This is a genomic window from Kitasatospora sp. CB01950, assembly GCF_001905465.1.
GTDB lineage: Bacteria > Actinomycetota > Actinomycetes > Streptomycetales > Streptomycetaceae > Kitasatospora.
On record NZ_LISX01000003.1, the window covers coordinates 346,565 to 404,235 of the forward strand.

Annotated in this window: 48 protein-coding genes and 1 pseudogene (1 of these 49 cut by a window edge); 35 read left to right on the forward strand and 14 right to left on the reverse strand. The window is 73.2% G+C overall.

From position 1 onward, the window contains the following. The 5 genes from AMK19_RS37055 to AMK19_RS10005 all read left to right on the forward strand — a co-directional run. Positions 1-2,054: type I polyketide synthase (locus AMK19_RS37055; protein WP_241844322.1), on the forward strand; the 2,054-nt coding region annotated here is incomplete at its 5' end. Continuing rightward, entirely contained in the window at positions 2,051-2,935 is an 885-nt protein-coding gene (locus AMK19_RS09990) for a 3-hydroxyacyl-CoA dehydrogenase family protein (protein WP_198953282.1), read from the forward strand. The genes AMK19_RS37055 and AMK19_RS09990, both read left to right, overlap by 4 nt. 35 nt (positions 2,936-2,970) lie before the next feature. Then, on the forward strand, positions 2,971-3,252 hold the full coding sequence (locus AMK19_RS09995) for an acyl carrier protein (RefSeq protein WP_073810195.1): 282 nt from the start codon (positions 2,971-2,973) through the stop codon (positions 3,250-3,252). Next, positions 3,245-4,360 (forward strand): acyl-CoA dehydrogenase family protein, encoded by a 1,116-nt coding sequence (locus tag AMK19_RS10000; RefSeq protein ID WP_073810197.1) that lies wholly within the window; start codon positions 3,245-3,247, stop codon positions 4,358-4,360. Before AMK19_RS09995 ends, AMK19_RS10000 begins: the two co-directional genes overlap by 8 nt. Before the next feature lie 35 nt (positions 4,361-4,395). Beyond that, complete coding sequence (locus AMK19_RS10005; RefSeq protein ID WP_073810199.1) at positions 4,396-5,496, forward strand: HAD-IIIC family phosphatase; 1,101 nt, start codon at positions 4,396-4,398, stop codon at positions 5,494-5,496. 41 nt (positions 5,497-5,537) lie between these two features. Here AMK19_RS10005 and AMK19_RS10010 read toward each other — a convergent pair whose 3' ends face one another. Together AMK19_RS10010 and AMK19_RS10015 are read right to left on the reverse strand one after the other, a co-directional pair. Next, the gene (locus AMK19_RS10010) at positions 5,538-6,200 is read right to left on the reverse strand and encodes a class I SAM-dependent methyltransferase (RefSeq protein WP_073810200.1); all 663 of its coding nucleotides are present in this window, start codon (positions 6,198-6,200) and stop codon (positions 5,538-5,540) included. A gap of 111 nt (positions 6,201-6,311) precedes the next feature. Then, positions 6,312-8,141 carry an AfsR/SARP family transcriptional regulator gene (locus AMK19_RS10015; protein WP_274536969.1) on the reverse strand — a complete coding sequence of 610 codons (1,830 nt, stop codon included), beginning with the start codon at positions 8,139-8,141 and terminating at the stop codon, positions 6,312-6,314. Between the two features lie 489 nt (positions 8,142-8,630). On the opposite strand from AMK19_RS10015, the gene AMK19_RS10020 reads away from it, so the two are divergent. The 4 genes from AMK19_RS10020 to AMK19_RS10035 all read left to right on the forward strand — a co-directional run bounded on the left by AMK19_RS10020 (position 8,631) and on the right by AMK19_RS10035 (position 12,101). Beyond that, the gene (locus AMK19_RS10020) at positions 8,631-9,389 is read left to right on the forward strand and encodes a thioesterase II family protein (RefSeq protein ID WP_073810203.1); all 759 of its coding nucleotides are present in this window, start codon (positions 8,631-8,633) and stop codon (positions 9,387-9,389) included. 155 nt (positions 9,390-9,544) lie between these two features. Next, complete coding sequence (locus tag AMK19_RS37060) at positions 9,545-9,769, forward strand: LuxR C-terminal-related transcriptional regulator (protein ID WP_241844325.1); 225 nt, start codon at positions 9,545-9,547, stop codon at positions 9,767-9,769. A gap of 260 nt (positions 9,770-10,029) precedes the next feature. Continuing rightward, entirely contained in the window at positions 10,030-11,016 is a 987-nt protein-coding gene (locus AMK19_RS10030; RefSeq protein WP_073810207.1) for a malonyl transferase, read from the forward strand. Next, on the forward strand, positions 11,013-12,101 hold the full coding sequence (locus AMK19_RS10035; protein ID WP_073810208.1) for an arylcarboxylate reductase: 1,089 nt from the start codon (positions 11,013-11,015) through the stop codon (positions 12,099-12,101). Before AMK19_RS10030 ends, AMK19_RS10035 begins: the two co-directional genes overlap by 4 nt. 233 nt (positions 12,102-12,334) lie before the next feature. Here AMK19_RS10035 and AMK19_RS10040 read toward each other — a convergent pair whose 3' ends face one another. Continuing rightward, on the reverse strand, positions 12,335-13,297 hold the full coding sequence (locus tag AMK19_RS10040; protein ID WP_073810210.1) for a phosphatidylinositol-specific phospholipase C: 963 nt from the start codon (positions 13,295-13,297) through the stop codon (positions 12,335-12,337). 320 nt (positions 13,298-13,617) lie between these two features. On the opposite strand from AMK19_RS10040, the gene AMK19_RS10045 reads away from it, so the two are divergent. The 3 genes from AMK19_RS10045 (at position 13,618) to AMK19_RS35100 (ending at position 17,064) form a co-directional block, all read left to right on the forward strand. After that, the gene (locus AMK19_RS10045; RefSeq protein ID WP_073810211.1) at positions 13,618-14,061 is read left to right on the forward strand and encodes a hypothetical protein; all 444 of its coding nucleotides are present in this window, start codon (positions 13,618-13,620) and stop codon (positions 14,059-14,061) included. Between the two features lie 211 nt (positions 14,062-14,272). Beyond that, positions 14,273-15,625 carry a GH1 family beta-glucosidase gene (locus AMK19_RS10050; RefSeq protein ID WP_073810213.1) on the forward strand — a complete coding sequence of 451 codons (1,353 nt, stop codon included), beginning with the start codon at positions 14,273-14,275 and terminating at the stop codon, positions 15,623-15,625. A gap of 209 nt (positions 15,626-15,834) precedes the next feature. Further along, entirely contained in the window at positions 15,835-17,064 is a 1,230-nt protein-coding gene (locus AMK19_RS35100) for a C40 family peptidase (protein WP_158071882.1), read from the forward strand. Between the two features lie 70 nt (positions 17,065-17,134). Here AMK19_RS35100 and AMK19_RS10060 read toward each other — a convergent pair whose 3' ends face one another. The 3 genes from AMK19_RS10060 to AMK19_RS35105 form a co-directional block, all read right to left on the reverse strand. Continuing rightward, on the reverse strand, positions 17,135-18,967 hold the full coding sequence (locus tag AMK19_RS10060) for an alpha-keto acid decarboxylase family protein (protein ID WP_073810216.1): 1,833 nt from the start codon (positions 18,965-18,967) through the stop codon (positions 17,135-17,137). Between the two features lie 40 nt (positions 18,968-19,007). Beyond that, positions 19,008-20,498 carry a Dyp-type peroxidase gene (locus AMK19_RS10065; RefSeq protein WP_073810217.1) on the reverse strand — a complete coding sequence of 497 codons (1,491 nt, stop codon included), beginning with the start codon at positions 20,496-20,498 and terminating at the stop codon, positions 19,008-19,010. Positions 20,499-20,833: 335 nt separating this feature from the next. Next, the gene (locus AMK19_RS35105; RefSeq protein WP_073810219.1) at positions 20,834-22,024 is read right to left on the reverse strand and encodes an alpha/beta hydrolase family protein; all 1,191 of its coding nucleotides are present in this window, start codon (positions 22,022-22,024) and stop codon (positions 20,834-20,836) included. Positions 22,025-22,806: 782 nt separating this feature from the next. Between AMK19_RS35105 and AMK19_RS10075 the strand changes: the two genes are divergently transcribed. The 10 genes from AMK19_RS10075 (at position 22,807) to AMK19_RS10120 (ending at position 38,766) form a co-directional block, all read left to right on the forward strand. Continuing rightward, positions 22,807-23,850 (forward strand): AfsR/SARP family transcriptional regulator, encoded by a 1,044-nt coding sequence (locus AMK19_RS10075; RefSeq protein WP_073810221.1) that lies wholly within the window; start codon positions 22,807-22,809, stop codon positions 23,848-23,850. A gap of 61 nt (positions 23,851-23,911) precedes the next feature. Next, complete coding sequence (locus AMK19_RS10080; RefSeq protein WP_073810222.1) at positions 23,912-26,128, forward strand: TOMM precursor leader peptide-binding protein; 2,217 nt, start codon at positions 23,912-23,914, stop codon at positions 26,126-26,128. Then, a complete protein-coding gene (locus tag AMK19_RS10085) occupies positions 26,121-28,151 on the forward strand; it encodes a TOMM precursor leader peptide-binding protein (RefSeq protein ID WP_083646629.1) in 2,031 nt (676 codons plus the stop codon). Before AMK19_RS10080 ends, AMK19_RS10085 begins: the two co-directional genes overlap by 8 nt. 62 nt (positions 28,152-28,213) lie before the next feature. Next, positions 28,214-29,848, forward strand: coding sequence for a nitroreductase family protein (locus tag AMK19_RS10090; protein ID WP_073810224.1), 1,635 nt, complete (start codon positions 28,214-28,216; stop codon positions 29,846-29,848). A gap of 14 nt (positions 29,849-29,862) precedes the next feature. Further along, positions 29,863-32,688: a lantibiotic dehydratase gene (locus tag AMK19_RS10095; RefSeq protein WP_338015776.1), complete on the forward strand. Its 2,826-nt coding sequence runs from the start codon at positions 29,863-29,865 to the stop codon at positions 32,686-32,688. Further along, a complete protein-coding gene (locus tag AMK19_RS10100; RefSeq protein WP_073810225.1) occupies positions 32,681-33,730 on the forward strand; it encodes a lantibiotic dehydratase C-terminal domain-containing protein in 1,050 nt (349 codons plus the stop codon). The genes AMK19_RS10095 and AMK19_RS10100 overlap by 8 nt, the downstream gene beginning before the upstream one ends. Beyond that, the gene (locus AMK19_RS10105; RefSeq protein WP_073810227.1) at positions 33,727-34,938 is read left to right on the forward strand and encodes a hypothetical protein; all 1,212 of its coding nucleotides are present in this window, start codon (positions 33,727-33,729) and stop codon (positions 34,936-34,938) included. The genes AMK19_RS10100 and AMK19_RS10105 overlap by 4 nt, the downstream gene beginning before the upstream one ends. Before the next feature lie 69 nt (positions 34,939-35,007). Beyond that, positions 35,008-35,931 (forward strand): ABC transporter ATP-binding protein, encoded by a 924-nt coding sequence (locus tag AMK19_RS10110; RefSeq protein ID WP_073810228.1) that lies wholly within the window; start codon positions 35,008-35,010, stop codon positions 35,929-35,931. Beyond that, the gene (locus AMK19_RS10115) at positions 35,928-36,677 is read left to right on the forward strand and encodes an ABC transporter permease (RefSeq protein WP_073810230.1); all 750 of its coding nucleotides are present in this window, start codon (positions 35,928-35,930) and stop codon (positions 36,675-36,677) included. The genes AMK19_RS10110 and AMK19_RS10115 overlap by 4 nt, the downstream gene beginning before the upstream one ends. 172 nt (positions 36,678-36,849) lie before the next feature. Beyond that, positions 36,850-38,766 carry a TOMM precursor leader peptide-binding protein gene (locus AMK19_RS10120; protein WP_073810232.1) on the forward strand — a complete coding sequence of 639 codons (1,917 nt, stop codon included), beginning with the start codon at positions 36,850-36,852 and terminating at the stop codon, positions 38,764-38,766. A 147-nt stretch (positions 38,767-38,913) separates the two neighbouring features. Here the strand turns inward: AMK19_RS10120 and AMK19_RS10125 are convergent, their stop codons facing one another. Continuing rightward, on the reverse strand, positions 38,914-39,087 hold the full coding sequence (locus AMK19_RS10125; RefSeq protein ID WP_073810233.1) for a thiazolylpeptide-type bacteriocin: 174 nt from the start codon (positions 39,085-39,087) through the stop codon (positions 38,914-38,916). A gap of 241 nt (positions 39,088-39,328) precedes the next feature. On the opposite strand from AMK19_RS10125, the gene AMK19_RS10130 reads away from it, so the two are divergent. Then, positions 39,329-40,600, forward strand: coding sequence for an amidohydrolase (locus AMK19_RS10130; protein WP_073810235.1), 1,272 nt, complete (start codon positions 39,329-39,331; stop codon positions 40,598-40,600). Positions 40,601-40,661: 61 nt separating this feature from the next. On the opposite strand, the gene AMK19_RS35905 is transcribed toward AMK19_RS10130, so the two are convergent. Beyond that, the gene (locus tag AMK19_RS35905) at positions 40,662-40,814 is read right to left on the reverse strand and encodes a hypothetical protein (RefSeq protein WP_158071883.1); all 153 of its coding nucleotides are present in this window, start codon (positions 40,812-40,814) and stop codon (positions 40,662-40,664) included. A gap of 163 nt (positions 40,815-40,977) precedes the next feature. Here AMK19_RS35905 and AMK19_RS10135 point away from each other — a divergent pair, with 163 nt between their 5' ends. From AMK19_RS10135 to AMK19_RS10155, 5 genes are all read left to right on the forward strand, one after another. Continuing rightward, positions 40,978-41,673: a Crp/Fnr family transcriptional regulator gene (locus AMK19_RS10135; protein WP_241844326.1), complete on the forward strand. Its 696-nt coding sequence runs from the start codon at positions 40,978-40,980 to the stop codon at positions 41,671-41,673. A 121-nt stretch (positions 41,674-41,794) separates the two neighbouring features. Beyond that, positions 41,795-42,850, forward strand: a complete 1,056-nt coding sequence (locus AMK19_RS10140) for a hypothetical protein (protein WP_073810237.1) — start codon at positions 41,795-41,797, stop codon at positions 42,848-42,850. Continuing rightward, entirely contained in the window at positions 42,847-44,994 is a 2,148-nt protein-coding gene (locus AMK19_RS10145) for a hypothetical protein (RefSeq protein WP_083646630.1), read from the forward strand. The genes AMK19_RS10140 and AMK19_RS10145 overlap by 4 nt, the downstream gene beginning before the upstream one ends. Next, positions 44,984-45,901, forward strand: coding sequence for a hypothetical protein (locus AMK19_RS10150; RefSeq protein ID WP_073810238.1), 918 nt, complete (start codon positions 44,984-44,986; stop codon positions 45,899-45,901). The genes AMK19_RS10145 and AMK19_RS10150 overlap by 11 nt, the downstream gene beginning before the upstream one ends. Continuing rightward, on the forward strand, positions 45,898-46,536 hold the full coding sequence (locus tag AMK19_RS10155) for a Pycsar system effector family protein (protein WP_143200139.1): 639 nt from the start codon (positions 45,898-45,900) through the stop codon (positions 46,534-46,536). Before AMK19_RS10150 ends, AMK19_RS10155 begins: the two co-directional genes overlap by 4 nt. A gap of 62 nt (positions 46,537-46,598) precedes the next feature. Here AMK19_RS10155 and AMK19_RS10160 read toward each other — a convergent pair whose 3' ends face one another. Together AMK19_RS10160 and AMK19_RS10165 are read right to left on the reverse strand one after the other, a co-directional pair. Next, a complete protein-coding gene (locus AMK19_RS10160) occupies positions 46,599-47,240 on the reverse strand; it encodes a carbonic anhydrase (protein WP_073810242.1) in 642 nt (213 codons plus the stop codon). Between the two features lie 232 nt (positions 47,241-47,472). Then, a complete protein-coding gene (locus AMK19_RS10165) occupies positions 47,473-47,754 on the reverse strand; it encodes a hypothetical protein (protein ID WP_073810243.1) in 282 nt (93 codons plus the stop codon). 167 nt (positions 47,755-47,921) lie between these two features. On the opposite strand from AMK19_RS10165, the gene AMK19_RS10170 reads away from it, so the two are divergent. Together AMK19_RS10170 and AMK19_RS10175 are read left to right on the forward strand one after the other, a co-directional pair. After that, positions 47,922-48,791 (forward strand): class I SAM-dependent methyltransferase, encoded by an 870-nt coding sequence (locus AMK19_RS10170; RefSeq protein WP_073810245.1) that lies wholly within the window; start codon positions 47,922-47,924, stop codon positions 48,789-48,791. 35 nt (positions 48,792-48,826) lie between these two features. Continuing rightward, a complete protein-coding gene (locus tag AMK19_RS10175) occupies positions 48,827-49,540 on the forward strand; it encodes a class I SAM-dependent methyltransferase (protein WP_073810246.1) in 714 nt (237 codons plus the stop codon). Between the two features lie 10 nt (positions 49,541-49,550). Here AMK19_RS10175 and AMK19_RS10180 read toward each other — a convergent pair whose 3' ends face one another. After that, a complete protein-coding gene (locus AMK19_RS10180) occupies positions 49,551-50,231 on the reverse strand; it encodes a YoaK family protein (protein ID WP_198953284.1) in 681 nt (226 codons plus the stop codon). Between the two features lie 160 nt (positions 50,232-50,391). On the opposite strand from AMK19_RS10180, the gene AMK19_RS10185 reads away from it, so the two are divergent. Next, positions 50,392-52,098: an FAD-binding oxidoreductase gene (locus tag AMK19_RS10185; RefSeq protein WP_073810248.1), complete on the forward strand. Its 1,707-nt coding sequence runs from the start codon at positions 50,392-50,394 to the stop codon at positions 52,096-52,098. A 944-nt stretch (positions 52,099-53,042) separates the two neighbouring features. Here the strand turns inward: AMK19_RS10185 and AMK19_RS35110 are convergent. From AMK19_RS35110 to AMK19_RS10195, 3 genes are all read right to left on the reverse strand, one after another. After that, positions 53,043-53,324 carry a hypothetical protein gene (locus AMK19_RS35110; protein ID WP_143200140.1) on the reverse strand — a complete coding sequence of 94 codons (282 nt, stop codon included), beginning with the start codon at positions 53,322-53,324 and terminating at the stop codon, positions 53,043-53,045. A gap of 584 nt (positions 53,325-53,908) precedes the next feature. Continuing rightward, the gene (locus AMK19_RS10190) at positions 53,909-54,751 is read right to left on the reverse strand and encodes a hypothetical protein (RefSeq protein WP_073810249.1); all 843 of its coding nucleotides are present in this window, start codon (positions 54,749-54,751) and stop codon (positions 53,909-53,911) included. Positions 54,752-54,895: 144 nt separating this feature from the next. Beyond that, on the reverse strand, positions 54,896-55,228 hold the full coding sequence (locus AMK19_RS10195; protein WP_073810844.1) for a PadR family transcriptional regulator: 333 nt from the start codon (positions 55,226-55,228) through the stop codon (positions 54,896-54,898). A 280-nt stretch (positions 55,229-55,508) separates the two neighbouring features. On the opposite strand from AMK19_RS10195, the gene AMK19_RS10205 reads away from it, so the two are divergent. From AMK19_RS10205 to AMK19_RS38425, 4 genes and pseudogenes are all read left to right on the forward strand, one after another. After that, positions 55,509-56,057, forward strand: a complete 549-nt coding sequence (locus tag AMK19_RS10205; RefSeq protein ID WP_073810252.1) for a SigE family RNA polymerase sigma factor — start codon at positions 55,509-55,511, stop codon at positions 56,055-56,057. Then, complete coding sequence (locus AMK19_RS10210; protein ID WP_073810253.1) at positions 56,054-56,626, forward strand: PASTA domain-containing protein; 573 nt, start codon at positions 56,054-56,056, stop codon at positions 56,624-56,626. Before AMK19_RS10205 ends, AMK19_RS10210 begins: the two co-directional genes overlap by 4 nt. A gap of 693 nt (positions 56,627-57,319) precedes the next feature. Beyond that, positions 57,320-57,460: pseudogene (locus AMK19_RS38600) on the forward strand (hypothetical protein); the annotation flags it as partial. A gap of 118 nt (positions 57,461-57,578) precedes the next feature. Next, on the forward strand, positions 57,579-57,671 hold the start of the coding sequence (locus AMK19_RS38425) for a KUP/HAK/KT family potassium transporter (protein WP_338015780.1). Its footprint extends 516 nt past the window's final position; only the first 93 of its 609 coding nucleotides appear in the window; its start codon is at positions 57,579-57,581; the stop codon falls past the right edge of the window.

Below are 57,671 nucleotides of genomic sequence, written 5' to 3' on the forward strand. Positions count from 1 at the left end.
CCCCCGCCACCGCCCCCGCGACCGAGACCCGGTCGGCCGGCCCGTTCGGGTCGGCCGAGGGGACGGTCCTGCTGAGCGGCGGCGGCGCTCTCGCGGGCGTCCTGGCGCGCCATCTGGTCGCCGCGCACGGGGTGCGCCACCTCCTTGTGCTGAGCCGCCGCGGCGCCGACGCCCCCGGCATGCCGGAGCTGACGGCGGAGCTGGCCGAGGCCGGAGCCGAACTGACCGCCTCCAGCTGTGATGTGTCCGACCGTCAGGCCCTGGCCGCCGCCCTGGCGGCCATCCCCGAACGCCATCCGCTGTGTGCCGTGGTCCACACCGCCGGAGTGCTCGACGACGGCCTGCTGGACGGGCTGACGGGGGAGCGGATGACCGCCGTCCTGCGGCCCAAGGTCGACGCCGCCCACCACCTCGACCGGCTGACGCGCGGAGCGGACCTCGCCGCGTTCGTCGTCTTCTCCTCCGCCGCTGGTGTGCTGGGCAGCCCCGGCCAGGCGTCCTACTCGGCCGCCAACGCCGCGCTCGACGCCCTCGCCGCGGAACGCCGACGGCTCGGGCTCCCCGGCCTGTCCCTGGCCTGGGGGCCCTGGGAGCGGGTGAGCGGGATGACGGCGGAGCTCGGCGGCCCCGAACGGCAGCGCATCGACCGGCGCGGCGCCCGCGCCCTGTCCGACCAGGAGGCCATGGCCCTGCTGGACACCGTGTGCGCCCCGGACGCCGCCCCGCCGGGAGACGGGAGTCCCGTCGTCCTGGCCCATCTCGACCTCACCGTGCGCGGCGACGGCCCGGTGCACCCGATGCTGCGCTCCCTGGTCCGGCGCAGCCCGACCGCGACGACCGGGGCGAAGGGGACGCCGAACGCCGCCGCAGCGCTGCGGCAACGGCTCGACGTCGCCGCCGACGCACCGGCACGCGAGCTGGTCCTGCGCGAACTCGTCCTCGCCGAGGCCGCCGAGGTCCTCGGCCACACCGACTCCGGGGCGCTGTCCGCGACGGTGCCCTTCCTCTCCGTCGGATTCGACTCGTTGACTGCGGTCGAGCTCCGCAACCGGCTGGCCGCCGTCACCGGACTGCGGCTACGGCCCTCCGCCGTCTTCGACAGCGGCACCCCCGCCGCGCTCGCGGCGCGCCTCGCCGCCGAGGCCCGGGCGGAAGACACCCCCCGGCCCGAAACGGCACCCGCGCCCGGAACAGCCGATTCCGACGCCGACCCGGTGAGCGTGCTGTTCCGCCGGGCCTGCGCACTCGGCCGGATCGACGAGGGCATCGCCCTGCTCAAGACCGCCTCCGCCCTGCGCCCGGCCTTCCACAGCGGCAGCGACCTCGCGGCCGCCGGCACCGGCCCGAGGCTGCTGCGCCTGAACGAGCGCGCCGACGCCCCCGTACTGGTCTGCTTCGGCTCCGTCGTCGCGCTCGGCGGCGCCCACCAGTACGCCCGCTTCGCCGCCTGCTTCCGGGACCGCTACGCCGTCGCCGCCCTCGACGCCCCCGGATTCGTTCCCGAGGAGGAACTGCCGGCCGACATGGCGGCCCTGCTGGACTTCCAGGCGACGACACTGCTCCGGGAACTGCCCGGACGGACGTTCGTGCTGGCCGGCTCCTCCTCCGGCGGCACGCTCGCCCACGGCGTGGCCGCCGCGCTGGAGCAGCGCGGCGAGGGCCCGGCGGCCGTGGTGCTGCTGGACACCTACCTCTCCGACAACCAGGGCATCACCCAGTTCAACGACGTCCTGCTGGGCGGCATGTTCGCCCGCGAGGACCGGGCGGCCCCGATGGACGGGACCCGGCTGACCGCGATGGGCGGCTACTTCCGGCTGCTCGACGACTGGAAGCCCCCGGCGGTCCGCGCCCCGCTGCTGCTGGTCCGCGCCTCCACCCCGCTCGGCCGCCCGTCCGCCGAAGCCGGTGACTGGCGCTCGACCTGGGCCGGCGCCGACTCCGTCGTCGACGTCCCCGGAGACCACTTCTCGATCATGGAACAGCATGTCGCGACCACCGGCGACGCCGTCGCCGACTGGCTCGGCAGCACCCTCCGCACCCCCGGTGCCCGGTGAAAACGAAGGAGAACCCGTTGACCCCGTTCGACGATTCCGCCCCACGACAGGCCCTCACTGTGCTGGGAGCCGGGGTGATGGGCGTCGGAATCACCGTCCTCGCCCTCGGACACGGCCTGCCGGTCCACCTGGTCGACGTCGACCGGGAACGGCTCGACCGGGCCGCGGACCTGATCGACGGCGAACTCCGGCTGGCCGAACTGATGGGCGCCCTGCCCGACGGCACGCCCCGCGGCGCCCTGGCCACCGGCACCTCGCTCAAGGCCGCCGCCGGAGCCACCGCCGTCGTCGAGGCGGTCACCGAGAACGCCGCGATCAAGGCCGCCGTCCTGTCCGAGGTCTCCGGACTGGTCCGGCCCGGAACCCTGCTGATCACCAACACCTCCTCCATCCCCGTCGACGAACTGGCCGGGGCCCTGGAACGGCCGGAGGAACTGGTCGGCACCCACTTCATGAACCCGCCCTACCTGATCGGAACCGCCGAAGTGGTCCGCGGCGCCAGGACCGGGGACGCCGCGATGGACGCCGTGGCGGCCCTGCTCAAGGCACTGCGGCGGCGGGCGGTGGTCGTCCGGGACGCACCCGGCTTCGTGACCAGCCGCATCCTGCACCCGATGATCAACGACGCGGCCCGGGTCGTGGAGCAGGGCACGGCGAGCGCCGAGGACGTCGACGCCCTGATGCAGGGCTGCCTGGGACATCCCACCGGCCCGCTGCGCACCGCGGACCTGATCGGCATCGACAACCTCGTCGACTCCCTCACCGTGCTCCACGAACGCACCGGCGACGACGGCTGCCGCCCCGCCGAACTGCTGCTCCGGCTCGTCCGCGAGGGCCGGCTGGGCCGCAAGTCCGGGCGCGGCTTCTACGACTACACCTGATCACCCCGACCGATCACCCCGACGAGGAGACAGCCATGACCGCAGCGAACACGCCCGACACCCACGACCTGGAGAAGGAACTGCTGGGATTCCTGGAAGGACGCACCGGAACCGCCTGGGACGCCGACACCGACCTGTTCGACGCCGGCGGCCTGTCCTCTCTCTTCGCCATGCAGGTGGTGGTGCACCTGGAGAAGACCTACGCCATCGCCGTCCGCGGCGCGGACCTGCGGCTGGACAACTTCCGCACCGTACGGCGGATGGCCGAGCTGGTGGGCCGGCTCCGGGTGCCCGCCGCCGGGGGCCAGCATGGGTGACGACCTGAGCAGCGCGATGACCTCCGTCACCCTGCGGGTCGGCGACCTGGCGGGGGAGTGGGACCGGACCGGCCTCATCCCGCGGGACCTGCTCCGCGAACTGGGCGCCGAGGGCCGGCTGTGCGCCGAAGTCCCTGAGCAGTACGGCGGTTGGGGGCTCGGCAGCATGCACAGCGGCGCGTACACCGCCCACGTGGGAAGCCTGTGCAGCTCGCTGCGCAGCGTGATGACCTCCCAGGGCATGGCGGCCTGGACCATCCAGCGCCTGGGCACCGCCGAGCAGGCGGCCGCCCACCTCCCCCGGCTGACCGGCGGCGAACTGGCGGCGGTCGGCTTCAGCGAGCCCGGCGCCGGCAGCGACCTCGCGGCGATGACGACGACCGTCCGCCGCGACGGCGACACGGTCGTCGTCGACGGACACAAGAAGTGGGTGACCGCCGCCCACTACGCCGACCTGCTGGTGATCGTCGGCCGTCACGAGGACGGCGCGGTGGCCGTGGTGGTGCCCGCCGACACGCCCGGCGTCCGGATCGAGCGGATCGCCGACCCGCTCGGCTGCCGCGCGGCCGGACACGCCGACGTCCACCTCGACGGGGTGCGGCTGCCGGCCGACAGCGTCCTGGGCGGTCACGCACTGCCGCCCGCCCTGCTGGTGACGACCGCGCTGGCCTACGGGCGGATGTCCGTCGCCTGGGGGTGCGTGGGCATCCTGCGGGCCTGTCTGGCGGCGGCCACCGCGCACGCCGCCGGACGGCAGCAGTTCGGCAGGCCGCTCGCGGAGCACCAGCTCGTCGCCGGACACCTCGCCGACCTCTACACGGCCGAGCAGGTGGCCACCCGGGTCTGCGAGCACGCCAGCCGCTGCTGGGACGAAGGGTCGCCGGACCAGGTGGTGGCAACCGTGCTGGCCAAGCACGTCAGCGCGACCCAGGCCGCCCGGGGCGCGGCGACGGCCGTCCAGGTACTGGCCTCGGCCGGCTCCCGGGACGGGCACGCGGTGGCCCGGGCGTACCGGGACACCAAGCTGATGGAGATCATCGAGGGCAGCAACGAGATGTGCCGGCTGATGCTGGCGCAGCACGCCCTCTCCGCCCCGGGGGCGTCGTGAGCGCGCCCGCGGCCGACGAGACGAGGAAGGACAACATGGCTGGCACCGTCAAGTGCCTGGTCTGGGACCTGGACGACACTCTCTGGCAGGGCACCCTGCTGGAGGACGGCGAGGTGCACCTGCCGGACGAGGTGCGCAAGGTGGTGATCGAGCTCGACTCCCGCGGCATCCTCCAGTCCGTGGCCAGCCGCAACGACCACGAGCACGCCTGGGCCCGGTTGGAGGCGTTCGGCCTGGCCGAGTACTTCGTCCTCCCGGAGATCGGGTGGGGCGCCAAGTCCGAGTCGGTACGCCGGATCGCCGACCGGCTGAACTTCGCGCTCACCGCCATGGCCTTCGTCGACGACCGGCCCGCCGAACGCGCCGAAGTGGCCTTCCACCTGCCCGACGTGCGGTGCTACCCGGCCGAGCAGGTCCTCGACCTCCCCGAACTCGCCGAGTTCACGCCCGCGACCAGCACCGTCGACTCCCGGCGGCGCCGCCAGATGTACCAGGCGGGCTTCCTCCGCGAGGCCGAGCGGGCGGCCGCCCCCGGCCCCGACGAGGAGTTCCTGCGCTCCCTGGACCTGCGGATGCGCATCGGTCGGGCCACCGGCGAGGAACTGTCCCGGGTCGAGGAACTCACCCTGCGCACCAGCCAGATGAACGCGACCGGGGTCCACTACCCGGACGAGGTGCTGCGCGGCCTGATCACCGACCCCCGGCACGAGGTCCTGGTGGTCACCCTCACCGACCGGTTCGGCCCGCACGGCGCGGTCGGCGTCCTGCTGCTGGAGCGGCACCCGGGCCTGTGGCACCTCAAGTTGCTCGCCACCTCCTGCCGGGTGGTCGCCTACGGCGCCGGCGCGACCCTGCTGAACTGGCTGGCCGACGCCGCCGCCCGGTCAGGGGTCCACCTGGTCGCGGACTTCCGGGCGACCGAACGCAACCGGATGATGGAGATCGCCTACCGGTTCGCGGGTTTCGAGGGCCTGGACGAAGCCCCGTGCCCGTGCGCCGCCGTCCTCGCACCGACCCCGGAGGACACCGGACTCCAGCGCCTGCACCTGGTTCCCGGCCCGCGCGTGGTGTCCACCGTCATGAGCGTGGACGCACCCGACCTGAGCGTGCCGGAAGGGGGCCCGGGAACGTCGTGACCGCCGCGGGGCCCGGCGTTCCCGGGCCCCGGCGGCCGCCGTCAGCGCTTGCGGACGAGCGTGATCCCGTCGGCCATCACCAGGAGCGACAGCTCCACCCGGGGGTCCTCGTGCAGCACCCGGTTCAGAGCCCGGACCCCGGCGGTCTCCGGGTCCACCGCGTTCGGATCGGCGACCCGGCCGAAGAAGAGCGTGTTGTCGACCACGATCAGACCGCCGGCGCGCAGCAGCGCCATCGAACTCTCGTAGTAGCGGACGTAGTTGGTCTTGTCCGCGTCGATGAACACCAGGTCGAAGCTCTCCGGTCCGCGCTCCGCCAGCAGCGCGTCCAGGGTCGCGGCGGCATCGCCGATCCGCAGGTCGACCCGCGAGTCGACCCCGTCCCGCTTCCAGAAGTCGGCGCCGATGGCCGGCCACCGCTCCTCGATGTCGCAGGACACCAGCACGCCGTCGGCCGGGAGGGCGCGGGCCATGCACAGGGTGCTGTAGCCGGTGAAGGTGCCGATCTCCAGCACCGTACGCGCTCCCGTCAACCCGACCAGCAGGGCCAGCAGTTGGCCCTCCTCGGCCATCACCTGCATGGCGGTCCCGCCCGGCAGGCCCGCGGTGGTCTCCCGCAGCTCCCTGAGCAGATCGTCGTCACGGAGGGAGACCTCCCGGACGTAGGCGAGCAGGTCGCGGGTGGCTGCTGTCTGGTCGGCCATGGCGAAGGGGTCCTCTCGGAGGGGGATCGGGTCGGCGGAGAGCGGGTCGAAAAGGATCGGGGCGGAGGGCGACCGGGTCGCCGGGCGCCCGTCGCCGGGCCGCCGGGACGGTCATCCGGCGCGCATGTACGCGTGATCGTGCTGCCGCACGGCGACCGCCTGCGCCCGCTCGTGGGCGTAGGCCCGCAGCAGTGCGTCCAGCCGGTAGCGGCCTTCCGTCGGCGCGCCCAGCAGGTTCGCCTCGACCAGTGCGTCCAGGGCCTCTTCGGCCTGGTCCTCGGAGCAGCCGACCATCACGGCGACCCTGCTGCTGGAGACCGAACAGGCCCCGGCGGCCCCCAGCGCGGTGAACACCTCGGCCGGGTCGACCCCGGCCGGCGCCGTCCGCCGGAGCCCGGCATGGTCGGCGTCGAGGCAGGGCCGGACACCGACGTCGCCCGCGCACAGTTCGTCCAGCAGCCGCGGGGCCTCGGTGAGCCGCTGGGCGAAGCGCCCGATGCTCCAGTGCGGGCGCTCCAGCAGCCGGGTCCCGGCGATCCGGATCGCCAGCGGCAGGCCCGCGCAGACCGTCAGCACCGAACGGGCCGCCCGCGGTTCGGCGCCGAGCCTGGCCGGGCCGACGATGCTGCCCAGCAGCTCCAGCGACCCGGCCTCGTCCAGCGGGCCGATCCGGAGGGTGCGCGCCCCCTCCAGATCGGCCAGCCGACGCCGGCTGGTCACCAGGAGCCTGCTGCCCCCGCTGCCCGGTATCAGCGGCCGCACCTGTGCGGTGCTGGAGGCGTTGTCGAGCACCACCAGCAGACGGCGGTCCGCGGTGAGCGAGCGGTAGAGGCTCTCCCGTTCCGACTCCTCCTCGGGTATCTCGTCCCGGGGCACACCGAGGTCCGCGAGGAACCGCGGCAGCACCGCCCGGGCGGGCAGCGGCCGCGCGGCTCCGCCGAGATCCGCGTAGAGCTGGCCGTGCACCGAGGACCCGCGTACGGCGTGCGCCGCGTGCAGGGCCAGCGCGCTCTTGCCGACCCCGCCCCGGCCGGTCACCACCGTCGTCGCGACCATGCCCGCGGGCATCGTGCCGATCGTGAGGAAGTGCTGCAGCCGCGCCAGCGCACCGGAGCGGGCCGACAGCGGCAGCGGCACCGAGGGAAGCTGCGCCGGACTCGGCCAGCAGGACCTTTCCCAGGCTGCGGCCGGCACCGGCGCGACGGCCGCCGCCTGGGCCGCGGCGGGCTGCTCCAGCGGGTCGGGCGTACGGGGCCGGTCGTGGGCCGAGAGGATGCGCCGGTGGACCTCGTGCAGCTCGGCGCCCGGTTCGGCGCCGAGCTGCTCGACGAGCAGCACCCGGGTGCGCCGGTAGAGGTCCAGGGCCTCCGACTGCCGTCCCGAGCGGAACAGCGCCAGCATCAGCTTGCCCACCAGGGCCTCCCGCAAGGGATGCTTCCGCACCAGCCGCACCAGCTCCGGCACGACCTCGGCGTGCCGCAGCAGCGCCAGCTCCGTGTCGAACCGCAGCTCGATGGTCTGCAGGCGAAGTTCCTGGAGGTAGCGGCCCTCCACATCGCGCAGCGTCTGCGAGGGGATGTCCGCCAGCGGCTCCTCGCGCCACAGGGCGAGCGCCTCGGCCAGCTTGGCGGAGGAGCCCTCCAGGTCTCCGCGCTCGGCCAGCTCCGCCGCGTGCCGGCGGTGGGCCGTGAACTGCCCGAGATCGCTCTCGTGCTCGTCGAGTTCGAGGAGGTAGCCGGGCGCCCGGGTGAGGATCCGGGCGGAGGCCTTGCCCAGCGACCGCCGCAGGCGCATCACATAGGTGCGGACGGTCGCGGCGGCACTCGGCGGCGGGGCGCCGTCCCACACGTACTCGGCGATCCGGTCGACCGAGATCACCCGGTTGGCGTTGAGGAGGAGCGCTGCCATGACCACGCGCTGCCTCGGCGCCGACACGTGCACCTCACGCGCGTTCAACCGGACGGACAGCGGGCCCAGCAACAGGAAGTTCAACGGGAGACCTCTTCATCACACGACCGGTGGGCAAGATTGCCTACAGCGTCTTGGGTGGCCGTGTACGGGTCAACGCGGTCCTGTCGGGTCTAGATGTATTCCTAGAGTGCAGGTCTTGCGCTGATGCCGCGTTTACGCTGCGCAGTACCATCGCGGCGGTCGGGGCCGGGTCAGTTCTCACCATTCGCCGAAGAGATTGGCCGGAATTGAACCCGGACATGAGCGGACGGATGCGATCCGGTGCGTACTTGCTGACATTCCGGACGGTATGGCAGTCTGTCATATGCGGTTTCCATGACTCGTTCGCCGGTCGCCGTCGACCGGGGCTCCCCGTATTAGCGCGCATCAGACGGCTTGCCGGGGCGGATGATGTCCCACGTGATCACCGCACCCCGCCCGTCGGCACCGCGCGGATTTCGAAGGGATTGAAAGTCCGATATGAACTCCCTCTCTTTGGACAGCGACCTCTGGTGCCGTCGCTTCCATCCCTCGCCCACGGCCACGCGCCGGCTGGTCTGCTTTCCGCACGCCGGCGGCTCGGCGAGTTTCTACTTCCCGGTGTCCGCCGCACTGTGCGGCCCGGTCGACCTGCTGGCCGTGCAGTACCCCGGCAGGCAGGACCGCCGGAAGGAAGCCGGGGTCCAGGACCTGCACCGGATGGCCGACGACGTGTCCGAGGCGCTGCGCCGCTGGGACGACCTCCCGCTGACTCTCTTCGGGCACAGCATGGGCGCGCTCGTCGCCTTCGAGGTGGCCCGGCGGATCGAGCGCGCGGGCGGCCGGATCGACCACCTCTTCGTCTCCGGCCGCAGAGGGCCGTCCGTGGACCGGCCCGAGCACGCCCCCCTCGACGACGAGGACATCGTGGCCGAGGCCAAGGCGATGGGCGGCACCGACGCCCGGTTCCTGGAGGACGAGGAACTGCTGGGGATGGTGCTGCCCGCGCTGCGCGGCGACTACCAGGCCCTGGGGGCCTACCGGGCCGACCGCGACGCCGCGGTCACCTGCCCGGTCACCGCCGTGGTGGGGGACCAGGACCCCTGGACGCCGGTCCCCGAGGCCGGGCACTGGCGCGACCGCACGACGGGCGCCTTCGACCTCAAGGTCTTCCCCGGCGGGCACTTCTACCTCAGCAGCCGGGCGGACGAGGTGACCGGCATGCTCCGCGACCACCTCGCCGGCACGCTGCGGACCTGAGAACACGGACGACAAGGAGGGGGGACCGAGAAGTGACACTGTCAGCGACCACTGAGCAGATCAAGCCCGTGCGGCGGCCGCCGCGGCCAGGGTCCGCCGCCCGTCCGGCCGGTGGGGGCCCGGCCGGCGGCGCGGGCGTCCTGCGGCTGACCGCCGTGGACGTCCGCATCCTGGAAGGCGTCGCGGTCGGCACCTCGACCGCCCGGCTGGCGGCATTGCTCTATCTGAGCCCGCAGGGCATCGAGTACCGCATCGGGCTGATGATGCGCCGTTTCCAGGCCGCGAACCGGCCCGCCCTGGTCTCCCGGGCGCATTCCCTCGGTGTGCTGAGCGTCGGAATGTGGCCACCTCGCGTTCTCCCGGAATTCCTCGAGTCCTAGAGTCCTGGAAGAGAGCGGAGCGAAAAAGCCCGTTCCCGGGGCGGTGAATGCACTCCGCCGGTATGCTTGCAGACATTTTCCCAGACCCGGATATCGTATAGATATCGCGCCGCGCGACGGGTTCCCGAGCGTCTGGTCGAACGCCGGATTCTGCGGCATTGTGCTGTCGGGCCCACATCTGCTGCACCACGCCCGGGCCGCACCACTGTCCCCTCCTTTCATAGTGATCACACTGATCACACTGATTCACAGGAGTAGTCATGAGTCTGGGGTACCTGTTCGGCGGCGGAGTCGGGACCGAGCCGCACGGCCTGGAGCTCTACCGGACCTACGAGGTCGTGCAGAGCTGGTACGAACAGGTCGCCGCGTGGACCGGGCTGACGGTCGGACAGATCCTGGAGGAGGACCTCCCGACCGCCCAGGAGGAGCGCCAGAGCGTCGGCACGGTCCGCGAAGCCGCCCTCGCGATCGGCGTGCACGACGTCCTCGCCTCGTTCAACCTGCGCCCCGCGGCCATCGGCGGCCTCAGCCTCGGCGCGATGACCGCCAGCTGCCTCGCCGGGTCGCTGGGACGACGGGAACTGTTCGAGATGCTGGCCTCCTCCCGCGACACCCCGGAGCCGTCCGCCGACGACCCGCAGCAGGGGATAGCCATCGCCTTCTCCTCCCTCGCCGACGGCGACGGCTCCCACCCCGCCGACGGCGCCCCCTCCTACCCCGGCGAGCACGTCCCCGGCGTCCACCTGGCGGGCGACTTCGGCCCCACGGCCGACGGCACCAAGCGCATCATGATGCTCGCCGGCCACGCCGAAGCACTCGGCGCGCTCGCCGCCGAGGTCCCGCCGGGAACGGTCGTCCCGCTCCCCGGACGCACCATCGCCGTCCACACCCCGCTGCGCCGGCCCTACCGGGACTTCATGGCCCCGCGCATCGACGCGATCCCCTTCGCCGACCCCGAGATCCCCCTGCTGTCCTGCCTGGAGCCCAAGGTCCTGCGCACCGCGGCCGACGTCAGGGACCTCTTCCAGCGCAACTCCACGGACCCGATCAGCCTGGTCGACGTCTACACCGGGATGAAGGAGCAGGGCGTCCAACTCGGGCTGGTGATGGGCCCCTCGATCCCCGAGGGCATCCTCGCGTTCCCCTTCCCGGTGGTGCACATCGAGCGGCCCGAGCACATCGAGCAGGCCCTGACCACCGCCTACGACCTCGGCATCGACCTCTCCGGCGCCCCGGTCCTGTCGTGACCGCCGCGACCGCCGCGACCCGCGCCGACCCGGACGCCCAGATCGCGCGATGGCTGGACACCGACCTCGACGAGTGGACCCGCAGGGTGGTCCGGCGGCACTTCGACCCGGTGACCGGAAGCCCCTACTGGCTCGGGCAGGCCGCCCGGCTGGACTTCGACCCCCGCGACATCACCCGTCACGACCAGCTCGGAGCCTTCGGCCCGTTCCCGCTCGACCGGCTGCGCGTGGAGGACCCCGCGGACCTCGTCCCGCTGTCGGTGCCCAGGCCGCTCGCCGGACGGGTCTGGGACAGCGGCGGCACCACCGGCACCCCCTGCCGGGCGTTCTACACCCCCGACATGCTGCTGCACCGGGCGCTCTGGCGCCGCTGGTCCTTCGTCAGGGAAGGCTTCGCCCCGGGCCGCACCTGGCTGCAGGCCACCCCCACCGGACCGCACCTGATCGGGAACGGCGTCCACGAGGTCTCCGAACTCCACGCCGGCCAGGTGTACGCCGTGGACATGGACCCCCGGTGGGTGAAGCGCCTCATCCGGGCGGGCCGCATGGCCGAGGTCGACGACTACACCACCCACCTGCTGGAGCAGATCACCGACGTCCTCAAGCAGGGCCGGGTCCACTACGTCAACACCACCCCGGCCCTGTTCCAGGCCCTCCGCCGGCACCGGCCCGAACTGGTCGCCGCCCTCGACGGCGTACGCCTGAGCGGCACCCAGATCAGCGCCGACATGTACCGGACCTTCACCACCGCCCTGCAGGGCGGGATCTGCGGACTGACCTACGGCAACACCTTCGGCAACGCGGCCCTCCTGGACATCGAGCGGGACGGCGAACTGATCAGCTACGTCCCGAACTACCCGCAGGTCACCATGGCGGTGGTCGACAAGGGCGACCCCTCGACCCTGGTCGCCCCCGGCACGGTCGGCCAGGTACGGCTGACCGTCCTCCACGAGGACCTCTTCCTCCCCAACATCCTGGAACGCGACCAGGCCCTCCGGCACCCGACCGACCACTGGCCCACCGACGGCGTCGCCAACGTCCGGCCCCTCCAGATCGCCAACTCGTCCCCCGAGGGCCTCTACTGAACCGTCGTGGCGACATGTCGTGTCGCCACTTCGGCGGAGGCCGGGTCGCGGTCCGGTGGGATGTGCCCGGCGAGGAAGAGGATCATGTCCGAACAGCCGAGGGTGCGGACGGCGGAGGGTGTCGTGGAGGGCCGCCGCCCTCTACGCCGCAGCCCACCGCGAGGGGCGGTAAGGGGCACACCGGTCTCAAGACGAAGGAACAGCAGCTCCGGTCCCGGAGCCGGCAACCGCGATCAGGCGACGAAGTTCTTGTCGATGAGCATCTGCAGGACGTCGACGTGGAGGTCGGGGAAGTCCATCGGGACGATGCCGTAGCGGGCGGCTCGGCCGGTACGGGCGGCCAGGTAGGGGCGGACGGACTGGTCCATCAGCGTCTGTTCGGCGGTCCTGGGCCACAGGCCGCCGGCGTAGCTGAGGAAGTTGATGTACATCTGCGGGGAGTCGGGGTCGGCGGTCGCGGCGTCGAACTGCTGGGTGATCGCCCGGCCCTTGACCCGCAGCGGGAACAACTGGTCGGTCTGCCAGAGGTCCTGGGTACGGACGTACTGGTTCGTGCCGCTGGACCACTGGATCAGGCCCCAGTCGTTGGCGAAGTCGGCGAGCAGCACGATCCGTCCGCGGGCGGCGCCGAGGGTGGGCCAGCCGTAGAGGTGGAAGAGGCCGCGGTACCCGAGGTCGTCGAGGTAGTGGTTGACCCGGCGGCGGAACTCGGCGGCGTCCAGGGCCTGGCCGCCCGCGTTCTCGTTCTTGAGTCGCATGACGAGCGTCTCGCCCTGATGGGACGTCAGGAAGGCGCGGCACTGGTCCAGGACGTCCTGGAGGCGGACGTACTGGTAGGCGTCGGAGTGGTAGATGCCGAGTTCGTCGGCCGTTCCCTGCAGGCCGTTGCACCGGATGTCGAGGAACCGGACACCCTGGGTGAGTTGCTCGGGGACGCCCCAGTTCTGGGTGTGGGACCACTCGGTGCCGTGGGCGGGGTCGGTGCAGCAGGAGTCGTGGGTGCCGGGAACGGTCAGACCGAGAAGGGAGCGCTCCGGCGCGAGGTACGACATCCAGTCGGCGGTGGGCTTCCCGCCGGGCGTGCCGGCGGAGCCGGCCGCCGCGCGGGCGGTGGACGTCGGGAGGAGGCCGCCGAACGCGGTGGCGACGGCGGCGAGGGCGCCGCGGGTCAGCAGCGTGCGGCGTGCGATGGCCATGGGATTCCCCCGGGTTTCGTCGACCCTGCCCGAATGTTGTCCCGTTCATGCCCAGTCTGTTCCGGGGATATGCGGCGGCCGAGGCCCGGGGCATCTCCCGGCTGCGGCCGCCCTTCCGGCCGAGCGCCGCGCTCGTCGCCCCGCTTCGACATGTCGATGGCGGCCGGTGGGCGGGGCCGGCCTGCCGCAGGACGGCGAGTGCGTGGAAGGTGGGCGCGGTGAGGTCGTGCTCCCTGTCGGGCGTCGGTGACGGAATGCTGACGCTCCGTCATGGGACGATGTCGGCGTGGCGGCAGCGGGCCGCTCAGTGAGGAGACGCCGTGTCCGAGACCGAGCCCAACGCCAAGGGCCCCGCCAAGGTGCAGATGTCACCCGAGCAGATGGCGAACCTCGGGCTGTCTGCGCCCCCCGGGGCGGCTGCGCCCGAGCCGACGTTGATCCCGGCGGACCAGGTCGAGCCCGAGGACATCGCGACCCTGTCGATCGAGTACCGGGACGGCCGGCCCGTGGTCGTCGTGAGCGACGGGAAGTACGTTCCGTCCGAGCTGCCCGTTGTGAACAGTGCCGGCGTGGCGTGCACGGCCCGATTCGCCTGGTCGAACGGTGTGGCGCAGCTCCACACGCCCGACCCGGCGCCCGCCCCGGGGCAGTCGCCCCGACCGCCGCACGCCGGCCCCGACGTGCTGCTCGTCCTGTTCGAGGCCGTCCCCGACCAGATCTCCATTCGGGAGCCCGGGGAGGGAATCCACTTCGGGCTCGGCTGAGTTCCCAGGCGCCGCGGTGGGTCCGTGGCGGCCCGTCGCCGGAGGGCGTGTGCAGCGCCCGCCGGCGCGGATCCGTGCGAGGCAGTGGCGGTGTGCGAGTGGTCGGTGGGGCGGCGGATCGGGCTGTACCCGCCTCTGGACCCGCGCTGTCCGGCTTCCTAACATGAGCACTGCTCGCATTATGTGACTCGTGCTGTGTGGAAGGACCCTCATGACGGACCGTTACGACCTTCCCGCCGGCTTCCGGTGGGGCGTATCCACCGCCGCCTACCAGATCGAGGGCGCGGTGGAGGAGGACGGCCGGGGTCCGTCGATCTGGGACGCCTTCTGTGAGCGGCCGGGGGCGGTGAAGAACGGGGACAGCGGGCGGGTGGCCTGCGACCATTACCGTCGCTGGCCCGAGGACGTCGCGCTCATGAAGGGTCTCGGGCTGGACGGGTACCGGTTCTCGGTGGCGTGGTCGCGGGTGCAGCCGGAGGGGCGGGGGAAGGCGAACGCGGCCGGGCTGGACTTCTACGAGCGGTTGGTGGACGGGCTGTTGGAGGCGGGGATCGCGCCGCTGCCGACGTTGTTCCACTGGGATCTGCCGCAGGCGTTGGAGGACGAGGGCGGCTGGATGCAACGGGAAACCGCTTTCCGGTTCGCCGAGTACGCGGCGCTGGTGGCGGACCGGCTCGGGGACCGGGTGCCGGCCTGGATCACGTTGAACGAGCCGTTCGTGCACATGGTGTTCGGGTACGCGCTGGGGATCCACGCGCCGGGCCGCGGGCTGATGCTGGACGCGCTGCCCGTCGCCCACCACCAGCTCCTCGGCCACGGACTGGCCGCCGCCGACCTGCGCTCGCGCGGCCTCGACGTCCTGATCGCCAACAACCTGACGCCCGTTCGGGCCGCGAGCGAGGCCGCGGAGGACCGGGCCGCCGCCGACGCCTACGACGCGCTGCACAACCGGCTGTTCATGGACCCGCTGCTGCTGGGCCGCTACCCGGACCTGTCCGCGTACGGGGTGGGCGAGGACCTGCACGGCGCGGTGCGGGACGGCGACCTGGAGCTGATCGCGCGGCCGGGGCTCGACGGGCTCGGGGTGAACTACTACAACCCCACCCGGATCGCCGCCCCCACCGACCCGGGACTGCCGTTCACGCAGGCCCCGATCGAAGGCGTGCCGCACACCCACTTCGGGTGGCCCGTCGTCCCGGACGGGCTGCACGAGCTGCTCGTGGGGCTGCGCGAGCGCTACGGCGACGCGCTGCCGCCGATCACGATCACCGAGAACGGCTGCTCCACCGACGACGCGGCCGACACCGACCCCCTCGACGACAGCGACCGCATCGCGTACCTGGCCGGCCACCTCGACGCCCTGGCCCGCGCCGCCGCCGACGGCATCGACGTCCGCGGCTACTACACCTGGTCGCTGCTCGACAACTTCGAGTGGGCGGAGGGCTTCAGTCAGCGCTTCGGCCTGGTGCACGTCGACTTCGACACCCAGGTGCGCACCCCGAGGGCGTCGTACGCCTGGTACCGGGATCTGATTGGTGATCATGTCGCCCGCCACGGACGGTAGTTGACGAAGGTGCTTCACGGCCGGTCATGGGGCGGCAAGTTCGGGTTTCCGCTGTGTTCGCCGGGGCTTCGTTGATAGCGTTGGTGCAGCGTACGGGCCTGCTCATGCGACGTGGAGCGCACAATGTGGCGCGGACCAACAAGGCGTCAGATCTTCTGTGGCGGGCACCCATAGTGGTGGGGCGGGGGTCGCCGGAAGGATCCGCGGCTATGACTACGCGCGTAAACGTTCTCCGGCGGTGGCTGGTGGCCCCGTTGCGGTGGGCGGCTCTGGTGTCGGTGCTGGTGTCGGTCGGGGTGTTCTTCGTCGGGGTGCAGGCGGCCGAGGCCGCGCCCTCCTGCGGGGTGCTGTCCGGCGGGGCGGCTCCGCAGGCGGCTTCGGCGGTCCGTTCGGCCTGCGGGCTGATCGGGACCCCGTACTCGTGGGGCGGCGGGCACGGCTCGCAGCCCGGTCCGACGTACGGGATCTGCGACTCGTCCAACGGCGCGCCGAACGACTGCAACGTCCGCGGCCTGGACTGTTCCGGGATGGTGCGGTACGCCTACTCGCTCGCGGTGGGCGCCGACGTGATCAACGGCACCACGCGGACGCAGTGGCCGACCTCGCGGGCGGTGGCCCGGTACTACCGGGGGGACGGGACGGCGCCGCTGCTTCCGGGCGACCTGGTGTACTTCGGCGGCACCGCCTCGACGATCCATCACGTGGCGATGTACCTGGGCCAGGGCTGGATCGTCGAGGCCCCGTACTCCGGGGGCTACGTGCAGGTGGCGGCGCTCTCCTCGCACGGCGACTACTACGGCGCGATCCGGCTGTACGGCTCCGGCAACACCGCTCCCACGCCGACCCCGCCGCCGGCGGGCGGCGGCCAGTACTGGGTGGACACCTTCGCCAACGCGCCGGTGTACGCCTCGCCGACCTCCACCAGCAGCACCGGGACGCTCTACCAGGGCACCAACTACGTGTACTGCAAGGCGTGGGGCCGTGAGGTGTCGAGCGGCGGCAGCTACAACCACTGGTGGTTCAAGACCGACCCCGATGTCGGCCCGTCGGGTCAGTGGGTGTCGGCGTTCTACCTGTCGCGCTGGGGCAACGACGTGGCCAAGGACAACAACGGCACGACCGTCCCGGACTGCTCCGGCGGCAGCACCCCGGCACCCACCGGCAAGTACTGGGTGGACACTTACGCCAACGTTCCGGTGTACGCGTCCGCGAGCTCCGGCAGCGCCACCGCCACGGGGACGCTGTACCAGGGCGCCAACTACGTGTACTGCAAGGTGTGGGGCCGTGAGGTGTCGAGCGGCGGCAGCTACAACCACTGGTGGTTGAAGACGGACCCGGATGTCGGCCCGTCGGGTCAGTGGGTGTCGGCGTTCTACCTGTCGCGCTGGGGCAACGACGTGGCCAAGGACAACAACGGCACGACCATCCCGAACTGCTAGGACCGGATGTGCGTCGGCCCCCGTCCTTCGGTCATGGACGGGGGCCGACGCGCGCGCAGAAGGGGGAGTTCTACGGGCAGTTCTCGTCGATCTTGTACTGGAGGGCCCGGGGGTAGTCGTGCCGGCCCAGGCGGATGCGGGCCAGGACGGGGGCGTGGTTGAGGTCGTTGGTGGGGTCGGCGAGGTCGGTGAGGAGGGCGTCGAGTTCGGCGTGGGTGGTGAGGTCGAAGCCGTGCATGCGGTCCTTCTCGGAGCCGAAGACCTCGGCGAGCTTCTCGTAGCGCCACGGGTGCAGGACGTTGTAGAAGTCGGCGCCGTCGGAGGTCGGGCTCTTGAAGTAGCAGGGCGCGACCAGCATTTGCTCGATGCCGTAGAAGCCCTCGTTGTCGAGGACGAAGATCACCGACCGCAGGTGCCGGCGGACCTGGGTGGAGAGTTCCTGGCAGATCTCCTGGAACGAGCCGTCGCCGACGAAGACCATGGGCCGCTTGAGCGGCTGCTGCCGGCCGAGGGCGACGCCGGTGGCGGCGCCGACGGAGTAGCCGATGGACAGCCAGCTGTTCTGGGCGAGGAAGCCGGAGCGTTCGGTGATGCGCAGGTTCATCGAACCGAGCAGGGCGAACGCCGCGTCGGAGACCACGGTGAACGGGGAGGGGGCGTCGGGGTCGCCGCCGGTGGCCCGGTGTTCGAGGAACTCGTTGATGTGCTGGAAGAAGCTGTCGTAGGTGAGTTCCGTCGGGTAGTCGCCACCGGTCAGCGAGTCGAGGAACGCGGCGGTGGTGGCGGGGACGTCCAGGCCGGCCGCGCGGGCGAGCGCGAAGTGGTCGTCGGCGAAGGTGCGGCCCGCGAGGGCGGCGCTCAACGCGGGGACGAAGCGGCCGAGTTGGACGTCGGGGAAGTACATGGCGCCGACGCTGACGCCGCCCCGGGCCGCGACGATCCAGTCGTCGCCGATGGACTGTTCGCCGTTGAGGTTCTTGGAGGTGGACCAGGTGCCGAGGCCGATCCGGCAGCCCGCGTGCTGGAACGTCCGGTAGATCTCCGGCAGGCTCGCCTTGCCGTTGTAGACGCCGGCGAACTTCGGGTGCCGCTCGGAGACCACGGACTTCGCACCGACGGTGGTGCAGAACTGGATCTCGGTGGACTCGACGAACTGCAGCAGCTCGGCTTCCAGCCGCTGGCGGACGAGTTCCTCGCCGGCCCAGACGATCGGCGTCCCGAAGGAGTGGATCAGCTCGACCGCCGCCGCGACGGCCTTGTCCAGGATCTGCTGGTTGCGAGTGGTGAACGGCCGCGCGTGCGCCCGGAGTTCGCCCTGCGGCGGTTCGCACGGCGCGTGCCAGAGGTCCTCCATGACCTCCAGGTAGACCGGCTTGCGCTCGGTCAGGCACGCGGTGATCGCGCTGTCGATCTGGGACGGCGCGAGCCCCGGGTTGGAGAGCACCTGCGCGTCGACGGTGACCTGCCGGTACACGTCGAGGTTGCTCTCCCGGCGCGGGCTCATGTGCGAGGTGAGCAGGCCCACCGCCTGGAAGTTGAGCCACTGCTCGTACGTCGGGCCGGCGTTGATCGCGATCAGCGGGATGTCCTCGACGTACGCGCCGCCGACGGTGTTGAGCAGGCTGAACGCGCCCACGCTGTACGTCACCGCGACGGCGGCCGCGCCCTGGTCGGGCCGGTCCGGGGGGCAGTCCGCGGAGCGCACCCGGGCGTACGCGTCCGCCGCGTAGCCGCTGCCCATCTCGGTCGGGGTGCCGACCCAGCGCACCGCGGTGGTGTCCTGCATGATCGACAGGAACGGGCCGAGGAAGTCGCCCGGCACGCCGAACAGGTGCCGGATGCCCAGTTGTTCGAGCCTGGTGGCCAGGTAGCGGCCGACCGTCCACTCGCCTTCGCTGCTCATGTGGTCAATTCCTCTCCGGAACAGTTGAGTTGACGGTCCGTCAGGAACCGACGGGCTTGTTGGGCAGGTTCCGGCCCTCGGCCAGCAGGCGCAGGGTGCTGATCGACGGGGTGAAGGCGTAGAGCGCGCCGGTGGTGCGGACGAAGCGCTTCATGTCGACGGTGCCGTGGGTGCCGTCCTCCAGACCGATCGAGGCGGGCCCGGCGAGGCCGACGACCTTGTCGAGGCCGTTGGGCGTGGTCTTCCCGGCCTTCGGGTCGCCGGGGGTGAAGTCGGGGTTGTCGGCCCAGTGCTGCTGGAGCAGCTCGAACTGCTGCTCCAGCGAGGTGCCGTAGCAGACGAACATCAGCCCGCGGTCCTTGCGGTCGTCCGCGCCGCCCTTGAACTCGGGGCCGTACGGGATGCCGCGGCGCATCAGGCGGTGGCTGCGGGGTTTGTGGTCGTTGACGCCGGCGAAGGCGCGGGGGTGGGTGCGGCGGATGTGCGCGACCCACGGGGTGTGCCGGCCGGCAGGGTCGTTGAGGTAGTCGAAGTCGTTGCGGTCGGAGCCGAGCCCGGTGACGGTGTCGCGGGCCGGGGCGAGCGGGGTGCCGTCCTTGAGCCGGCCGACCAGGCAGGAGCCGAGGCGGGTGGCGTCCATCGTCCCGGTGAACTCCTTGACGCCGTCGCTCACCGCGCGGTTCCAGCCCGCGACGTCCTGGCGCAGGCGGCGCACCACCTGGAGCGAGCCGTTCTTCATCCAGGCGGGCGCCGCGCGGTCGCCCGCTTCGCTCTTGTGGCCGAAGACGAACTCGCCGGGTTCGATCATCTCGGTGCCGGCGCGGTTGTCGCGGATGCCCTTGCGGTCGGGGTCCTCGCGGTGGAAGTCCTTCACGCCGGGCTGCGAGATGCCGTCCTTGTAGCCGAAGTGCTCGTGTCCGCGGAGCGCGCCGGTCAGGGTGCGGCCCCGGTCGACGTGGACGCGGCCGATCCGGTGGGCGTGTTCGACGGCGTCGAGGTTCTTCAGCTTCTCGGTCAGCAGTTCCTCGGTGTCCGCGGCGACGATCAGGACGGCGTGCACGACCTGGTCGCCGGTGCCCGCGCCGAACAGCCAGGTCTTCGGGTCGCTGTCGCCGGTGTCGCCGAGGTCGGCGGCCCGGGCGGCCGCGCCCGCGGTGAACGCGGGGAAGGCGGCGAGGTCCTTCCCGACCTGGTCGGGCTTGGCGGCGACGGTGATCAGGCCGTCGAAGGTGAGGGAGACGCCGCAGCGGACGGTGGTCATCAGCGGGTCGCGGCCGAAAGCGCGGCGGGCCAGCGAGAACTGCTCGTTGAAGTCCTCGGTCTCGACGGTCGTCGCGACGGTGTTGAGGATCGCGGAGAGCCAGCCGCGGCCCGTGGCGGCGTCCGGGAAGTGCAGGTAACGGAAGTCGGTGAAGTCCTTGTTGAACGCCGCCAGGATGTTGCCCTGGATGTCGGTGTCGGTGCGGAGCTTCGGCCGGGGGAGCTGTTCGACGGACGGGACGGCGGTGGGACGGGCGGAGGTGGTGGTCACGCGCGGGCTCCTCGGTCGCAGGCACGGCTGATCACATGGCGCGGTCGGCTCGACACTCCACGTTGCCGGGCGGTCGCGCGCGCCGCCAACCGGACATCGGCCTTCCGAACGCCGCCGGGAGCCGCAGGGGCCTTCGGGCGGGCCGATGGTGCGTCACCGAACCGAACCGAACGGATCCGAATCGAACCGAACGGATCCGAGTCGAACCGAACGGATCCGAGTCGAACGGGGCCGGGGCCGGGGCCGGGGCCGGGAACGGGTGAGGCCGCCGGCGGTGTGCCGGCGGCCTCGGGTTGGGAACGGGCGGGGTCAGGTGTGGGGGCTGCGGGCGGAGGTTACGGGTGGAAGCTCATCTCCGGGTTGGCGGCGGTCGGCCCGTCGAGGAGCGGCTGCGGCCTGCCCTTCAGCTGGAGGTCGAAGAACGCCGCCACGTACTGGCGGGTCAGCTGGAGGCCGCGGGCGCCGGTGACGGTGGTGCCGGGAGGCTGCGGGATGCCCAGCGCCTCGGCGAAGAACGGAATGTCGGTGAAGGTGCTGTGGTTGGAGCCGTCCATCGTCAGCCAGCGCTTCCAGCCGTCGAGGCGCTCCCAGGTGTCCGTCCAGCTGGGGTCCTCGGGGCCGTCCAGCGGGTGGCCGATCATCATGAAGGCCTTGCCGTGCAGGCCGGTGGCGGGGACGGGGGAGTCCATGCTGCCGTCGAGGTTCACGCCGGCGCGGATCCGGGGGTCGGAGGCCAGGGCGGGTACGGCCGCCGCGCCGCCGGCCGAGTGGCCGCCGGTGCCGATCCGGTCGCGGTCGATCAGGTGCGCGTACTGCCAGGCCGGGTGCGGGCGGGCGGTGAGCTGGTCGATGACGAAGGAGATGTCCTTGGCCCGGCTCTCGTCCAGCCCGGCCCAGTCGTCCGGGGTCAGCCTGCCGCACATGACACAGGTGGTGGTGTGGCCGTCGGGGAAGGTCTCTCCGGAGTTCTCGTAGGTGTGGTCGACCAGGGCGACGACGTATCCGCGGCTGGTCAAGTCCTCGGCCAGGGCGGTCAGTTCGGTGCGCGGCATGGTGAAGCCGGGGGAGAGCACCACGAGCGGGAAGCGGCCGTGCTGCGGGAGCGCGTCGGTCCGGGACCAGGTCCGGGTGCCGGTGACCGCCTCGGTGGGGACGGTGTTGCCGGGCACCTTCAGGTCGAGCATCAGCCGGGCCGCTTCGGGCGTCATGTACGGGGCGGGCCCGCCGGTGCCCCGCTCGGCGGGGTAGTACATCGACACCATCAGCTGGCGCGGGCCCGCGGACGGCACCCACGGGTCGGTGCGGTTCCGGTCCACCAGGTGCAGGATCTGCCGTCCGACCGCGTACGGCCCGGTGGGACGCGGGAGTTCGACGTGCACCCCCGCCGTGACAGTGGCGGAGGCGGAGGCGGAGGCGGAGGCGGTGGCCGGGGCGGGCGCGGCCAGTGCGGGTGCGGCGGCGACGACGGACAGCGGGAGGGCGAGCAGCAGGGCTGCTGCGGCGGCGGTGCGACGGAGTGCGGTCATGGCGATCACCGTAGGTTGCCAGTACGGGAGTTGACGTCACGTCAGAGATGTAAGGGATTCCACCGAGGGCGGGCCGGGGCGGAGCGGCGGCCCCCTAGGGGAGGGTGCGTCGGCGGGAGGAGACTTGATCGGGGACGCACCACTCTGGCGTCACGGTTGACAGTGCGCAATCATGGTGGTCACCTGTTGACGCGCATAGATCGGACGAGCGGCCCTGCCGCGCGCCGTGGCGTGCAGTGACGGTCGGTCATGCCCGTTTCCCCGAGCGGAAGGACGATGCCGTATGCCGGATCGAATGGGTGCCGCGCCTCCGGGGTGGGGGCGGGCCGTCGACGGAAATTCCGGCGGCCTTTACCGGAGTTGATGCTCCCGTTGCCTTCGCATTGCTCGTTCGCATTGCCGTCCGAGTGTGCGCGGTAATCGGTGGAACGGTAGGGGACGGGTGAGGTTTGCGCTCATCGTCCGTGCACGTATCGCCCGGTCGGGAAGCCTCGCGACCTCGACCCATGCTCAAGGCTGGGCGTCCGGGGAAGGTTGCCGGACGGTCATGAAAGTGTTTGCGGAAATTCGCTGAAAGGCCGCTCCTGGCCATTGACGTGACTCAGTGTCAGCTCGTACGGTCTGGCCTTGTCGTACTGGGCGGTAGCGGCCGAGCGAATGGGCCGGCCGAAAGCTGCGCCGAGTCGCCGTGGAAACCGTGTGGGTCGTGCTCCATCGATGGTCGCCGAGTGAATTCGGCATGCCTACGGACGGTCACGGGAGAGAGTCGGAAGGAGGGTAGGGTGGACGTGGCAGCGGAAGCCGGAGCCGGCAGCGGCGCCAGATTCACCGTGCTCGGCCTGTTGGCGATCGCCGACCACCGGGAGACCGCGGTCCTCCAACCCTCCAAGCCCGCCTCGCTGTTGGCGGCCCTGCTGACCAGACCGAACGCGGTCGTGCCGGTGGAGTCGCTGCAACGGGCGATCTGGGGCGAGGAGATCCCGGCGACCGCCAAGGCCGCCCTGCACTCCTGCGTGCTGCGACTGAGACGGCTGTTCGCCAAGTACGGCATCTCCGGCTCCACCATCGAGGCGCTCCCCGGCGGCTACCGGATGGCCGTCGACGCCCGCACCCTGGACCTGCTGGAGTTCCGCGAGCTGCTCGCCCGGGCCGGACGGACCGCCGACCCGTCCGCCGAACTCGCCCTGCTGCGTGCCGCGTTGGCCCTGTGGCAGTCGCCCGTGCTGGGCAACGTGCACTCCGACGTGCTGCACCGCGAGGAGGTGCCGCGGCTCTCCGAGGAGTGGCTGCGCACCGTCGAACGGGTCTACGACATCGAGCTCGCGCTCGGACGATGTCGCGACGTGCTGTCCGAACTGTGGCCGCTCGCCAGATCGCACCCCTCCCACGAACGGTTCTGGGAACAGCTGATCGAGGCCCTGCACCGCACCGGCCGGCGCGCCGACGCGCTCGCCGAGTACCGGTGGGTCCGCGACCACCTGCGCGAGGAACTCGGCGTCGAACCCGGACCGTCCCTGCAACGCCTCGAACTCGCCGTCCTGCGCGGCGAATCACTGACCCCCGACACCCCGCCGGCCGTCCGGGAACCCGGCGCCGTCCGACTCCGCGCAGCGGCCGAGCCCGCCCGCGAACCGGACGGGACGACCGTCCCCGCCCCCGGCGAAGCCGTCCTGGCCGGACTGGTGCAGGCCGGGCTGCTCGCCGAAGGCCCCTGCGGGCACTACCACGTGCACGAGCTGCTACGGGCCTTCACCCTTGCCGCGGCGGGCAGTTGGGTCCGCGCCCCGGGGGAGCAGGACCCGGCGCCGCCCGCATCCTGCGCCTGACCGCTTCCCGTCCGTGCGGCCCCGAGCCGCTCCGCTCGCGTACCACTGAGGTGTGAGGGACATGCCCCCGTTCGAGGAGATCGCCGACAGCCGTCCACGGATCCGGCGCGACGTGCTGTACACCCAGACCCCCGAGGGGGTGCTCTTCCACAACGCCCACGGCGGCTTCGGCGTCACCGCCAAGGACGCCTACCGCTTCGCCTCGCTGATCGTGCCGCACCTCAACGGGCAGCACACCGTCGCCGAGATCAGCCAGGGCTTCGGCGAGCACCACCGCACCATGCTCGCCGAACTCGTCCGCACCCTCTACACCCGCGGCTTCGCCCGCGACGCCGGCCCCGCCCCCGAGGGCCCCTCGCCGCTCACCCCCGAGGCCGCCGCGCGTTTCGGCCCGCAGATCGAGTACATCGACCACTACACCGGCGACGCCGAGGAGCGCTTCCACCGCTTCCGCGACACCCGGGTCGCCGTCCTCGGCGACGACGAACTCGCCCGCTGGGCCGTGCTCAGCCTGATCCGCAACGGCTGCGCCGCCGTCGGCGTGCTCCCCGCACTGACCGAACTCGCCGGCTGGGCCGAGATCGAGACCGAGGCCGCCGCCCTCGCCAAGGCCGGCTGCCCCGTCCACCTGGCCACCCTCGCCGCCCCCGGCGACGGGCCCGGCTGGGCCGAACTCGACGGCCACGACCTGGTGTTGGTCACCGGCCCGGCCGGCCACCGGCAGACCGCCGACCTGCTGGAGGCCGGTATCCCCGACGGCCGGATGCTGCTTCCGGCCTGGACGATCGGCGGCAACGCCGTCATCGGCCCGCTGATGTCCGCCGACCGCACCGGCTGCTGGACCTGCGCCGCACTGCGCCTCGGCGCCGGTGCCCGGGCCGGCGACGCCGCCGAACTGTGGGCCGCCCTCTCCCCGCTCGCCCCGCTGACCACCGGCAGCCGGCAGCCGCACGGCCCGCTCGCCGCGATGCTCGGCAACCTGCTCGGCTACGAGGTCTTCCGGATCACCACCGGCGCCCTGCCCGCCGAGACCGACGGACGCCTGCTCGTCCAGGACCTCGACTCGCTCGACGTCGTCGGCGAACCCCTGCACCCGCACCCGCGCTGCCCGCGCTGCGCCGCCCCGCACGACGCCGACCTCGCCGGCCTCGACCTGACCGGCCTTGATCTGGCCGGAGCCGGACGCGAGGAGGACTTCTCCGCCGAGGAGGGCGCCTCCGAAGCCGCGCTCGCCGAGATCGACGACCGCGCCGTGCTGGTCGGCCCGCACGCCGGCGTGTTCGCCCGCTACGCCGACGACGACTGGCGGCAGACCCCGCTGAAGGCCGGCACCGTCACCCTGAACCTCGCCCCCGGCGTCACCCGCACCGTCTCCGCCGGCGACATCCACCACGTCGCCGGAGCCCGCCTGCGCGCCCTCTACCGCGCCGCCGAGGTCTACGTCGAGCACGCCGTGCCCGCCACCCCGGCCGCCGAAGGCGCCGAACTCGACCGAGTACGACCGGAGTTGCTGAGCACCGCCAGCGGCCTGCCGGCCGGCACCGTCCGCGACTGGAGCGAGGCCACCTCGCTGCTCACCGGCGCGCGGGCACTCGTCCCCGTCGCCGCGCTGCACACCTTCGGCCCGCACAACCGCGACCGCGCCTTCGAGGCCACCTCGGCCGGCACCGGCGCGGGCGGCACCCTCGCCGAGGCCACCGCCCGCGGCCTGCGCACCGCCCTCGGCCACGACGCGCTGCGCCGCGCCCTGCGCGGGCGCCTCGCGCCGCTGGCCCTCCCGGCGGAGATCCTCCAGCAGGACGCGCAGCTCGCGTTCCTGGCCCGCTCGGCGCACAACCACGGCCTGGAACCGGAGTTGCTGCTGCTCGGCGGCCCCGACGAGCCGCTGCCGGTGGTGCTGGCCCGCGCTGCCGACGCCGACGCCGCCGGCGCCTCCCGCTGGACGCTCGGCAGCGGCCTCGGCCTGCGCGACGCCGTGCTGGAGGCCGTCCGCGACCTGCTCGCCGCCGTCCAGCTCGACCGCGACCCGGCCGCCGCCGCCCACGGCGGGACGGACACCGGCGACCCGCTGATCGGCGAACTCGACCCGACCGTGCTGACGCCCGCCGGGACGGCCGGGGCGCAGCTCGGCGAGACCCTGGAGTGGACGCAGGTGCTGGAGCGGCTGCGCGCCGCCAGCCGCGACGTCCTGCTGGCCCCGTACGGCCCGGCCGACCTGCGGGCCGGTCGGATCGAGGTGGTCAAGGTGCTGCTCACGGACGGGACTTCGGATGCCTGAGGACGTCCTCGACCATCCGTCCGGCGCGGAGGCGGCGGAGGCAGTGGTGGCGGCGGCTGCGACGGTGGCGTTCGCCGGGCCGTGGGGTGAGTTCTTCGCCGACCTGGCGGGCGGGTTGGCGGACCACCGGGTCGAACTGGCGCTGCTCGGCGCGCGGGACGAGCTGACGGTCGGCGCGCCGGAGCGGCGCGGCGGATGGCTGGCGCCGGTGCACCTGTACGGCCACCACGCCACCGTCGGACCGGACAGCCCGGACAGCCCGGACAGCCCGGACAGCCCGGACAGCCCGGACGGCCCGGACGGTTCGGAGCGTCCGGACGGTTGGCCCGTGGACGGCGGCCAGGCCTCGCCGTGCCCGCGCTGCCTCGCACGGCGCTGGCAGGCGGTGCGGTCCGGGCAGCTGCGCGACGCGCTGGAACTCGGGTCCGGCACCCGGGCGGCGGGCCGCCCGCCGTTCGCGGTGCCGTTCCTGACCGACGCGCTGGCCGCGCTGCTCGCGGCGCGCGCCGAGCGCGGCCCGCGGGAGCTCGACGGGCTGCCCGTGGTGCACCTGCTGGACCTGGAGACGCTGCGGGTAAGCGGTTTCCCGCTGCTCACGGACGCCGAGTGTCCGCGCTGCGAGCACCGCGTCGAGGACAGCGCGGAGGCCGCCCGGATCGACCTGGCGAGCCGCCCCAAGCGGGCCCGCGACGACTTCCGGCTGCGGCCGGTGGAGGACTACGGGCTGTCGCTGCCCGCGTTCGTCAACCCCGTCGCGGGGATGCTCGGGCCGTCGGTGGTGCCGGACCTGGTGTCCGCCTCCACTTCCTCCACGGTGGGCTGTTTCACCATGCGTTCCGGCGACTACCTGCGCGAGTGCTTCTGGGGCGGCCACACCGCCGGCTACCGGGCCAGCACCGAGGTCGGCCTGCTGGAAGGGCTGGAGCGGTTCGCCGGGATGCGGGCGCGCGGCAGGCGGACCAACGTCGTCGCCGCCCTGGACGACCTCGGCGAGCAGGCGCTCGACCCGCGCACCTGCGGCCTGTACACCGACGAGTTCCACCGGACCACCGGCGTCCGGCCGTTCTCGCCCAGCACCCCGATCCCGTGGGTGTGGGGCTGGTCGCTGCGCGACGAACGGCCGCTGCTGGTACCGGAGATCCTGCCGTACTACCACGCGCCCGGCGGGCTCACCAACCGCTTCGTGCAGGAGAGTTCGAACGGCTGCGCGTCCGGCGGCAGCCTGGAGGAGGCGATCTACTTCGGGCTGATGGAGGCCGTCGAACGCGACGCCTTCCTGCTCGCCTGGTACGGGCAACTCGACCTGCCCGAACTCGACGGCCGCAGTAGCAGCCGCCCGCAGACCAGGGCGATGGTCGACCGGCTGGAGATGTACGGCTACCGCGCCCGGTTCTTCGACACCCGGATCACCTTCCCGGTCCCGGTGGTGACCGCCGTCGCCGAACGCGTCGACGGCGGCCCCGGACGGCTCTGCTTCGGCGCGGGCGCGAGCCTCGACCCGGAGGCGGCGCTCTGGGCCGGCCTGTGCGAGATCGCCACCGACGCCGTCAACCTGCGCAGCCGCACCGCCCGCGAGGAGCGGCGACTGCGCGCCATGGCGGAGGACTTCGACCAGGTACGGGTCCTGCACGACCACCCGCTGGTCTACGGCCTGCCCGAGATGGCGAAGTACGCCGACTTCCTGCTGAAGCGCCAGGAGGCGCCGCGGCCGGTGTCGACGCTGCGGGACGGCTCGATCGCCCCGTCCGACGACCTCCGCGAGGACCTGCGGCACTGCGTCGACGCGGTCGCCGCGGCCGGGTTCGACGTGGTGGTGGTCGACCAGACCATGCCCGAACAGCGGGCCTCCGGCCTGCACACCGCCTCGGTGCTGGTGCCCGGACTGCTGCCGATCGACTTCGGCTGGCAGCGCCAACGCGCTCTCACCATGCCCCGGCTGCGGACCGCGCCCCGCGAGGCCGGCCTGCGCCCGCACGACCTGCGGACGGACCAGCTCAACCCCGCACCGCACCCCTTCCCCTGAGCCCCGCCGCGCCCGGCACCGCGCCCTCGCACGGCGCCGGGCGGCACGAGAGAGGAACGAACATGGGCTACGCCCGCGCGTACGCGTCCGCGGTGCTGTGGCGCGGCCGGGTCCCGATGGAGCCCGCCGACTTCGTGCCCGACTGGGCCGACCGCCCGCGCAAGGACAAGTACTTCCCCGACGCGCCGCACTTCCCGCTGCCCGACTGCCCGCCCGGACCGGCCGCCTCGGCCGCCCGCGGCCTGTTCGGTCCGCGCGGCGAGGACGGCTTCACGCTGCCGCTGCTCGGCGGCATGCTCCGCGACTCCTACGGCCTGACGGGCCGCCGGCTCGGCGTGCAGGCCAACTCCGACCTCGGCACGCTGCCCCGCTACCCGCACGCCAACTTCTCCCGGGGCACCGCGTCCGGCGGCGGCCTCTACCCGATCGGCATCCACTGGGTCAGCGGCCCGAGCGGACCGCTCACCCCCGGCGTGCACCACTACTCCACGCCGCACCACTCGATGCGGCGGCTGCTGACCGGCGACGTCACGCCCGACGTGCGGGCGGCGCTCGGCGGCCTCGCCGAGGACTGCGACCAATTCCTGGTCCTCACCGTCAAGTTCTGGCAGAACGCCTTCAAGTACAACAGCTTCGCGTACCACGTGGTCACCATGGACACCGGCGCGCTGCTGGAGACCTGGCGGATCTGGGCCGGCGCGCAGGGCCTGCACCTGGGCGCGGCACTCTGGTTCGACGAGGAGCGGCTCGGCCGGCTGTTCGGCCTGAGCGCCGAGGAGGAGGGCGTGTTCGCCGTCGTCCCGCTGCGCTGGGCAGGCGGGCCGGCCGGCGCGCTGCCCGCGACGCCCACCGGCGCGCTGCCCGCGACGCCCACCGGCGCGGTCGTGCGGGCCAAGGAACAGGAGCGGTCGCGGCTCGTGCTCGGGTTCGAGACCGTCCGGCGGATCCACGAGGCCACCCTGGAGGGCGCGGCCGAGCGGCCCGCCGCCGGGGTGCTGGACGCGGCGCTGGAGGAGGCCTGGGCCCGGTTGCGCGCGGCGGCCGAACCGGCCGGGCCCGTCGGCGAGCCGGTCCGGCTGCCCGAGCCGCAGCAGCCGTCGATGGGCGTGCGCGAGGCGCTGCGCGCGCGGCGCAGCAGCTTCGGCCGGTTCACCGGCAGGCCCGCGATGAGCGCCGGGCAGCTGTCCACCGCGCTTGCCGCCGCCGCGTCCGCCGGACGGCTGGAGGGATGCGAGGAGGGGCCCGCGACGGCCTCGCTGACGCGGCTGCACGTGTTCGTCAACCACGTCGAGGGCGTGCCCGCCGGCGCGTACGCGTACGACGCCGAGGCGCGCACGCTGCGGCCCGTGAAGGCGGGCCCGCAGGGCTGGTTCCTGCAGCGCAACTACTTCCTCGACAACTACAACCTGGAGCAGGCCGGGGCGCTGATCCTGGTCAGCGCGCCCACCCCGGCCGTGCTGGACGCCGTCGGCGACCGGGGCCTGCGCCTGGTGAACGCCGCCGTCGGGGCCGCCTCGCAGGCGCTGTACACGGTCGCCCCGGCGGCCGGACTGGCCTGCGGCGTGGCGCTCGGCTTCGACTCCGTCTCCTACACCGAGCACCTGGGCCTCGTCGACGGCGAGGAACTGCCGCTGCTGATCATGATGATCGGTCAGGAGCACCGCAGCCCGGCCGACTTCGACCACGCGATCGCCTGAACGGCGGAGGAACGTTGACCACCACTGTGACCGCGGGGAGCGCCGGGCGCCAGGACCGGCCCACCGGCCGGGCCCTGGGCCTCGGGCCCCGCTTCATGCTGCGCGCCGGCGGCCTGCCGGTCGAGGCCGTGCACGGTCTTCGCTCGGACGAAGTCTTCGGCTGGGCCGAGGAGTTGGCGGCCGAGGAGGAGCGCCTGTCCGAGCTCGGGGCCCGGCTCGGCGACCCGCTCTCGGTGCTCGTCAAGCTCGCGCCGGATGCCGAGGGCCGGCGGCGGGTGCTGGACCTGCGGCGCAGGGTGTTCAACAACCGGATGCCCGCCGATCCCGCCGCGGCGCTCGCCATGGTGCGGCAACTCGACCGGGACGCTGCCGAGTTGCTCGCCCAGTGGCTGCCCGCCCGGCAGCGCCTGGCGCAGCTGCGGGAGGCCGGCGGGCCCGCGTTCGAGCGTGAACTCGTCCGCACCCGGGCCGAGTTGCGCCGCCTGGCTGGGCTGGACGAGCTGCGGCTCGGCCTGCTGCTGGCCTCGCCGTCGCTGGAGGCCCGCCTCGACGGCATCGGCGCGCCCAGCGCCGCGCCGGACAAGCGGACCCGCAAGATGGAACGCTCGCTGCTGTCGTACCTGTACCGGACGGCGTGCAAGACCAGCCCGTTCAGCACCTTCACGCCCGTCGCCGTCGGCGCCTTCGACGACTCCCACGACGGGTTCGAGGTGGCGCTCGGCGAGGCGCGCGGCAGCCACCCCAGGCTGAACGTGGTGGTGCTGGCCCGGCTCGCCGAACTGGTCGCCGCCGACCCGCAGCGCCGCGCCGACCTGCCGGTGGCCCCCGCCTCCGGCATGGAACTGACCGAGGACCGGGTCCGCTACGTGCGGCGCTCGGTGACGGCCGGCGACTCCGGCGCGGCGGTGAGCTTCGACGCGGCCCGCGACCGGCTGTTCTTTCTACGCCTGAGCGGCGTGCTGGAACGGCTGCTTGAGGTGTTCCGGCAGCGCCCGGAGATCCGCTTCGGCGAACTCGCGGCCGAGCTCGCCGCACAGCTCGGCACGGACGGCGATCCGGCCGACGCGGGCGACGCGCGACGGTACCTGGACGCGCTGCTGGAGGTCGGCATCCTCCAACTCCCGCTGCTCGCCACGGATGTGCACACCGCCGACCCGGTGCGCGCGTTCCGGCAGGCGCTGCGCTCGCTGGAGCGGCCCTGGGCGGACGCCGTCGCCGACCGGCTCGCCGGACCGATCGCCGCCCTGGAGCGCTGGCCGGCCGCCGACGTCCCGACCCGACGGGCGCTGCTCGCCGAGATGCGCGCCGAACTCGCCGCCATACAACGGGAGTTGGGCGACGAGAAGGCGGCCGTCCCGCAGACCCTGCTGTACGAGGACGTCGACGCGGGCGAGACTGCGGCCGACGCCCGGCGGTGGGCCGCACTGGCGGCCGAGCCGCTGGCCGAACTCACCCGAATCCTCCCGGTGTTCGACCTTGGCCTGGCCCAACGGCTCACCCTGAAGGGCTTCTTCCTCGCCCGGCACGGCCGCGGCGGCCGCAGCGACGACCTGCTGCAGCTGGTGCACGACTTCCACGAGGACATCTTCAACCAGTACCTGCAGTTCACCGCCGCCAAGCCCGGCGAGGCCGAACACCGCGGCTACCCCGCCGAGGAGAACTGGCTCGGCCAGCCGCAGATCACCGCCCTCGACCGGGCGCGCGCCGAACTGGCCCGCCGGATGCGCGCATCCTTCGCACAACTGCCGGACAGCGCTGAGGAGTTGACGCTCGACGACGCGGACCTCGACGCCGTGGCGGAGCAACTCGGCACGCCCGCGGGCGGGTTCGCGCCGCACAGCCACTTCGTGCAGCTGTCCGCCCGGGACGGCGAGCCGCTGGTGGTGCTCAACCACTCCTACGGCGGCCTGTGCTTCCCGTTCACCCGCTTCACGCACTGCTTCGAGGGCGCCGCCGACGGCGCGGACCTGCCTGCGGACCCTCCCGCCGCCCTGCCCGCCGCCCTGCGCGGGACGCTGCGTGAGGTCGCGCCCGCGGGCGCGGTGCTCGCCGAGGTCACCGCGGGCGCCGCCACCACCAACCTGAACCTCCACGGGCGGCTCACCGACTACGAGTTGGTGTGCCCGGGCGAGACCAGCACCGCCCCCGAGGACGCGCAGATCCACCTGGACGACCTGTACGTCGAGCACGACCCGGACGCCGACCGGCTGGTGCTGCGCTCGCGCCGCCTCGGCGTCGAGGTCGTCCCGGTCTACCTCGGCTACCTGGTGCCGATGGTGCTGCCGGAGATCCCGCGCAGCCTGCTGCTGTTCTCGCCGACCTCCCGGGTGACGCCCGAGCTGTGGCGTGGCGTGCCCGCCGGCCCGGCCCCCGAGGGGGTCGCCCGCCGCCCCCGGGTCCGGTACGGCAGCCTGGTGCTGCACCGCCGCAACTGGACCGCCGACGCCGCGGCGCTGCCGCAACTCCCGCCGGGAGCAACCGAGTCGGAGCGATACCTGGAATGGCAGCGCTGGCGTCGCCGGCACCGGCTGCCCGTCCGGGTGTTCGCCCGGGCGTACCCCGAGGGGCCCGGCGTCCCCCTCGGGGTCGCCAAACCCCAGTACGTGGACTTCGCCAGCCCGCTGTCCCTGACCGCGCTGGACGCCATGCTCGCCGGCGGCGCCGGACGGCTGGTGCTGGAGGAGATGCTGCCCGGCGAGGACGCGCTGCACGTGCGCTCCGCGCGCGGCCGCCACGTCGCCGAACTGGCCCTGGAAGTCCTGCCGTTGGACCCGTCCCGGCCGTCGGCGCAGCACCGTGACGCGAACCAGCCCCGGCGAGGAGAGCCGAACCATGACTGACCTGCCGACCACCCCGGACGCCCCCGGCGACTGGCTCGCGCTGCACGTCTTCTACGCGGCCAGCCCGCGCCCGCTGCTGCTGCAGTGCGTGCGCCCGCTGGTCGCCGAACTCACCGAAGAGGGCCTGCTCGCCGGGCACTTCTTCATCAACTACTGGGTGGAGGGCCCGCACCTGCGCCTGCGCCTGCGGCCCGCCACCCCCGAGGCGGCCGAACAGGTCCGCGCACGTGCCGAGAGCGCCGTCGCCGAGTTCCTGCGCCGCCGCCCCGCGCTCTACCAGGTCGAGGACAGCTTCTTCGCGGAGCTCTACAACACCATGTTCGAGCTGGAGTTCACCCTGGAGGAACGCGCCGAACTCGTCGACGCCGACGGGAGGATGAGGCTGCGGGAGAACAACACCTTCAGCCGCGAACCGTACGAGCCCGAGTACGGCAAGTACGGCGGCCCGGCCGGCATCGACCTCGCCGAATGGCACTTCCAGCACTCCAGCGACCTGGTGATCGAAGCCACCCGCACCATGAACCTGCACCTGCGCACCGTGGTGCTGGGCCTGGCCGCGCAGCTGATGATGACCATGACGGCGTGCTTCCTCCCCGACGAGGACGCCCTGCTGACCTTCCTCGACCGCTACCACGCCTTCTGGAACCGCTCGTTCGAAGGCACCAACTACACCGCGCAGCAGGGCTACGACCGCGCCTACACCAGCATGGGCGACGCCCTGCCGGCCAGGTTCCGGGCGATCCGCGCCGCCGTCGTCGACGGCGCGCCCGAGCGGCTGCCCGCCGTGCTCCGCGGCTGGGCCGAGCACTGCCTCGACCTGCGCGAGCGCGCCGCCGGGGCGGCGCGCCGCGGCGAACTGGTCTTCCGCTCCTGGGACGGCGAACGCGACCTGACCGTCACCGACCCCGCCGAGGCGCTGCCGATGCTGCTGTTCCCGTACGCCCACATGACCAACAACCGGCTGTCGGTGACCGTCCGCGACGAGGCGTTCCTGTCGTACATCCTGGCCCGCGCCCTGCGCGAACCCGCGGTGGTCTCGTGAGCCACCGTCAACTCCTGGAGCAGCGGCCGAGGATCCGCCCCGAACTGCGGATCGCCCGGCCGCTGCGGCGCGGCGCCGCCGTCGTCCACCTGGTGCAGGACCCGGTCGGCGGACGGCAGTTGGAGCTCGGGCCGAAGGAACACTTCATCATCGCCCGGCTCGACGGCACCCGGACCCTCGCCGAGGTCGGCGACGCGTACGCGCAGCACTTCCGGGCCCGCCTGGGCGAACCGCAGTGGCAGCAGATGATGGGCCTGCTGTACACCCGCGGCCTGCTCGCAGACGCCCCCGTCCCGGTGCCGCCCAAGCCCGCCGGGCCGCCCCGCTCCGGCGTCCTCAGCGGCCGGGCCAAGCTGGTCTCCGACGCGCCCGCGCTGCTGGAGACCCTGCACCGCGCCACCGCCTTCGCCCGCCGCCGCGCCGTCCTGGCACCGCTGCTGGCGCTGGTCGCGGCGCTGCTGGTCGCCGTCGCCGTCCAGCTGCCCACGCTGATCGACGAGACCCGGCAGCTCGCCGAGAACCCCGTCGCGCTGTTCGCCGTCGGCACCCTGCTGTGGACCAGCCTCGCCCTGCACGAACTCGCCCACGGCCTGGTCGGCCACGCCTACGGCGGACGCGTCGGCGAGATCGGCCTGCGCTGGCGGCTGCCCATGACGTACCTGTACTGCGAGGTCGAGGACGTCCGGTTCTTCGCCCGCCGCCGCGAACAGATCGCCACCGCCGGGGCCGGCGCGATCGCCAACCTGGTGTTCCTGCTGCCCTTCTACCCCGCCTGGGCGCTGTTGCCCGCCCACGCCCAGGCCCGGCCGTTCCTCGGCGGACTGCTGCTGCTCGGCACCGCCGTCGCCCTCGGCAACCTGCTGCCGCTGCCCCCGCTGGACGGCTACAAGGCCCTCGGCTACGCCCTGGACACCCTCCAACTCGCCACCGAGAGCCGCACGTTCGCCACCGTCGCGGCCCGCGCCGCGATCCGCCGCGACGGCACCGAACTGCGCCGCTACCCCGCGCGACTGCGACTCGCGTACGGCGGCTACGCGCTCGGCTGCACCGTCCTGGCCGCCGCCCTGCTCGCCGCCGCGAGCGCCCTGCTGGCGGCCTGGTACGGCCCGCTCGCCGGGTGGCTGCCCGCGTTCTCGGTGGCGGCCGCACTGGCGCTGTGGGCGGCCGGCCGCGCCCTGCGGGCACTGCGGGAGGCAAGGAGCGGATGAGCGGCTCAACAGGGTTGCGCAACAGGGTGGGTGACGTGATGTCGGCATGTCGGCAAGGAGAGAGCACTGATGAGCACAGGTGACAAGCGCCCGGACGCGGCCGTGGCGCTGGACGGCGTCCGCAAGCGTTACGGGACCGTCCAGGCACTCGACGGAGTGTCGCTGACCGTGGAACGCGGCGAGTTCTTCGGCATCCTCGGCCCCAACGGCGCCGGCAAGACCACCCTGGTGGAGATCGTCGAGGGCCTGCGCACCCCCGACTCCGGCACCGTCAGCGTGCTCGGCGAAAGCCCCTGGCCGCGCAACACCCCACTGCTGCGCCGCCTCGGCATCCAGACCCAGAGCTCCGCGTTCTTCACCCGGCTCACCGCCCGGGAACACCTGGAGACCGTCGCCGCGCTCTACCGCCTGGACCGCCCCGCCGCGATCCGCGCCCTCGACCTCGTCGACCTCGGCGAACAGGCCGACCGCCGCGTCGACCAGCTCTCCGGCGGCCAGCGCCAACGCCTCGCCCTCGCCACCGCGCTCATCCACGACCCCGAGCTGATCTTCCTCGACGAGCCGACCGCCGCCCTCGACCCGGCCGCCCGGCGCTCCCTGTGGGAGGTGCTGCGCGCCCTCAAGGGCGACGGCCGCACCATCGTCTACACCACCCACCACCTCGACGAGGCCGAGGCGCTGTGCGACCGGGTCGCGATCGTCGCCCGCGGCGCCGTGCTCGCCGTCGACAGCCCCCGGCACCTGATCAAGTCCCTTGCCGCGCCCACCCGGCTGCGCGTCCCCGCCTACCGGCTCGGCGTCGACGACGTCCAGGGCCTCGCCGGCGTCGACACCGTCGCCGTCGAAGGCGGCGACCTGGTCCTCTCCACCCGCACGCCGAACCGACTGCTGCTCGCCCTCGGCGAACTCGTCGACCTGGAGGAGATCACCACCCGCACGGCGACCCTGGAAGACGCCTACCTGGAACTGACCGCAACGGAGCGCCGATCATGAACGCCTACACCGCAGTGACCAGGGCCAGCTACCTCGCCTACCTGCGCGACCGCACCTCGGTGATCTTCACCTTCGCGTTCCCGCTGGTCTTCCTGATCGTCTTCGGGATGATCTTCCAGGGGCAGTCGGTGGACGGCGGCCTGTCCTACATCAACTACATCGCGCCCGGCGTGCTCTCCTGGGGCATCGGCAACGCCGCCCTGTTCGGCGTCGCCTTCACCCTGATGCACTGGCGCCGCGACGACCTGCTGCGGCTGATCTGGCGCACCCCCACCCCGCTGCCCACCGTGCTCGGCGCCCGCTACGCCGTCGCCCTCGGCACCGGACTCGTCCAGGCCGTGCTGTTCACCGCCGTCGCCCTCGGCGCGTTCGGCCTGCACCTGTCCGGGTCCTGGCCGCTCGCCCTGCCCGTGCTGGTCTTCGGCATCACCGCCTTCGCCGCGCTCGGCCTGGTCGTCGGCACCCTCGCCAACACCCCCGAGGCGGTCGCCGCGATCGCCAACTGCGTGATGGTCCCGATGGCGTTCCTGTCCGGCGCGTTCTACCCGATCGACCTGATGCCCGGCTGGCTCCAGGGCCTCTCCCGCGCCCTGCCGCTGCGCTACTTCGACGAAGGCGTCACCGACACCATCGGCGGCCGCGGCGGCATCGCCCTGCCGTTCCTCGACTGCGCCGCCCTCACCGGCTTCACCCTGGTCTTCGCGCTGATCGCCGCCAAGACCTTCCGCTGGAGCAACCGCAACTGACGGACCGTCAACCCGCCTCTCAGGGCTGCCCGTTCGCGCGTCAACCCGCTTTTCAGGACTGCCCGTTCGCACGTCAACCCGCCTTTCAGGGCTGCCCGTTCGCGCGGCGGCCCCGACCCCACGTCCGCTCCCACCCCGGCCCTGCCCGGCCGGGGTCTCCCGGAGGCACCCGATGACCACCCCCGCCGAGGCCTCGTTCGAAGCCGCCAGGGACCGGATGGAACGCCGACTCGCCGAACGCGCCGCCGCCGACGGGCAGCCCGCGCCCGCCGTCGCCGTGCTCGGCGGCGCCGACCTGCTCCGCCCCGAGGCCGCCGACGCCGCCCGCCGGCGCGCCCGCTCCACCGTCCACCTCACCGCCCAGACCGTCCTGGTCGGCCCCTGGGGCGGCGACGACGATGCGCAGGCCTGCGGCACCTGCCTCGCCATGCGCTGGCAGCGGCTGCGCAGCCGCACCGAACGCGACGCCCTGGAGACCGGCCGCACCAGCACCCTGGCCGGCCCCGGCCTGCCCGCCCTGCCCGACCACGCCGTCGACGCTGTCTGGGCCCTGCACCGCCTCGCCGCCGACGCCACCGCCACCGCCACGGGACTGCCGCAGGTCTCCCGGCTCGACCTGGAGACCCTGCGCGTCCAGACCGTCCCGCTGCTCGCCGAACCGCTCTGCCCGACCTGCGCCACCGACAGCGCCTCGGACCCCGAACAGCCCGTGCTGCCGCTGCTCTCCCGCACCAAGCCCGCCCCCGACCGCCGCCGACTGCGCCCCGCCGACGGCTACGAGCTGCCCGAAGCCGCACTCGCCAACCCCGTCTGCGGCGTCCTCGGCGCCGGCACCTGGTCCGACGTCGTCTCGCCCACCACCGCGCCCGTCGCCGGCTCCGTCTTCATGCGCGGCTACGCCGGACTCACCGACGTCACCTGGAGCGGCCAGGCCAACTCCTTCCGGGCCAGCCGCTCGCTCGCCTTCCTGGAAGGCCTGGAACGCTACGCCGGCACCCACCGGCGCGGCAACGCCCCCATGCTGACCGACAGTTACCACAACCTCGGGGCCGCCGCGCTCGACCCGCGCGAGGTCGGCCTGTACAGCGAACAGACCTACCGCGACGACCCGATGCTCGGCCCGTTCGACCCCGACCGGCCGATCCCCTGGGTCCAGGGCTGGTCCCTGCGCGACCAGAAACCCGTCCTCGTCCCCGCCCGGCTCTGCTACTACAGCGCCGGCATCGCCGCCGACAACTTCGTCTTCGAATGCTCCAACGGCTGCGCCATCGGCAGCTGCCTGGAAGAGGCCATCCTCCACGGCCTGCTCGAACTGATCGAACGCGACGCCTTCCTGCTCGGCTGGTACGGCAACGCCCCGCTGCCCGAGATCGACCTCACCGCCGCCACCGGCCCCGCGCTGCGCGCCATGCTCGACCGGGCCGCGCTGCTCGGCTACGACGTGCACGCCTTCGACAACCGGATCGACCTCGCCGTCCCCGTCGTCACCGCGCTCGCCGTCCGCCGCGACGGCGGCCCCGGCACCCTCGCCTTCGCCGCCTCCGCCGGCTTCGACCCCGAGGACACCGTCGAATCCGCCGTCTCCGAGATCCTCACCTACATCCCGCACCTGCCCGGCCAGGTCCGCGAACGGCCCGCCGAACTCGCCGCGATGGCCGAGAACTTCGACCTGGTGCGCCGACTGCCCGACCACGCCGCCCTGTTCGGCCTGCCGCAGATGGCCGAGCACGCCCGCAGCTACCTGGAGCCCGCCGGGCCCGCCCGGCCCGCCGCCGAACTGTACGCCGACTGGGCCGAGACCTGCCCGCGCGGCACCGACCTCCTCGACGACCTGCTGTTCTGCCGCGACCGGTTCACCGACGCAGGCCACGACGTCATCGTCGTCGACCAGACCTCGCCCGAACAGCGCCGCCTCGGCCTGCACACCGTCTGCACCCTGGTGCCCGGACTGCTCCCCATCGACTTCGGCTGGACCCGCCAGCGGGCCCTCCGACTGCCGCGCCTGCGCACCGCGTTGAGGCGCGGCGGGCTGCGCGACAGCGACCTCGCCGAGGACGAACTGCGGCTCGTCCCGCACCCGTTCCCGTAACCCGGTGCCGGTGTCGGCCCCGTCCGCACAGCGCGGGCGGGGCCCGTCGCTCCTCGTTGCTCCTCGACGCGTTTTTGACGCCCGGAAACGGCCGATGGCCCCCCGCCCCGTGAGGGCGGAGGGCCACCGGACTGTTGCGCCGCAGGCTCAGGCGGTGCAGGAGGTGGTGCTGGTGGTGCTGGAGCAGGTGCTGGTGCTGGAGCAGGAGGTCGAGGAGCCCAGCATGACCTCGGAGGTGTCCGAGTAGTCGCTGATCTCGAAGGTCTCCGACTCGAGGTTCAGGATCTCCTGGGCCAGCGACGCGAGCGAAGTGTCAGCCATGGCACTTCTCCTTTCGGTGCAGGGGGCGGTCCGGCCGAAACGGCCGGACCGGGACGGAAGGAGCCGGCTGCGGTTCTCGCGAACCACCGCCGTGCACACATCAGTTCTATCGACAGCCGCTGGCAGCACCGGGCGAACCCTACTGACAAGTCACTGACACACCCACCGCCGCAGACCGCCGACGCAGCCCACCGACGAAGCCCGCCGAAGCAGCCCACCGACGCACCAGGAGTCCGCCCCGATGGCCACCGCCCCCTCCGCCGACGACCTCGCCCGCGCCGCCGAGCTCTACCTCGACCTGCATCGGCACCCCGAACTCTCCGGCGCCGAGGAACGCACCGCCGCCCGCTTCGGCGACCACCTGGCCGACGCCGGATACCGGGTGACGCGCGGCATCGGCGGCCACGGCGTCGCCGGCGCGCTGCGCAACGGCCCCGGGCCGGTGGTGCTGCTGCGCGCCGAACTCGACGCGCTGCCGGTCGCCGAACGCACCGGCCTGCCGTACGCCTCCACCGCCACCGGCCGCACCCCCGACGGCCGCGAGGTGCCGGTGATGCACGCCTGCGGCCACGACGTCCACCTCGCCTGCGCCGCCGGGGCCGCCGACGCCCTCGCCGCGACGCGTGCGCACTGGCGCGGCACCGTGCTGATGGTCGGCCAGCCCGCCGAGGAGACCCTGTCGGGCGCCCGGGCGATGCTGGAGGACGGCCTGTACCGGCGCTTCGAGCCGCCGTCGGCGGTGCTCGCCCAGCACACCGCGCCGCTGCCCGCCGGCATGGTCGCCCACGGCCGGGGCCCGATCACGGCCGGCAGCCGCACCCTGCGGGTGGTCATCCACGGCCGCGGCGGGCACGCCGGAGCACCCCAGCTGGCCCTGGACCCGGTGGTGGCCGCGGCGGCCGTGGTGCTGCGGCTCCAGTCGATCGTGGCCCAGGAGACGTCGCCCGCCGAGCAGTTGGTGGTCACCGTCGGCTCCCTGGAAGCCGGTGGCCAGGGCAACGTCGTCCCCGACCGGGCCGCCCTGACGGTGACCGTGCGGGGTTTCGGTGAGGAGACGCTGGAGCGGGCCTGCGCCGCGGTCCGGCGGATCGTCCGCGGCGAGGCCGCGGCGTCGGGCTGCCCGCGCGAGCCCGAGTTCGAGGAACTCTCCCGCTCCGGCGTCAACACCCCCGACCCGGGACTCGCCGCACAACTGCGCACCGCGCACCAGGAGTTGTTCGGTGCGGCCCGGGTCGCCGAGTGGCCGCCCGCGCTCGCCACCGAGGACTTCCCGCTGTTCGGACCGGCCGGCGAGAGCCTGCACGGGGTTCCCGGCATCCGCACCGCGTACTGGATGCTCGGCATGGTCGGCCCCGACCAGTGGGCGGCCGCCCCCGGCGCCGGCGCCGCGCAGAAGCTCGCCGCCCTGCCCGCCAACCACTCGCCCGAGTTCCGTCCCCAGGTCGGCGCCACCCTGCGCACCGGCATCGCCGCCCTGCACACGGCCGCCCTCGCCGCACTCGCCCGTCCGTAGCTGGGGCCCTGTTCGACGACGGGCGCCGCGACCGGAGGGCTCACCCGGACGGCGCGCGCGGTCAGGGGCGGCCGAGTCGGGACCGCAGGCGGCGGAAGAAGGTGCGGGCCGTCCGCAGTTCGGCGAGGTCGTGGGCGCCGGGCAGCGGAGGGGCGGGCTCGGCGTGCTGGACGGCGCGGAGACGGTCGAGGGCGTGCTGATGCATGGTGCTCACGCCGCCACCCTCCGCCACGGACGGCCCGCCGGTCCCGCCGATTGACGATCTCGGTCAACCGACCCGACGGCTTCCCCGCCCGGCCAGGCAGCGTGGGCCCCGCTCGGGACTGATCGTGACCGAACGCCCACGGCGGGTGTGTGGCAGGCCGTAAGGTCGTGCCGTGGTCGAGGTTCCCTTCCCGCAAGAGGCACCGGGCCGGGCGCTCCGTCAGCTGATGGGCGAGCCGGTGTGGGCGGCGATGGTCGGTGGGGCGACGGTGCGTCGTCATGCCATCGGCTCCACGTTGCTCAGGCAGGGGGAGGAGGGGCAGCACGTACTGGCGCTGCTCGGGGGCGTCGCGAAGGTGCTGCGGCGTGAACGCGGCGGCGAGCTCGCGCTGTTGGCGTTCCGGGGGCCCGGGGAGGTGCTCGGCGAGGTGGCCGTCCTCGATGGCGGGACCAGGTCGGCGAACGTCCTGTCCATCACCGACTGCACGGTCGCAGTCCTCCCCAAGCGGGCGTTCCTGCGCTTCGTCGCCGACCAGGACCTGTACCCCACCCTGGTGCGGTACGCCCTCGCGCGGCTGCGCGAATCCGACCTCGCCCGGGTCGGCGGCGACATACTGCCCCGCCTCGCCGCCGCGCTGCTCGCACTCGCCGAGCTGTCCGCCGGCCCGCCCGGGGAGCCCGGCCCGCCCGGAGCGACCGTCGAACTCGCGCTCACCCGCGAGGAGTTGGCGCAACACCTCGGCGTCTCCCGGAACACCGTCAGCGCCGGCCTCGGTGACCTCGGCCCGTTCGGCGTGCAGAGCGCGCGCAAGCGCATCCGGCTCACCGACCTGCCCGCGCTGCGCCGCGTCGTTCCGCAGCAGCACTGACGAACACCCGTTCGCGTGACTGCTGTCACGCTCCTTTCGCACTGGGCGGGCACACCGCCGCGCGCGAAGTCGGGAAGCTGGAGGCGCTTCGTCCGCACAAGGAGATTCCCGAGGTACCGTCATGAACCAGTACGAACCGGCTCGTTCCTCCGACCGTCCGCTTCCCCCGGCCAGCGGCCTGCCGCACAGCCGCAGCCGTGAACTGCCGCCCTACCGGGGCCTGGTGGCCGTCGACGCGAAGGACTTCACCGGGCACCCCGCGATCGAGCACGGGGTGATCAGCCGGGCGGTGCCGGACCTGCTGGAGCGGTCCTTCGCGCGTGCCGACCTGGCGCATGTCTGGAACGACCGGCGCTTCCCCGCGTCCACCGGAGACGGTTTCGTGTTCGGCTTCGACCCGGCCTGGATGCCGTACGTGATCCACCCCTGGCTGCACACCCTCCAGGACGTGCTGACCGAGTTCAACGTGCACTCGGCGGGCACCGTCCGGATGCGGCTACGGGTCAGCCTGCACATCGGCCCGCTGCCCGACACCGGCGACGAGTTCGACGGCAACGGCACCCCGCGCAACGACACCCACCGGCTGCTCGATTCCCGTCCCGTCAAGGCGATGCTCGCCGCCTCCCGCGAGAGCGTCACTCACGTCGCCGCCATCCTCTCCGACCGCTGCTACCAGGACGCCGTCGCCTCCGGCTACACCGGCCGCCACCCCGACCACTTCGTCGAAGTCCCCGCCACCGTCGAGGGCAAGAACTTCGACCAGCGCGCCTGGCTGTACGTCCCGATGCCCTCCGGCAATCTCTACGACCGCCGCATCCTCGGCGACCACGTCGTCGACGACCACGAATCCGCCCGTCACGACCCGCAGCCGCGCCAGGACGCCGGCCGGACGCACCCCGTCGCCACCCAGCAGGCCGATCGCGGCAACATCAACTCCGGTACGGTGCACGGCGGGCAGAGCGTCACCAACACCGGCCGGGACAGCTGCGGCGGCGACCGCATCGCCGGGGACCGTTTCGGCGGAGACAGGATCGGCGGCAACCGCGTCGACGGGGACTACACCGCCGGCGACCGCCTCGACATCGCGGGCGACTACGTCGGCGGCAACAAGGCCGGCACCGTCAACGGCAGCCAGGGCGACACCGTGCGCGGCAACAAGCGGGAGAAGCGCCGGTGAGCGGGCCCGCCACCGAACCGGCCGAGGAGAACGGCAGCCCGCCCGAACCGGCGTCGGACACGCTCCCCGACGAGGACAAGGACGAGGACGGCGGCGACGACGACGAAAGCGACGACGATTTCGACCGGTTCACGCGGCAACTCGCAGGTGACGACAAGCCGTTCGTCATCTATGCCCCGCACGGAAACATCAACACCGGTGCCGTGCACGGCGGCCAGCGGGTGGAGAACAACGGGGGCGGTCCCGGGGCCCGCCGCGTCGAGGCGCACGAGGGGCCGATCACGTCGCAGGAGATCAGCGACGCCCGCTTCGGCTTCGCCCAACCCGACTGGTTCCGAATGGCGTTGACCGAACTCGACAGCCGGATCCTGTTCCTGGCCGGCGAGTCCGGCAGCGGCCGCCGCACCGCCGCGCTGAACCTGCTGTACCAGCACACCGGCCACAGCCCGCACCTGCGGGCCCTGGACAGCGGCGTGGACCTGGCGTCGTGGCGACCCACCGACGCCAAGGTGCGGGGCTACCTGGTGCACGGACTGCTGCCTCAACACCGCCTCGGGCCAGGGGTGTTGGCGAACCTGCGGGACAGGCTCAAGGCCGTCGACGCGCGCATGGTGATCGTCCTCCCCGACGAGCCGACCATGCTCCGGGGCCTCACCCGCGACCTGCACGTCGAACCGGTCCGCTGCACCCCGCCCAAGCCAGGCGTGGTCTTCGGCGTCCGCCTGGCCGCCGCCGTTCCGTCCGAGCTGCGCCGCAACCGACTGCTGACCGTGTGGGAAAAGCTGGTGACGAAGGACCTGACGCCAGCCCAAGTCGCCGAACTCGTCGATGAGTTGGTCGACAGCGGTGACGAAGGGCCTGACCTCGCCGTGCTGCGCGAGCGACTCAGCTTCCTCGCCGAGGACGAGGTGCCGGAACTGCTCGACCGGCTCCGCGGCGACGCCGACGGCCTGGCCTTCCTGCTGGCCGTCAGCGTCTTCGAAGGCCTCGACCACCGGATCGTCCAGGGCGAGGCCGTCCGGCTGGCCGCCCTGGCCGACGGGCGGCTCGATGCCGTCCTCGCCGGGGACGAGGAGACCACCCGGCCGAACCCGGCGTTTGTGCTGCGCCGCCCGCTCGACGAGCTGCTCCGGGTGGTCCGTGCGGAGTGCCGGCCGCCGGAGATCCGTCGCAGCTCCGGGTTCAGCTACACCGTCGAACCCGTGCACTTCACCCGGCATCGGCAGGGCGAGACCGTGCTGCGCCACGTGTGGCGGCAGTACGGCGGGTCGTCCGCGCTGCTCACCGAGTGGATGGACACCATCCCGGGACGCGACGGGGACCTCGCCGCGCAGGTCGGCCGGGTGATGGGGCTGGTCGCCGGCTGGGGCGGCGGACGCCTGGCGCTGCGGCACATCGAGAAGCTGGCCGGCTCCGACCGGGCGCACAGTCGGAGCGCGGCCGCCCACGCGTTCGGCATCGCCGCGCAGGACCCGGTGCTCGCCAGCGAAGTCAAGTACCGCCTGGAGCAGTGGAGTCACCGGGCCGGCGAGTACCGCCGCTGGACCGTCGCCCGCGCCTGCGGGACGGACTTCGGCCTGGCCCGGCCGGACCTGGCCCTCGCCCTGCTGCGGCGCTGCTACCGGGGCCCGGGCGGCGACGAGGCCGCAGTGGCCGGCGAGGTGCGCCGGGCGCTGCTCGGGCTGTTCGCCGGCGGCAGCCAGGACACGGTGTTCCGCGCCGTCGCCGGATGGGCGGGGGAGTCCGGCCCCGGCGCCGAACTCGCCCTGTGGGCCTTCCCACAGCTGATGCTCCGGGACGCGTTCTGGTTCCAGCAGCAGCTGTCCGACGGCCCCGAACACGCCGCGGCCGTCACCGGGCTGGTCCGTCAACTGCTCGACGACGAAGACCACTTCGGCGAGATCTGCGGTTCGCTGCTGGCCTGGTGCCGCACCGCGGCCTGGGCGGGCGAGTTCCGGTTCGCCGTTGAGCGGCTGCTCCGGGCCCTCGCCCGGGACATGCGGCACGGCGTCCTGCGCCTGTTCGTCGAGATCGGCCGCGACGACCAGGCCGACCCCGGATGCCGTCACATCGCCGCCCGCGCCCTGGAGAACTGGCGCGGCGGCACCACCGCACCCACGGACGGAGGATCCGATGTTCACTGAGAGCGACCCGCCGCTGTACGTCCGGGCCCCGCGAGCCCTGTGGTGGGAGGCGCTGCGGCACCGCTGGGCCGCGCCGCGCAACCGGGCACTCGTCCTGCGCGACCGCAGCGGCGGCTTCCACCGCGCAGGGTCCGGCCGCGCCGATCCGGCGGTCGGACGCCTGCGCCTGCGGGACCACGACCAGGCGTTCCACGTCGATCTCGACCAGCGCAGTGGCACCCGCACCGTCGGCCTGCCGACCGGGCGCGGCACCGAGTCGATCGACCTCCGGGTGCTGTGGTGGGCGGAAGACCCCGCGCAGGTGGTGCGCAGCGGCACCCTGCACGGCTGGCGTCCGGTCCGCCAGGAGCTCGAACGCTGCCTGGGCGTGATCGGCGGCGAGTACGCGGCCGTCGGGAGGCGGATCACCTCCGACGTGCTGCTCAAGTACCTCGGCGGGCCGCGCCCGCTGCCCGGCCACGGCCTGGCGTTCCGCGTCACGGACGCCCTCGCCCGCGAGGACGCCGAGGAGCTGCGGCTCGGCGAACCGGCGGAGGCCGGGGCGCCCTACCCGTGGACGGACACCCGGGAGGAGTACGAGTTCTGCAAGCAGGCCGTCCAGGAAGGGCCGGTCTCGCTCGCCGCGCTCTGGCTGGTGCGCCACCCCGAACAGGTCAGCCAGGTGCTGGACTGGGCGGTCTCCCACGCGGAGCTGATCCGCGGCGAGACCAGCTGGCAGGACGAACTGGCCGGACTGCTCGGCAGGTTGACCGAGCAGGAGCAGCAGGAACTGTCCCTGCTGCTACGCGACCGGCTGTCCAGGCTCGGCCGCCGGGTCCCCGGCCCGCCGCCGCCACCACCGTCCGCACCGGAGTGGACCGTGAACGGCCATGCGGCCGGCGACCGGCTGAACGGGGTGGCACGGTGACACGCCTGCCGGTTCGGCACCGGACGACGTTCGCGGCGCTGCGCCGGCGGCGGGAGGCGGGGCGGCCGGAGTGGCCGGAGTGGCCGGGGGCGGCCGGGCGCAGTGCGCGGGCGGTGGCGGCGATGGAGCGGCTGGCGGTCGCCAACAGCACCGAGATCAACCGGGCCGACGCGAAGGCCGCCGTGCTGCTGGGCTTCACGGGCGCGGCGTTCGGGGCGTTCCTGCCGCTCGGCCGGGGCGGCGGCTCGCAGCTGCTGTGGTGGACGACGGCGATGAGCGCGCTGCTGGCCGTCGGCTGCTTCGTCGCGGCGATCGTCCCGCGCCGTCGCCAGGGGAGGCAGGGGCGGCTGCGGTGGCTGCGGTGGCTGAGGTGGCTGAGGTGGCGCGGGCAGCGCGGGCGGCGGTCGGGGGCGGTCGGCGCGCCCGGCTACTTCGAGCACATCCCCGCGGAGGACGGCGCCGAGCGGCTGAGCAGCGCGTTCGAGGCCTCCGGCCGTGATCCGGGGCAGGCGTTGCTGGCCTCACTGATCGGCACCAGTGCGATCATCCGCTCGAAGTACCGATGGATCGAGGCGGGCACGACGCTGCTGCTGCTCGCGCTGCTGCAGTTCGGCGCGGTGCTGCGGCCGGTCTGACACGCCGAAGCCCCGGCCGGGGGAGGGCCGGGGCTGCGGGCGGGTCGGGGAGACGGAGGCGGTCAGGCGGCGGCGGGGGCCGGGAGGTCGAGGCCGCGGGTGGTGACCAGGTGGGCGGTGCCGTCCACCAGACGGTAGGAGAGGCCGACGACGGCGGTGCGTCCGGCGGCGATCGCGTCGGAGACGATGCGCGAGCGGTCGAGCAGCAGGGCCACGGTGTGCCTTATGTGCTCGTCGATGAAGTGCGAGTTTTCGGTGTGCCCGGCCGCGTTCGCGGCGAGCACGCTCGGGGTGACCCGCTCGATCACGTCGCGGACGAAGCCCTCGCCGGTGGCGCCGGCGGCGACCGCCTCGCGGGTGGCGGCGACGGCGCCGCAGGAGTCGTGGCCGAGGACGATGACCAGCGGGGTGCCCAGCAGGCTCACGCCGTACTCGATGCTGCCGAGCACCTCCGGGCCGAGCACGTGGCCGGCGGTGCGGACCACGAAGAGGTCGCCGAGGCCCTGGTCGAAGATGATCTCGGCGGCGAGTCGGGAGTCGGAGCAGCCGAACAGCACCGCGAACGGGGTCTGCGCCGGTGCGGTCTGGGCTCGGCGGGCGGCGTCCTGGTTGGGGTGGTCCGGGCTGCCGGCGACGAACCTGCCGTTGCCCGCCAGCAGCATCTCGAAGGCTTCCGTGGGGGTGAGGTGCGCGGCGTCTGTCATGCCTCGCAGACTACGTCCCCCGGCTATCGGGAGGCTCGTCCGGGCCACCTCCTGGACTCTTCCGAGCCGTTCGTGAAACGGGAGAAATCGGTCGGGAACGGCCTGAATCGTTCGGATATCGGTGTGCCGGCGGCGATAATTATGCAGGCGATGCGCCATTGGTGCGGATGCAGACGACTGCGACGACTGCTCCGGCCGTTTCCGCGCCGGCATTGACGCCCGGCGCGGCCGCTCAGTAGCAGCGGTACTCGCGGGAGCCCTCGTTGGTGTTGCCGAAATTGTTGCGGAACACCACGTTGTAGTGGCCGTAGCGGTAGCCGTTGCCGCCGGTGTACGTGTACGACAGGGTCTGCACGAAGCCGCCGTTGCCGTAGAAGTTGGTGTACGAGTCGGGGCAGCCCAGGCCGGTCAGGTCGGCGATCGGCGCGGCGGAGGCGGTTCCCGCCAGGCCGAGCGTCAGGGCGCCGCCGAGGGCGAGGACGGATACGACCTTGGCGGTGCGGCGGACGGCCATGTGGGGCTCCTCGGGATGTGGGCCGATGTAGCGGCGGAGAGGATCTTTCCCAGTTTGAGTTGAGCGCGTCAATGGTATGGACCAATCAGGACGGAGGTTGGCCGGAATCCGGCTCGGCGCGCGGTAGCCTTCCGGCGCGCGGGGAACGGCGACGGAGGGAGCGCGCGGTGGACGGCGCGGACGGCTGGGAGTGGGACGAGACACTGTTCGCAGGCACCGCCCAGCACTACACGCGCGGCTGGCTCCCGTACGCCCCCGGCCTGCCGGACGCGCTCGCCCGGGCACTGCAACTCGACGGCACCGGACGGCTGTTGGACATCGGCTGCGGCCCCGGAACGCTCACCCTCGGCCTCGCCGAACTCTTCGCCGAGGCGGTCGGCGTCGACCCGGACCCCGAGATGCTCGCCGAGGCGGCCCGCGCCGCCCCTGCTGTCCGCTTCGCCCGCCCCGCCCATGCCGCCGGACCGGCCGGCAGGGTGCGATGGGTGCGCGCCCGCGCCGAACAACTGCCGCCCGGGCTCGGCACGTTCACCGTCGCCACGTTCGGCAACTCCTTCCACTGGATGGACCGCGAACAGGTCGCCGCCACCGTCCGCGGCCTGCTGCGCCCCGGCGGCGCGGCCGTCCACCTCGCCGACTGGAAGGCCGAGCCGCCGGCCACCGCCGCCCTGCCGTACCCGCCACTGCCGCACGCCGCGATCGACGCCCTGGTCCGCGCCCACCTGGGCCCCGTCCGTCGGGCCGGCCGCGGACTGCTGCCGCACGGCACCCCGGGCGGGGAGTCCGGGATCTTCGCCCGCGCCGGATTCGCCGGCCCCGAACGCCTGATCGTCCCCGGCGGTGCGATCCTGCACCGCACCGAGGACGACGCCGTCGCCGCCGTCCTCTCGCTCTCCTCCTCCGCCCCGCACCTGTTCGGCCCTCGACTCCCCGCCTTCGAGACCGACCTGCGCCGCCTCCTCCGCGAGGCGTCCCCGTCGGGCCGCTTCGCCGTACGCCTGCCGAGCACCGAGGCGGTGATCTGGCGGCGCGACTGACGCACCGTCAACATCCGTGTACCGTAGGTCGGTTGATGGCAGAATCCTGGGACTCCATCGCCGACGGGTACGCGGCCCGGCTGCGGGACGGCTCCGCGCTGCACGAGTTCAACCGCGACGCCCTGCTCGCCCACCTCCCCGAACGCCTCGACGGGCAACGGGTGCTCGACCTCGGCTGCGGCGAGGGCATCATCGCCCGCGCGGTGGCCGCCCGGGGCGCGTCCGTGGTGGGCATCGACCCGTCGCCCGCCATGATCGCCCACGCGCGGGCGCAGGGGACCGGCGTGGACTACGCGGTGGACGACGGCTGTGTGCTGAGCACCGTCTCCGACTGCTCCGTCGACCGGGTCACCGCCGGGCTGTCGCTGAACAACGTGCCGGACCTCGACGCCGCACTCGCCGCCGTGCGACGGGTCCTGGTGCCGCACGGCTCGCTCGTGCTGACGATCCCGCACCCGTGCTTCGAAGCCCCGCACGCCGCCTGGACGACGGACGGCGACGGAACCGCCCGCCGTGTCGTCGGCCAGTACCTCGACGAGGGCTTCTGGCGCTCCGCCGACCCCGGGAGCGTCCGCCGGGCCGGCAATCAGCACCGCACCCTCGCCACCGTCCTGACCGCCCTGCTGCGGCACGGCTTCGTCCTGGAGGCCGTCGCCGAACCGCCCCCCACCGCCCGGCTCGCAGCCGCCCGGCCGGAACGGGCCGCACTGCCCCCGTTCCTGGCCGTCCGGGCCCGACGCGGCGAGTAGCCGGGGGCGGTCAGGCGGTGTCGCGGTAGAGGGCGGCCGTCGCGGCGGTGACGGCGGCGGCGAGGACGAGGGCCCAGGGGAGGTGGTGGTGCAGGACGAGGGCGGCGCCCGGGACGGTGCCGGCGGTCATGGTGAGGGCGGCGAGGATGCGGCGGCGCTGACGGGGCGATCGGCGGTGCGCCAGGCGGGTGTCGGCGGCGAGGCCGGTGAGGGTCATGGTCAGGACGGTGGTGGTGAGGTCGGGCACGCCCAGGCTGCGGACGGTGGCGTTGCGCAGGCCCATGGCGACGGCGAGCAGCGCGATCACGCCGTACTGGAGGGCGCCGCCGGTGCCGAACGCGAAGGCCACGGCGGCGGCCGCGAGGTGCAGCACGGTCTCGGCGGCCAGCGCGGGCCGCAGCCGGCCGGTGGTGTGGCGTCCGCCGAGGGCCGCGCCGAGCAGGAACGCGGCGAGCGAGGTGAGCGAGCCGAGGACGGAGAACCCGGGCGCGCCCGCCAGCGCGAAGCCGATGACCACCACGTTGCCGGTCATGTTCGCGGCGAACACGTGGGCGAGCCCGAGGTAGCTGACCGCGTCGATCAGCCCGCTCACCGCCGTCAGCCCGAACAGCGCGAGCGCCAGCGGATCGCCGTCCTCCGTCGTCGCCCCGACCGGCCGCGCCGGTGGCTCGGCGGCGGCGGTCGAGGGCACGGTGCCTCCCGGGCAGTGAGGTGGCGGACAGTCAGTAGCGTGCCAGAGCGGGGCTGCGCAGCGGCGGAACCCGCCGACACGTTCCGTCGGACGCCTCCCGAGGACCGGGCGACCGGGCATCCTGGTGGCACAACGAGGCTTCGGCGTTCGGAGATTGACGATGCATCGGAAGAACCCGCCCGGACCGCACCTGAACCGCCGAGGCCTGCTGACCGCCGCTGCCGCGGTCGGCCTGGCCGCAGGAGCGGCCGGCCCGGGGAGCGCCGCCGCGGCCGGCCCGCCGCCCGGAGGCCGGGACCCGGAGACCTTCGGGCCCGCGCAGGTGCGGCCGGGCGACCCGCGGTACGAGAGCCTGTTGCGCGGCGACAACCACCGGTTCGTCGGGCATCCCGACGAAGTGCAGGTGGTCGGCAGCACCGCGCAGGTCGTGCAGGCCGTGCAGGACGCCGTCCGCGCCGGGAAGCGGATCGGGGTGCGCAGCGGCGGCCACTGCTTCGAGAACTTCACCGCGGACCCGGAGATCCGGCTGCTGCTGGACCTCTCGCAGCTGGACGCCGTCGGCTACGACCCGTCGCGGCGGGCCTTCGAGGTGCAGCCGGGCGCCACCCTGGGCCGGGTGTACCGGACGCTGTTCAAGGGCTGGGGCGTGACGATCCCGGCCGGCGGCTGCCCGGAGGTCGGCGCGGGCGGGCACCTGGTCGGCGGCGGCTACGGCCCGCTCTCACGGCGGTACGGCTCGGTGGTGGACCACCTGTACGGCGTCGAGGTGGTGGTCGTCGACCGGGACGGCAACGCCCGCGCGGTCGTCGCCACCCGCGAACCCGACGACCCGAACCGGGACCTGTGGTGGGCGCACACGGGGGGCGGCGGCGGCAACTTCGGCGTCGTCACCCGCTACTGGCTGCGCTCGCCCGACGCCGACGCCGACGCCGACACTGACGCCGACACTGGCGCCGCCGCCGCCGACGCCCGGGCGGCCGCCGCGCCCGACCCCCGACGCCTGCTGCCGCCCGCCCCGGCCGAGATCCTCGAAGCGCTGGTCGAATGGACCTGGGACCCGGAGAAGACCACCGAGCAGGCCGTCACCACCCTGATCCGCAACTTCTGCACCTGGCACGAGCAGCACAGCGACCCCGCCCCGCCCTACGACGCCCTCTACGCGATCCTCCAACTCGCCCACCAGGACGCCGGAAGCTTCTCCATGGTCGTGCAGATCGACGCCGGCGTCCCCCACGCGGCCGACCTGGTCGACGAGTTCGTCGCCCACGTCAACGCCGGCACCGGCCTCACCCCCGACGGCGGCAGCGCCACCGCCCCCTGGCTGTACGTCATGACCTGGCCCGGCAACGGCGAGTCCGGCAACATCATCACCCGCCGCTACAAGGGCAAGGCCGGCTACCTGAAGCGCTCCTTCACCGACACCCAACTCGCCACGATCCACCGCCACTTGACCAACACCACCGGCAGCGCCGAGTGCGGCATGCTGATCGTCGGCTACGGCGGCCGGGTCCGCGCCGTCCGCCCCGACGCCACCGCCGTCGCCCAGCGCGACGTCGTGATGAAGGCCGTCTACCACAGCATCTGGGCCGACGAGAGCGACGACGCCGCCCGACTGTCCTGGGTCCGCGAGCTGTACCGCGACGTCTACCGCGACACCGGCGGCGTCCCCGTCCCCGGCGAGGTCAGCGACGGCTCCTACATCAACTACCCCGACACCGACCTCGCGGACCCGGCCTGGAACACCTCCGGCACCCCCTGGCACACCCTCTACTACAAGGACAACTACCCCCGCCTGCAACGCGTCAAGGCCCGCTGGGACCCGCGCGACGTGTTCCGGCACGCCCTCTCGATCGAACTGCCGCGCTGACCTGTCGGGCAGGCCCAGGTCGAACATCCGGTAGGGGATCATATCGGGATGAAGGGGGCAAATGAAGAGGGGGGTGTGGTGTGCTGTGAAGGAATGGGCAAGCAACAGTGCCTGCCTGAAGCGCCGACGGAGCCCGGTGTGCGGTGTGCCGGGTCCTCAGGTATCGGCGGATTCGCGAGGGTGTACTCGGATCAATGCTGACTTTTGCCGACCTGAACTGACGTTGCGTCAGTGGCGTGGGCCGGGTTCTGGCTACGTGCAGGTAGCCGTGGTGCTGGTGCCGACATCCACAGCCGGACCTTGAGACGCAGGCAGGTTCGACTTGAGGGCGGGAACGTCGGCGGTCCGCTGCCGAGCACGATGACGGCGTGACCGGGGGAGATGTGAGGCCGCCGGTGCCGCAAACGCGGCCGTCCGCCAGACCGAGGAGCCCGGGTTCGTACGTGACGGCGCTGCATGCCGGACCAGCCAACACCGCCACCGCTCAATCTCTGCGGGAGGTGAGGCGGTGACGCGGAAACGTGCCAGTCGGGGATGGCATGGGCGCGCGAGAGGCGTTAGATGGGCGGCTCTTCCCCGGGAGGGAAGGCTGCCGGGTCCCAGGTGTACAGACGCCAGATGCCGCTCTCCAGAGGGACCGGTACCGGCTGGCCGGTCTCGTCCTCCCGGATCCAGCGCAGACGGATTCCCTGTCAAGTTCTTGTGTTCAGGAACCAGTGGCGAGGTGCCGCGCATCTGCAAGCTCGGCCGCGCCTCGACATCCACGGGGTGCCCCTGGTGATCGATCAGTTGTGGAACGATGGTGGCTGGTTCGGCTGTGGGTCTGTTGAGGTCTCGCGGTGGCCGGCCATCGGCCCGGCAGGATTCCCGTGCACTTTGTGCGCCCTGCCGGGCCTCTCTGGGCCTACGGCTCGGCGGAAAGACTCTCAGCCGACCGCCGCCAGTCAGCTTCGGGCGCGTTCGACGATCCCGCGCAGGCTGATCGATTTCTTGAACGGGTTGCCCATCTCGTCCTCGGCGTCGGCGTACTCGTCGAACAGCCCGGGGTTGATCTGCGCGCTGCGGACAAGGTCGTCGGTGTGCGCAAGCGGGCAGGCCCGGCAGCTCAGGCGGCGCATGCCCTGGTCGTACGCCTCGTGGTGGGCGATGCCGTTGTCCTGGTGGATATTGGTAGGCGCGGATATTGGATGTTGCGGAATGCTTTCCGGGGGTTGAGGAACATCCATGCCAGATCGTGCGCTGAGGCCGGGCCGGTCTCCGGAGGCCGTTGACCTGGGCTGATCGTGGGCTCCAACCTTCGCGGGTCGATGTTGTCGATCTTCGGAGGGCCGTTGTGGCGGTCGAATTTCTGACGGATGAGCAGGCGTCCCGGTACGGGGCGTTCTACGGCGCCCCGGCGCGGGCGGGGATGGCCCCCAGGCCGACGAGGCGCCGCGCCGGATGCGCGACTGCTCCCCGCGCCCGCGGGGATGGCCCCCCGTTCCCGGCAGCGGGTGCCGGACGTGGTCCGGCACCCGCTGCGCAGCCTGGTGGCGGTCTTCCGCCGCCCGTTGTTCGTCTTCGACGCCTGCCTGGTCGTCACCACGGCCCACCCCTGGGGCGGCGGCGAAGGCCCGGTGCCTGGGAGGCTACCGGCACGAGGTGTACCGGGACGACCGGAGCGCCCGCCCTGACCTACGGGTCTGGGAGCTCCGGTCGTCCCGGAGCCCGTGGTGGCGGCACGGCCCCGAAGCGTCCGGCCGCCGCGCGGGGGAGTGCCTGCTCGCCGGTCCGCTTCCGTGCGGTCCGACCGGCAGCTGACCGCTCACCTTCAGGGAGCAGGGAGGGTGCGTGGGTCAGCTGCGGGAAAGCCCCCTCCTCGGAAGGCGGCGGTACAGGAGGATCGCGCCTCGGGCCGCCAGGTAGCCGAAGGCGGACAGGACGAGGAGCTGGGGCAGCAGGGCGGTGGCGGCGGACGCCTGGCCGCCGAAGAGCAGGGGGTGAGCAGCGGTGGGGCCGCGAGGACGGTGGCGGCCATCACCGCGTCCCTGGGCCCGCGGGTGCTGCGGGCCGGCGCGGCTCCGGTGGCGAGCGGGGCCCAGAGGCCGAGCCCGGAGGTCGTGAGGACCTCGATCCATTCCTCCCCGCCGCCGGCGGCACCGACGGCCGAGGCCGTGACGACGACGGCGAGCCACAGCCCGGTGCCGGGGCGGCGCTCCCGGTCGGGCGGGGCGAGCAGGAGGATCAGGGTGTTGAGCGTGATCAGCCCCAACCCGCGCGGGCCGAGGCCGAGTTCGGCTGCTGCGGCTCGGTCCAGGCCGAGCAGCCCGGTGTAGGACAGCAGGCAGAACAGTGCCGCCGAAGCGGCGGCCAGCAGGGCCAGGACCCGTGCGGCGGACCAGCGGTCGGCCACCACCGCGCAGGCCGTGAGCGCGGCCGGGACGAGGAAAGAGACCGCCGCCAGGAGCGGGCCTCCGTCGGGGAAGCCGCTGGTGGAGGAGCCGTGGGTCTCGGGGCTGACGGCGGTTCGCACGTCGCGCACGACCGAGGCTGCCGCGTAGGTTCCGGCGAGCAGGGCGGCGATCGGCGCCGCGGTGGCGAACGCCCGGCCCGTCGGGCGGTGGGAGACCAGGCCGAGCCGGACCCGGACTCCGTGCCCGGCGACGTCGGCCACCTCGCGCAGCCCTCCGGCCGGACCGGAGAGCGATCCGGCGGGCGGCGAAGTCGGTCACCTCCGCGAGCGCGCCGGTGCCGTACGAGGACGGGTAGAGCGCGAGGGCCCGCCGGAGAAGCCAGGCGTTCAGGGGGTGCTTCGAGGTCATGCCGAGCCTCCTGCGGAACGGGTCCGGGGTGCCGCCAGGCGGCGGTCCGCCTCGCGCAGGGCGGAGCGCAGGCGGTCGGCCTCGGTCCTGAGCGACTGTTCTCCGTCCGGGGTGAGGGTGAACACGCGTCGGGGGCGTCCGTCCACCGTCTCCTCGCGCTCGACGCGGATCAGCCCCTCAGCCAGCAGGCGGTCAAGGGTGCCGTAGAGGCTGCCTGCGCCCAGTCGCACCCGACCGTCGGAGATCGCGGCGACCTCGTCCCCGAGCGCGTAGCCGTGGCGCGGCCGGTCGGCGAGTGCGGTGAGGAGGAGGAAGGTCGGCTCCTGCATGGAGCGTTTGTTCTTCACCCGGCACACCGTAGTACGGTCACCGTAGTATCTGGCAAGAGGCGCCCCCGTTCTTCTCGGCCGACTGCGGGCCGCCCGCCCGGCGGCCCTTCGCTTCGCCGGGCCCCGCCCGCACCCCGGGCGGCAGCGGCGCGAGGTCCTGGGACACCCTTCCGTCCCGGCTGTGATTCACGTCACTGCTGGCGGCTCGGTGCAGCACCCGGCCCCGTTCCGCCGTCATGGGGGCAGTGATCGGGACGGGACGAGGAGAGGAGGTCGGCGGGTGAGGTTTCGCAGGAGCGGTCCGGGCAACGGATTCACGGAGTTCGTCGCACAGCGGTCGGGAGCGTTGTTCCGCACCGCGTATGCGCTGACCGGTGACGTGCACGTGGCCGAGGATCTGGTGCAGGAGACGCTGGAGCGGGCGTGCCGACAGTGGCGGAAGGTCGCGGTGGCGGACTCGCCGGAGGCGTACGTGCGCAAAGTGCTGGTCAACCTGGCCAACGACCGCTGGCGGCGGCTGTCGCGCCGGGGCGAGCGCCCCGGGCTGTCGGGGGTGCCCGAGACGGCCGACCCCCGGGACCGGTTCGGGCAGGTGGATCTGCGCGCGGAACTGATCGAGGCACTGCTCGGGCTGCCGATGGGCATGCGCAGCGTGGTGGTCCTGTACTACCTGCACGATCTGGACGCCCGGCAGGTCGCCGACGTCCTGGACATCTCTTCGAGTGCGGTGAGGTCCCAGCTCGCCCGCGGCCTGGCCAAGCTGCGCGATTCCGTATCGGGCGCCCAGGCGCCGCACACGCCGTCGGCCGCTTTCGGAGGTACGAAGTGAGGAACACGTCATCCGGACCGGCCCCGTTCGAGCCGGGCCTCGAAGCCGAGCTGCGTGCCGCGGTGGCTTCCTTCGCCGACGGGCCGACGGCGCCGGTCGTCGACGCGGCCGCGATCGAGCGAGCCGTCAGCCGCAGCCGCACCCGCCGGGCGCTCCTCGGCACCGCTGCGGCGTGCTGCGTGCTGGCGTGCGCCACGGTGGGGTTCTTCGCGCTGAAGCCCGTGCCGCCCGCGCCCGGCACCTCCCTGTCCCCACCGGCGAACGGGGCGTGCACCCCGCTCGCCACCGGCACCCCCAAGAGCGGAAGCGCCGATGCGACTCCGACACAGGAGCAGGAGCAGACCGCGGGAGCGGGCATCGCGCTGCCGGACCTGGCCGGCATGCCGGTCGAACAGGCCGAAAGCCTGCTGCGCGGACTCGGACTGAGCTGCACGATCATGCGGCACACGGACTGGAACGCTCCCGCCGGGCAGGTGATCAGCAGTCAGCCCCGGGGCGGCGCAGAACCGGTGGCACCGGGCTCGTCCGTCCTCCTGCTGGTCTCGACGGGCAAACCCGGCGGAACCTGAGCGATCGGGCCCTTCGGCCCGCGCGCCGGCCGAGTGACCCAGGGGCCGGTGCCGGGCAGTCCGTCGACCGCGGCGCACCGGCTGGACGCCCGCCCCTTCGGGCTGCTGCTGGACTTTTCCGAGGGGCGCGTGCGGGGAGGGGAGTGGGGGGAGGGCTCCTGCCGGTGGGGCGCAGGGCCGTGGCGTCGGCGGAGCATGCGCGCACAGACGCTCCGCCCGTGCGCGCGCCGACCGCCGACTCCCCGTCCCGGCCGCGCCATGGCCTCGTCACGGTCCAGCGACAACGGCACCGCCGCACCCTCGCTGCTGACACCGTGTCAGTCATGAGACTCCGACTTCTCACGGTCGGCCTGACCGCCGCCGCGCGCCGCGAGCACCCGGAAGCGAGGTGACCGGACCCTTCCGTACCGCGCGTCGCGGCCGGCGCGCGCCGACCCGTGCCAGCTGCTATCCAGGACTCATGGGTCGTTTGAGCAGGTCACAAGGCATCTACAGGTGTCAGGAACGTGAGGCTGAGCGGCCGAGTCGGTCCCCTTCCTGCAAGTGAGAACCCCACCAGGGGTGAACGGAACGCGAGACTGTCTCCCCCCTTGCGGTCCGTTCACCCCTGAACGGACCTTCGCCCACCCGGGCCATGTGCCGATCGTTCAGGGTGAACGGACTTTCGCATACGACGGCGGGTAGGAGACGGGTGTGAGCACGTTCCCGTACGGCTTCGACGCGGAGAAGCTACGGGCGGCCCGCACCGCCGCCGGCGCCTCGGTCGCCCGGATCGCCCGCGAGGTTGGCGTGACCGAGCGGGCGGTGAGCCTCTACCTCGCCGGTAGCCGCGTTCCCCGCCCGGAGCTGCTGCCCCGGCTGGCCAGGGCGGTCGGCGTCGCCCCGGCGGACCTGTGCACCGTTGAGCACGAGCGCCTGGTCCACCTGCGCGTGTTCACCGGCCGCAGCCGCTGTGCTGCTGGCGATGCGCGCCGACAACGGGGGCGACGGCGGCATCATGGCGCTGATCACCCTGATCCGGCGGTTGGGCGCGAGGGCGGGGCGG

What these genes read in the sequence shown, in the direction of transcription:
- AMK19_RS09995 (WP_073810195.1), top strand. Translation starts at nt 2,971, where the DNA reads ATGACCGCAGCGAACACGCCCGACACCCACGACCTGGAGAAGGAACTG.
- AMK19_RS10000 (WP_073810197.1), top strand. Translation starts at nt 3,245, where the DNA reads ATGGGTGACGACCTGAGCAGCGCGATGACCTCCGTCACCCTGCGGGTC.
- AMK19_RS10005 (WP_073810199.1), top strand. Translation starts at nt 4,396, where the DNA reads ATGGCTGGCACCGTCAAGTGCCTGGTCTGGGACCTGGACGACACTCTC.
- AMK19_RS10010 (WP_073810200.1), bottom strand. Translation starts at nt 6,200, where the DNA reads ATGGCCGACCAGACAGCAGCCACCCGCGACCTGCTCGCCTACGTCCGG.
- AMK19_RS10020 (WP_073810203.1), top strand. Translation starts at nt 8,631, where the DNA reads ATGAACTCCCTCTCTTTGGACAGCGACCTCTGGTGCCGTCGCTTCCAT.
- AMK19_RS10030 (WP_073810207.1), top strand. Translation starts at nt 10,030, where the DNA reads ATGAGTCTGGGGTACCTGTTCGGCGGCGGAGTCGGGACCGAGCCGCAC.
- AMK19_RS10040 (WP_073810210.1), bottom strand. Translation starts at nt 13,297, where the DNA reads ATGGCCATCGCACGCCGCACGCTGCTGACCCGCGGCGCCCTCGCCGCC.
- AMK19_RS10050 (WP_073810213.1), top strand. Translation starts at nt 14,273, where the DNA reads ATGACGGACCGTTACGACCTTCCCGCCGGCTTCCGGTGGGGCGTATCC.
- AMK19_RS35100 (WP_158071882.1), top strand. Translation starts at nt 15,835, where the DNA reads ATGACTACGCGCGTAAACGTTCTCCGGCGGTGGCTGGTGGCCCCGTTG.
- AMK19_RS10060 (WP_073810216.1), bottom strand. Translation starts at nt 18,967, where the DNA reads ATGAGCAGCGAAGGCGAGTGGACGGTCGGCCGCTACCTGGCCACCAGG.
- AMK19_RS35105 (WP_073810219.1), bottom strand. Translation starts at nt 22,024, where the DNA reads ATGACCGCACTCCGTCGCACCGCCGCCGCAGCAGCCCTGCTGCTCGCC.
- AMK19_RS10080 (WP_073810222.1), top strand. Translation starts at nt 23,912, where the DNA reads ATGCCCCCGTTCGAGGAGATCGCCGACAGCCGTCCACGGATCCGGCGC.
- AMK19_RS10085 (WP_083646629.1), top strand. Translation starts at nt 26,121, where the DNA reads ATGCCTGAGGACGTCCTCGACCATCCGTCCGGCGCGGAGGCGGCGGAG.
- AMK19_RS10090 (WP_073810224.1), top strand. Translation starts at nt 28,214, where the DNA reads ATGGGCTACGCCCGCGCGTACGCGTCCGCGGTGCTGTGGCGCGGCCGG.
- AMK19_RS10100 (WP_073810225.1), top strand. Translation starts at nt 32,681, where the DNA reads ATGACTGACCTGCCGACCACCCCGGACGCCCCCGGCGACTGGCTCGCG.
- AMK19_RS10110 (WP_073810228.1), top strand. Translation starts at nt 35,008, where the DNA reads ATGAGCACAGGTGACAAGCGCCCGGACGCGGCCGTGGCGCTGGACGGC.
- AMK19_RS10115 (WP_073810230.1), top strand. Translation starts at nt 35,928, where the DNA reads ATGAACGCCTACACCGCAGTGACCAGGGCCAGCTACCTCGCCTACCTG.
- AMK19_RS10120 (WP_073810232.1), top strand. Translation starts at nt 36,850, where the DNA reads ATGACCACCCCCGCCGAGGCCTCGTTCGAAGCCGCCAGGGACCGGATG.
- AMK19_RS10125 (WP_073810233.1), bottom strand. Translation starts at nt 39,087, where the DNA reads ATGGCTGACACTTCGCTCGCGTCGCTGGCCCAGGAGATCCTGAACCTC.
- AMK19_RS10130 (WP_073810235.1), top strand. Translation starts at nt 39,329, where the DNA reads ATGGCCACCGCCCCCTCCGCCGACGACCTCGCCCGCGCCGCCGAGCTC.
- AMK19_RS10140 (WP_073810237.1), top strand. Translation starts at nt 41,795, where the DNA reads ATGAACCAGTACGAACCGGCTCGTTCCTCCGACCGTCCGCTTCCCCCG.
- AMK19_RS10150 (WP_073810238.1), top strand. Translation starts at nt 44,984, where the DNA reads ATGTTCACTGAGAGCGACCCGCCGCTGTACGTCCGGGCCCCGCGAGCC.
- AMK19_RS10160 (WP_073810242.1), bottom strand. Translation starts at nt 47,240, where the DNA reads ATGACAGACGCCGCGCACCTCACCCCCACGGAAGCCTTCGAGATGCTG.
- AMK19_RS10165 (WP_073810243.1), bottom strand. Translation starts at nt 47,754, where the DNA reads ATGGCCGTCCGCCGCACCGCCAAGGTCGTATCCGTCCTCGCCCTCGGC.
- AMK19_RS10175 (WP_073810246.1), top strand. Translation starts at nt 48,827, where the DNA reads ATGGCAGAATCCTGGGACTCCATCGCCGACGGGTACGCGGCCCGGCTG.
- AMK19_RS10185 (WP_073810248.1), top strand. Translation starts at nt 50,392, where the DNA reads ATGCATCGGAAGAACCCGCCCGGACCGCACCTGAACCGCCGAGGCCTG.
- AMK19_RS35110 (WP_143200140.1), bottom strand. Translation starts at nt 53,324, where the DNA reads ATGGATGTTCCTCAACCCCCGGAAAGCATTCCGCAACATCCAATATCC.
- AMK19_RS10195 (WP_073810844.1), bottom strand. Translation starts at nt 55,228, where the DNA reads ATGCAGGAGCCGACCTTCCTCCTCCTCACCGCACTCGCCGACCGGCCG.